The 57671-nt window shown below is 48.4% G+C and carries 39 protein-coding genes; 5 read left to right on the forward strand and 34 right to left on the reverse strand.

Annotated features, from left to right (window positions below; all coding sequences use genetic code 11):
* From NE619_RS14250 to nuoE, 4 genes are all read right to left on the reverse strand, one after another.
* Nucleotides 1-194: hypothetical protein (locus tag NE619_RS14250; protein WP_256133113.1), on the reverse strand; the 194-nt coding region annotated here is incomplete at its 3' end.
* Nucleotides 195-556: 362 nt separating this feature from the next.
* Nucleotides 557-4057 (reverse strand): molybdopterin-dependent oxidoreductase, encoded by a 3501-nt coding sequence (locus NE619_RS14255; RefSeq protein ID WP_256133114.1) that lies wholly within the window; start codon nucleotides 4055-4057, stop codon nucleotides 557-559.
* A gap of 18 nt (nucleotides 4058-4075) precedes the next feature.
* Nucleotides 4076-5824: an NADH-quinone oxidoreductase subunit NuoF gene (gene nuoF / locus NE619_RS14260; RefSeq protein WP_305146645.1), complete on the reverse strand. Its 1749-nt coding sequence runs from the start codon at nucleotides 5822-5824 to the stop codon at nucleotides 4076-4078.
* Nucleotides 5825-5839: 15 nt separating this feature from the next.
* Nucleotides 5840-6352 carry an NADH-quinone oxidoreductase subunit NuoE gene (nuoE, locus tag NE619_RS14265; protein WP_256133116.1) on the reverse strand — a complete coding sequence of 171 codons (513 nt, stop codon included), beginning with the start codon at nucleotides 6350-6352 and terminating at the stop codon, nucleotides 5840-5842.
* A 307-nt stretch (nucleotides 6353-6659) separates the two neighbouring features.
* Here nuoE and NE619_RS14270 point away from each other — a divergent pair, with 307 nt between their 5' ends.
* A complete protein-coding gene (locus NE619_RS14270; RefSeq protein ID WP_256133117.1) occupies nucleotides 6660-7553 on the forward strand; it encodes a LysR family transcriptional regulator in 894 nt (297 codons plus the stop codon).
* A gap of 82 nt (nucleotides 7554-7635) precedes the next feature.
* Nucleotides 7636-8511, forward strand: coding sequence for a DMT family transporter (locus tag NE619_RS14275; protein ID WP_256133118.1), 876 nt, complete (start codon nucleotides 7636-7638; stop codon nucleotides 8509-8511).
* A 204-nt stretch (nucleotides 8512-8715) separates the two neighbouring features.
* On the opposite strand, the gene NE619_RS14280 is transcribed toward NE619_RS14275, so the two are convergent.
* The 5 genes from NE619_RS14280 to NE619_RS14300 form a co-directional block, all read right to left on the reverse strand.
* Nucleotides 8716-9411, reverse strand: coding sequence for a hypothetical protein (locus NE619_RS14280; protein WP_256133119.1), 696 nt, complete (start codon nucleotides 9409-9411; stop codon nucleotides 8716-8718).
* Between the two features lie 57 nt (nucleotides 9412-9468).
* Nucleotides 9469-10347: a DMT family transporter gene (locus NE619_RS14285; protein WP_256133121.1), complete on the reverse strand. Its 879-nt coding sequence runs from the start codon at nucleotides 10345-10347 to the stop codon at nucleotides 9469-9471.
* A gap of 28 nt (nucleotides 10348-10375) precedes the next feature.
* Complete coding sequence (holA, locus tag NE619_RS14290) at nucleotides 10376-11446, reverse strand: DNA polymerase III subunit delta (RefSeq protein WP_256133122.1); 1071 nt, start codon at nucleotides 11444-11446, stop codon at nucleotides 10376-10378.
* An 8-nt stretch (nucleotides 11447-11454) separates the two neighbouring features.
* Entirely contained in the window at nucleotides 11455-13758 is a 2304-nt protein-coding gene (locus tag NE619_RS14295; protein ID WP_256133123.1) for a DNA internalization-related competence protein ComEC/Rec2, read from the reverse strand.
* Nucleotides 13759-13838: 80 nt separating this feature from the next.
* The gene (locus NE619_RS14300) at nucleotides 13839-14258 is read right to left on the reverse strand and encodes a hypothetical protein (RefSeq protein WP_256133125.1); all 420 of its coding nucleotides are present in this window, start codon (nucleotides 14256-14258) and stop codon (nucleotides 13839-13841) included.
* On the opposite strand from NE619_RS14300, the gene NE619_RS14305 reads away from it, so the two are divergent.
* Nucleotides 14227-16941 carry a transglycosylase domain-containing protein gene (locus tag NE619_RS14305; RefSeq protein ID WP_256133126.1) on the forward strand — a complete coding sequence of 905 codons (2715 nt, stop codon included), beginning with the start codon at nucleotides 14227-14229 and terminating at the stop codon, nucleotides 16939-16941. The two genes, NE619_RS14300 and NE619_RS14305, sit on opposite strands and share 32 nt — an antisense overlap.
* Before the next feature lie 399 nt (nucleotides 16942-17340).
* Here NE619_RS14305 and spoVAE read toward each other — a convergent pair whose 3' ends face one another.
* From spoVAE to spoVAC, 3 genes are read right to left on the reverse strand one after another with little or no spacing between them, the layout of a single operon-like run.
* Nucleotides 17341-17694, reverse strand: a complete 354-nt coding sequence (gene spoVAE, locus NE619_RS14310; RefSeq protein ID WP_256133127.1) for a stage V sporulation protein AE — start codon at nucleotides 17692-17694, stop codon at nucleotides 17341-17343.
* A 1-nt stretch (nucleotide 17695) separates the two neighbouring features.
* Nucleotides 17696-18778 (reverse strand): stage V sporulation protein AD, encoded by a 1083-nt coding sequence (gene spoVAD, locus NE619_RS14315; protein ID WP_256133128.1) that lies wholly within the window; start codon nucleotides 18776-18778, stop codon nucleotides 17696-17698.
* A 9-nt stretch (nucleotides 18779-18787) separates the two neighbouring features.
* Entirely contained in the window at nucleotides 18788-19264 is a 477-nt protein-coding gene (gene spoVAC, locus NE619_RS14320) for a stage V sporulation protein AC (RefSeq protein ID WP_256133130.1), read from the reverse strand.
* Nucleotides 19265-19360: 96 nt separating this feature from the next.
* Here spoVAC and NE619_RS14325 point away from each other — a divergent pair, with 96 nt between their 5' ends.
* Nucleotides 19361-19942 (forward strand): Maf family protein, encoded by a 582-nt coding sequence (locus NE619_RS14325; RefSeq protein ID WP_256133131.1) that lies wholly within the window; start codon nucleotides 19361-19363, stop codon nucleotides 19940-19942.
* Nucleotides 19943-19967: 25 nt separating this feature from the next.
* Here the strand turns inward: NE619_RS14325 and NE619_RS14330 are convergent, their stop codons facing one another.
* The 17 genes from NE619_RS14330 to NE619_RS14410 all read right to left on the reverse strand — a co-directional run bounded on the left by NE619_RS14330 (nucleotide 19968) and on the right by NE619_RS14410 (nucleotide 44556).
* A complete protein-coding gene (locus tag NE619_RS14330; protein ID WP_256133132.1) occupies nucleotides 19968-22088 on the reverse strand; it encodes a S8 family serine peptidase in 2121 nt (706 codons plus the stop codon).
* A 23-nt stretch (nucleotides 22089-22111) separates the two neighbouring features.
* On the reverse strand, nucleotides 22112-24211 hold the full coding sequence (locus NE619_RS14335; protein ID WP_256133133.1) for a S8 family serine peptidase: 2100 nt from the start codon (nucleotides 24209-24211) through the stop codon (nucleotides 22112-22114).
* A 10-nt stretch (nucleotides 24212-24221) separates the two neighbouring features.
* The gene (locus tag NE619_RS14340; protein WP_256133134.1) at nucleotides 24222-24683 is read right to left on the reverse strand and encodes a GNAT family N-acetyltransferase; all 462 of its coding nucleotides are present in this window, start codon (nucleotides 24681-24683) and stop codon (nucleotides 24222-24224) included.
* A 159-nt stretch (nucleotides 24684-24842) separates the two neighbouring features.
* Nucleotides 24843-26423: a Na+/H+ antiporter NhaC family protein gene (locus tag NE619_RS14345; protein WP_256133135.1), complete on the reverse strand. Its 1581-nt coding sequence runs from the start codon at nucleotides 26421-26423 to the stop codon at nucleotides 24843-24845.
* Between the two features lie 648 nt (nucleotides 26424-27071).
* Nucleotides 27072-28700: an amidohydrolase gene (locus NE619_RS14350; protein ID WP_256133136.1), complete on the reverse strand. Its 1629-nt coding sequence runs from the start codon at nucleotides 28698-28700 to the stop codon at nucleotides 27072-27074.
* A 42-nt stretch (nucleotides 28701-28742) separates the two neighbouring features.
* On the reverse strand, nucleotides 28743-30152 hold the full coding sequence (locus tag NE619_RS14355) for an MFS transporter (protein WP_256133137.1): 1410 nt from the start codon (nucleotides 30150-30152) through the stop codon (nucleotides 28743-28745).
* Nucleotides 30153-30432: 280 nt separating this feature from the next.
* On the reverse strand, nucleotides 30433-31458 hold the full coding sequence (locus tag NE619_RS14360) for a carbon-nitrogen hydrolase family protein (protein WP_256133138.1): 1026 nt from the start codon (nucleotides 31456-31458) through the stop codon (nucleotides 30433-30435).
* A gap of 204 nt (nucleotides 31459-31662) precedes the next feature.
* Complete coding sequence (locus NE619_RS14365) at nucleotides 31663-32118, reverse strand: hypothetical protein (protein ID WP_256133139.1); 456 nt, start codon at nucleotides 32116-32118, stop codon at nucleotides 31663-31665.
* A gap of 160 nt (nucleotides 32119-32278) precedes the next feature.
* A complete protein-coding gene (speB, locus tag NE619_RS14370; protein WP_256133140.1) occupies nucleotides 32279-33199 on the reverse strand; it encodes an agmatinase in 921 nt (306 codons plus the stop codon).
* 29 nt (nucleotides 33200-33228) lie between these two features.
* Nucleotides 33229-34749 (reverse strand): BCCT family transporter, encoded by a 1521-nt coding sequence (locus tag NE619_RS14375; protein WP_256133141.1) that lies wholly within the window; start codon nucleotides 34747-34749, stop codon nucleotides 33229-33231.
* Between the two features lie 259 nt (nucleotides 34750-35008).
* On the reverse strand, nucleotides 35009-36382 hold the full coding sequence (locus tag NE619_RS14380; protein WP_256133142.1) for a sigma-54 interaction domain-containing protein: 1374 nt from the start codon (nucleotides 36380-36382) through the stop codon (nucleotides 35009-35011).
* A gap of 82 nt (nucleotides 36383-36464) precedes the next feature.
* Nucleotides 36465-37385, reverse strand: a complete 921-nt coding sequence (speB, locus tag NE619_RS14385; protein WP_256133143.1) for an agmatinase — start codon at nucleotides 37383-37385, stop codon at nucleotides 36465-36467.
* A 373-nt stretch (nucleotides 37386-37758) separates the two neighbouring features.
* A complete protein-coding gene (locus NE619_RS14390; RefSeq protein ID WP_256133144.1) occupies nucleotides 37759-39216 on the reverse strand; it encodes a 4Fe-4S dicluster domain-containing protein in 1458 nt (485 codons plus the stop codon).
* Between the two features lie 18 nt (nucleotides 39217-39234).
* Nucleotides 39235-41157 carry a leucine-rich repeat protein gene (locus NE619_RS14395; protein ID WP_256133145.1) on the reverse strand — a complete coding sequence of 641 codons (1923 nt, stop codon included), beginning with the start codon at nucleotides 41155-41157 and terminating at the stop codon, nucleotides 39235-39237.
* A gap of 138 nt (nucleotides 41158-41295) precedes the next feature.
* Complete coding sequence (locus NE619_RS14400; RefSeq protein ID WP_256133146.1) at nucleotides 41296-42576, reverse strand: electron transfer flavoprotein subunit alpha; 1281 nt, start codon at nucleotides 42574-42576, stop codon at nucleotides 41296-41298.
* 19 nt (nucleotides 42577-42595) lie between these two features.
* A complete protein-coding gene (gene etfB / locus NE619_RS14405; protein WP_256133147.1) occupies nucleotides 42596-43393 on the reverse strand; it encodes an electron transfer flavoprotein subunit beta in 798 nt (265 codons plus the stop codon).
* Between the two features lie 20 nt (nucleotides 43394-43413).
* The gene (locus NE619_RS14410) at nucleotides 43414-44556 is read right to left on the reverse strand and encodes an acyl-CoA dehydrogenase (RefSeq protein WP_256133148.1); all 1143 of its coding nucleotides are present in this window, start codon (nucleotides 44554-44556) and stop codon (nucleotides 43414-43416) included.
* Nucleotides 44557-46632: 2076 nt separating this feature from the next.
* On the opposite strand from NE619_RS14410, the gene NE619_RS14415 reads away from it, so the two are divergent.
* Complete coding sequence (locus NE619_RS14415) at nucleotides 46633-47304, forward strand: Crp/Fnr family transcriptional regulator (RefSeq protein WP_256133149.1); 672 nt, start codon at nucleotides 46633-46635, stop codon at nucleotides 47302-47304.
* A 523-nt stretch (nucleotides 47305-47827) separates the two neighbouring features.
* On the opposite strand, the gene NE619_RS14420 is transcribed toward NE619_RS14415, so the two are convergent.
* The 5 genes from NE619_RS14420 to NE619_RS14440 form a co-directional block, all read right to left on the reverse strand.
* Nucleotides 47828-50299, reverse strand: coding sequence for a DsrE/DsrF/DrsH-like family protein (locus tag NE619_RS14420; RefSeq protein WP_256133150.1), 2472 nt, complete (start codon nucleotides 50297-50299; stop codon nucleotides 47828-47830).
* Between the two features lie 79 nt (nucleotides 50300-50378).
* Nucleotides 50379-52946, reverse strand: a complete 2568-nt coding sequence (locus NE619_RS14425) for an HD domain-containing phosphohydrolase (protein ID WP_256133152.1) — start codon at nucleotides 52944-52946, stop codon at nucleotides 50379-50381.
* A complete protein-coding gene (locus NE619_RS14430; protein WP_256133153.1) occupies nucleotides 52939-54579 on the reverse strand; it encodes a GH3 family domain-containing protein in 1641 nt (546 codons plus the stop codon). Before NE619_RS14430 ends, NE619_RS14425 begins: the two co-directional genes overlap by 8 nt.
* A complete protein-coding gene (locus tag NE619_RS14435; RefSeq protein ID WP_256133154.1) occupies nucleotides 54576-55163 on the reverse strand; it encodes a hypothetical protein in 588 nt (195 codons plus the stop codon). Before NE619_RS14435 ends, NE619_RS14430 begins: the two co-directional genes overlap by 4 nt.
* 13 nt (nucleotides 55164-55176) lie before the next feature.
* Nucleotides 55177-57126 (reverse strand): fructose-1,6-bisphosphatase, encoded by a 1950-nt coding sequence (locus NE619_RS14440; protein ID WP_256133155.1) that lies wholly within the window; start codon nucleotides 57124-57126, stop codon nucleotides 55177-55179.
* Between the last annotated feature and the right edge of the window lie 545 nt (nucleotides 57127-57671).

Consider the following 57671-nt stretch of genomic DNA (forward strand, 5'->3'; position numbering starts at 1 on the left):
GCGACCATGGACCCTGAATTCGCTCCTTGGTCGCAGATACCTCTCTGAACTGCGGCCATTTGCGACCAAATCGGCCGCTTGCTGCAGAATCCCGCGACCATGGACCCTGAATTCGCTCCTTGGTCGCAGATACCTCTCTGAACTGCGGTCATTTGCGACCAAGTCGGTCGCTTGCTGTAAAATCCTGCGACCATGGGCCCTGAATTTGCTCCTTGGTCGCAGATACCTCTCTGAACTGCGGGCATTTGCGACCAAATCGGTCGCTTGCTGTAAAACCCTGCGACCATGAAGCCTGAATTCGCACCTTGGTCGCAAATTTATTACTTTTTATTGAATTTATTACATTATATTCCACTCAAAGACGTTTGTCTACCACTTTTTCCACTTAAGTGGTGCCGGGAGCTCCGCTCCCGCCCAATCTTACACCCATTTTATGACCGCAAGGCGGTCATAAAATGAGGAAGGGGCCTGCCGCGAACCGGCAGGCCCCTTCCTCTCCTTTCAGAGCAAAAAGAAGCCGGGCTGCGAGCAGCCCGGCCATCCTTGTTAAACTATGTTATTCCGCCATTTTAGGAATTCTCTCTGCGATTACGTTCATCAGGCTGTCTGTGCAAGGCAGCGGATCAACGAATTTGGCGTCGCCGACTACGGCAAAGGCCGCGTCCTCTGTCGGAGCCAATGCCCCGCCCAGGATTTCGCCAACTTCCGCGTATTTGTACTTCGGCAGCATGTCGTCCATCTCATCGGAGATATCATACTCATCGTCCCAGTCAAAGTCTACTTCATAGACATGAGCGATTTCGGCAGCGATTTCCCAGTTGGAGAAATCCACTTCCTCAAAGATCGCCTGATCCACAGGCTGGAGTCTTCTCTCGGTGTTGGTATAAGTACCTTCCGTGCTGGCAAAGCCAGTGGCAGGAATGACTACATCCGCTTTAGAAGCTACTTCCGTCATATGGGTATCGGAAACCATCAGGAATTCCAGACCGGACAGATCCGCCTGCGGTTCTTCACCGAAGATCAGCAGGGCCTTTACGCCTTCCAGCGCTTCCGCTCCGTTGCGGATTCCCAGGTCAACAAGTCCCTGTGAATTGTTCTTGGATTTCACCTGAACGATACCGTCGCGAGGCGATCCGATATGGCCGGAAAGCATTGCGATATTGGCGATCATCGTCGCAGCCTCTGTTGTAACAAAGTTCTGTGTGAACACGATCATCGCTTTCTTGGCTTTGGCATACATTTCCGCAACACCGCCGCACTGTTCGCAGGTGGCCGCATCCTTCAAGCTGGCCGCAAACTCGTCGAAGCCGTCAGCATCGGAAGTCTTGCCCATATCCAGCAGGGATTTGGCAACGCCCTTTAAGAAGGTCAGCTCGTTATCCACATAGATCACTTTTTCAGCAAACTCGAAGTGCTGTTCATAACCTTCCGGGTTCACCAGAATCACTTTAGCGCCGTTTTCAGCTGCCTGTTTCAGTTTCAGCTGCATTACCGGGTTGGATACCGTATCAAAACCCGTTGCCAGAATCACATCTGTAGACAGCAGTTCGTCGATGGTATTTGGAGAAGCGTCAAAGCCCAGTACCGGCGCCAGACCGCTGGCTCTGTTGTTAAAGCAGAGGGTCTTGGCTCCCATAACCGCAGCCATCTTCTTCATGGCATAAGCCTCTTCATTGGTGTATCTGTCGGAAATAGCGACCGCAACCGCGTCTTTTCCGTATTTAGCAGCGATGGACTGGCATTTCTTAGCAATCAGTACCAATGCTTCGTGATAATCAGTCTCACGGAATCCCTTTTCATCTTTAACCAGCGGATCCGTCAGCTTATCTTCCAGCAGAGAGCAGTCAAAGCCCCATTTACCCTTTCCGCAGGCCAGACCGCGATTGACAGGGCCTTCCTTATCCGGATTGGATTTAATCAGCATATCGCCGTAGCTTTCCAAAAGCAGGCTACAGCCAACGGAGCAGTAGGAACAGGTGGTTTCCGTAACATCTGTATCCAGAGGAACCTCCTTGACCATTGTCGTTCTTTCCTGCAGCGCACCGGTCGGACAAACGCTGACGCACTGACCGCAGGATACGCAGCCCGATTCAACCAGTGGTTTTTCCAGAGTCGGTTTTACAACCGTGTCAAAGCCTCTATGTACCAGACCCAGAGCGCCGATGCCCATGACTTCGTCACAGACTCTTACGCACAGTCCGCAGAGGATGCACTTGTTCGGGTCGCGAACGATAAACGGATGATCGTCTTCAAAGTCGATCTTATTGATATCTCCCGCCAGACGGTCCGGCTTCACATCGTACTGGTTAGCCAGATCGATCAGCTTACATTCAAAGTAATCGTGGCAGCCGCATTCCAGACATCTGTGGGCTTCTTCTTCCGCCTGTTCTTCCGTGAATCCAACAGGAACCACTTCCGTAAAGTTATCTTTTCTCTCGTCAGCCGGCAGCACGTCATACTTCGGTCTGCACTGACGTTCTCTGTCTTCGAACGTTTTTTCCGTGATGTCGTCCCTTGTAACCACGTATGGCTTTTCATATTTTACTGATTCGCCATTGAGGTAAGCGTCGATGACAGCAGACGCTTTTCTGGCATCAGCAATGGCCTCCACTGCGATGGAGATCTTATCGTTACCGCAGTCGCCGCCTGCAAATACACCAGGCATGCTGGTCATGAAGGTTTCTTCATCATATGCGATGGCGTTCTTTCTCGTCTTGTCACATTCAAAGATGCTGGCATCTACCGCCTGACCGATGGCCAGGATCATGTTGTCGATGTCGATGGTTTCGGTCTTGCCTTCCACCGGAATCGGTCTTCTTCTTCCCGATTCATCCGGCTCGCCCAGCTCCATGATCTGCAGCACAACCTGCTTTACATGACCGTTTTCATCGGCTACGACTTCCAGCGGATTGGTCAGGTTCTTGAAGATAACGCCTTCTTCCTCCGCTTCTTCGATTTCCAGCATGTCGGCCGGCATCTCGTCTTTGGTACGTCTGTAGATATTGTAAACTTCCTTGGCTCCCAGTCTTACGGCTGTTCTGCAGGCGTCCATGGCAGTGTTTCCGCCGCCCACGATGGCAACCCGTTCGCCAAGTTCGATTTCTTCATTTCTTACGACTTTTCTCAGGAAGTCGATACCGCCGATTACGCCGTCAGCATCTTCGCCCTTGCAGCCTACGCCGGTGGAAACCCATGCGCCGATTCCCAAAAGAACCGCATCGTGATCCGCACGAATGGTATCAAACGGAATATCTACGCCGATTTTGGTATTGGTTATGATATTCACGCCCAGCTTTTCAATGATGGCGATTTCCATGTCCAGAACTTCTTTTGGAAGTCTGTATTCCGGAATACCGTAGCGCAGCATACCGCCGGCCTTTGGCATGGATTCGAAAATCGTCACATCGTGGCCCATCTGCTTTAAGAAATAAGCTGCGGAAAGTCCCATTGGACCGCCGCCGATTACAGCAACGCTCTTTCCGGTAGCCGGCTCGCATTCAGGCAGGAAGACTTCTTCATCCATCAGATCCTGATCCGCTGCGAAACGCTTGAGCATCTGAATGGAAATCGGCTCGTCGATCAGCCCTCTGCGGCACTCCTCTTCACAAGGATGGGGACAAACTCTTCCCAGTGACGCAGGAAGCGGAATCTTATCCTTTACCATCTCCAGAGCCGCGCCGTACTCGCCGTTGGCGATCAGGCCCACATAGCCCTGACAATCCGTCTGCGCCGGGCAAGCCAGCACGCAAGGCGGTCTGCAGTCGCCCACATGATTGGAGAGCAGCAGCTCCAGATTGGTCTTTCTCGATTCAATGACTCTCTCGGTGTTGGTACGAACCACCATATTCGGAGCGATCTCCGTGGCGCAGGCTTTGAGAAGCTTGGGGTTTCCTTCGGCCTCGCACATACAAAGACCACAGGAACCGTAGATCTTGGTCCGTTCGTCAAAGCAGAGAGTCGGTATAAAAATATCGTTTTCTCTGGCCACTTCCAGGATCGTCTGACCTGGAAGGCCCAGAACTTCTTTGCCGTCAATATTTAATCTGAATTTATTCATGGTCACATTCCTCCTCTCTTACTCTACCGTAATGGCGTCGAATTTGCAGCTTTCCAGACATCTGCCGCACTTCACGCACTTATCCTGATCAATAACGTGTTTTCCTTTAACTTCTCCGGAAATAGCGCCCACAGGACATTTCTTGGAGCAGAGAGTACATCCCTTGCAGGCATCGGTGATCTCATAAGTAATCAGTGCCTTACAGGATTTTGCCGTACATTTTTTCTTATAAATATGATCTTCATATTCGTTGCGGAAATAGCGGATGGTCGTCAGTACCGGGTTAGGCGCAGTCTGTCCCAGGCCGCACATGGATCCGTCCTTGATCTTGACCGCCAGCTCTTCCAAAAGCTCGATATCGCCGTCGCGTCCCTCGCCGTTGGTGATGCGTTCCAGGATTTCCAGCATTCTCTTAGTACCGATACGACAGTAGTTGCACTTACCGCAGGATTCTTTTCTGGTGAAATCCAGGAAATATCTTGCCATATCTACCATACAGGTAGTTTCATCCATTACGATCATACCGCCGGAACCTACGATAGCGCCGGTCTTGGTGATGTTTTCATAATCTACCGGAGTATCGATCAGGCTGGCAGGAATACAGCCGCCGGACGGTCCGCCCATCTGAACAGCCTTGAATTCCTTATCGTTTTTAATTCCCCCGCCGATTCCGTAAATGACTTCTCTCAGCGGCAGGCCCATCGGAACCTCCACAAGTCCGCCCTTCTTGATCTTTCCAGCCAGAGCGAACACCTTGGTTCCCTTGGATTTTTCCGTACCCATAGCGCCGAAAGCAGCACCGCCATTGAAGAGAATCCAGGGAACGTTGGCCAGGGTCTCTACATTATTGATATCGGTCGGCTTCTGCCAGTAACCCTTTGCGGCAGGGAAAGGAGGCTTTAATCTCGGCATACCTCTTTCGCCTTCCAGAGACGCGATCAGAGCTGTTTCTTCACCGCATACGAACGCACCGGCGCCAGCTTTGATACGGATGTCAAAATCAAATCCGCTTCCGAACAGATTCTTGCCCAGGAAACCTTTTTCCCTGGCCTGATCCATGGCGATTTCAAGTCTCTTGATGGCCAGCGGATATTCCGCACGGCAGTAGATAACGCCTTCACTTGCTCCCATGGCATATCCCGCAATGATCATGCCTTCCAGCAGGGAGTGAGGGTCGCCTTCGAGAACGGAACGGTCCATGAACGCGCCCGGGTCTCCTTCGTCCGCGTTGCAGACCAGATATTTTTCATTTCCAGGGCTCTGCTTGGCCGCGTTCCACTTGAACCAGGTCGGGAATCCCGCGCCGCCTCTTCCCCGCAGTCCTGAGACTTTGATTTCTTCGATAACATCCTCAGGAGTCATGGAAGTTACTACTTTTTCAATGGCCTTATAACCATCCACAGCTATGTATTCTTCAATGTTTTCCGGGTTAATCACGCCGCAGTTTCTCAGCACGACCCGCTGCTGTTTTTCTATGAATTTCTTATCTTCTTCGGAAATCGCCATGTCTTTCGCAGGCTCACCCTTCGCCAGGTGGCTGTCAACGATGTCCGCTACGTTTTCCGGCTGTACCTTGACATATCTGGTCAAGTCGCCGTTATCCTCATATACATCAACGATCGGTTCCAAATAGCATGTACCTACGCAACCCGTAATATCAACGTCTACGTTGAGGTTTTTGTCCGCGATCTGTTTTTCAAATTCCGCAGCTGTTTTTTTGGCACCTGTCGCAACGCCGCAGCTGCCCTGTCCGATTATAACCTTCATACCGCTCTTCACCTCCTACGCTCTTTCCCGGATCTCTGCCAGAACGTCCTTGACAGAATCTTTTGTCAGATTGCCGTAGGTCTCATCGCCGTCGGCACTTTTAACCATCATAACAGGAGCCAGGGAGCAGCAGCCCAGACAGGCCACGTTGTTCAGTGTGAACAAGCCGTCCTCCGTTGTCTCTCCGTCCTGGATATTTAAATATTCACAGATTGATTCTTCGATCGTGTCCGCCCCGTTTACGTGACAGGCTGTTCCCTTACAGAGCATAATCAGATACTTTCCGATCGGCTTTAGTCTGAACTGGGAATAGAAAGTGGCAACGCCGTAAATTTTGGCAGGTTTAATGCCTGTTGCCTCGGATATGTAATTGATAGCGTCAAAAGACAGATATCCATAAATATCCTGAGCTTTCTGAAGAATTGTGATCAAGCTGCCAGGGACTTTCGCGTATTTGTCCAGTACCGGTGCTAGTTCCGTAAACTGTTCTGGCTGATTCTGCCCACAGCAGCAACCTTTTTCACTCATGTTAGTAACCTCCTAATAAATTTCATCGTCATACCTTTACAACGTGCAATATAGTCATTGTATCAAAGAAAAGACATAAAAGCAATTGGTTGAAGCGGAATTAATGTCAGAAAAATATCAATTTTTTCTCTTTTTAGTAAGAAACCGGTTACACGGTTGAAAAACCCGGGGTTTTTGGCATATTAAAATTTACTGTTTCCAGGGGGTTCCACCCCCTTCTTACCTCTGAAGGTTTGTATCTTGGGCACGGCTCCGCTATAATATTAACGATGAAATTTATCATTTATCCTGAAAGGAAGATCAAGCAATGAATACGGAATACTATAAAGTTTTTTTGAAGGTTCTTGAGACAGGAAATATTTCAAAAGCTGCGCAGCAGCTGGGTTATACTCAATCCGGCGTCAGCCATATCATCAGCAAGCTGGAGACGCAGCTGGAGCTGACACTTCTATATCGGGAAAGAAGCGGAATTTCCATAACAGAGCAGGCAAAACCTCTGGTTCCGCTCATGAAGTCTGTCCTTGAATCTGAAAGACTCATTTTTAAGACTGCCGCAGAAGAGAGGGAAAGTTTCCTGATCCGGCTGGTGACGATCCATTCCATCGCCATATCCTGGCTGCCGCAGATGCTTTCGGATTTTCAGACCATGCTGCCTGCGGTCCGTTTTGAGATCATAGAGAAAAGCAAATACCCTGAGATTGAGGATCTCATAATTAATGGCGATGTGCATTGCGGCTTTTCGGTTGAAACAAATAATCCCCGTATCCGCTTTACGCCTGTCTTTCAGGACGATTACTGTGTCATTCTTCCTCAAAAGCATCCTTTAACAGCCTTGAAAAATATTTCACCCGATGAACTAAAAGGCTACCCGTTCCTCCTTCCTGAGGAGGGCGTTACCAATAAAAGTCTCGAGGATATCATTAAACAGCTTAATATCAAACAGGATCTGACGACGAACACGCTGGATGACCTGATGACACTTTCTCTGGTTGAACAGGGATGGGGTATCAGCATCGTTCCCCGGCTTGTTGCCGATGTATCCAAAAGCCATGTTGTCATACGCACGCTGGACGGTCCTTACTATCGTACGATTGCCTTTGCCCTTTCCGAGGGGAGTAAAGCAACTCCGGTGCTGAAATCATTTCTCGACTTCATTCCTCAATGGATCTCTCAGCATATTAATTCTGGTATGAAAAAATGAACTGCTTATATGAAAAAGACTTGTTTTACAGATGTCATTCAGAAACGTATGATTAAATCACCAACGAAACGAGGTGACTGGTATGAAAAAATCCTACCCTTACAGACTGACTGTTTTTATGGGCGTAGCGGGGCTATCCTTTTCTTCAATCCTGGCCAAGCTTTCCACCGCCCCATCAATGGTCGTTTCCCTTTATCGCACACTTCTTGCGGTGTTGTTTTTAGCTCCTTTTGCGATTCGGCACAGATGTGAAATCAAGTCTATGGACGGCAGGGACATATTGTTTTGCCTCCTGGGAGGCCTTTGTTTCGGCTGTCATTTTTCGCTGTATTGCGAGTCCGTAAAATATACGGCGATTACCTCTGCCACAATGCTCATTGACTGCGAGATTCTTTTTGTCGCTCCCGTTATGCGGGTATTTTTTGGGGAAAGGTTTTCCAGAGTGGGGATTTCGGGAATTTTTTTGACGTTGACCGGAAGTTTGATCATTACTGTCAGCGGTTTCCAACAGGGGGATGATGCCGTTTGGGGGAATTTGCTGGCCTGCGCCGGGGCTTTTTTCCTGGCCATGTTTACAATTTTGGGGAAAGTATGCCGTACTCGCATTTCCAACAGCAGTTATTCCTTTTTCGTCTATCTCGGAGCATCCGGAACGCTGCTTATCGCATTGTTCTTTTTACGTACACCGCTGATGGGATATGATCCCATCAATTATCTGATTGCTTTAGGATTCACCGTGCTGTGTACCTTCGGCGGCCATGCCATATTCAGCTGGGCACTGAAATATGTTCGGGCATCGTTCGTCTCCACGGCAAAACTTCTGGAACCGGCCTTTGCCTCTATCTTCGCATTTCTGATCTTTGATCAGGTTCCATCGTTTACTGTTATTGCCGGTGGTTTGACCGTTATAGCAGGAGTTGCTGTTTACGCCAGAGGAGGTGTTGAAAATGATAAATAAAAGAGAAGAAAAAAGATGCGAGCAAATTTCTGTGTCAAAGCAGAATCTTTGTATTGCTGTCTTCTGTCTGCATGGCGCTCTAACTGGTTCTGCATACTGCAGGAGGCCAAAGCCGATCAGAGAAGCGGCTTTGAAACCATGCTGCGGCAATTTTCTTATCTTGATGCAGGATTCCGCCGCTGCTGTGGAACATAAGCGGGACATCTAACGCCGATGGTTTTCCCACCTCAGCCGATTAAAACGCAGCGACGCTTTATAACCCACAGCAAAGGATATAACTGCCAGCGCAAAGGTTATGACAAGCACGATACTCCCGCCCTGCGTCAAAAGGCTTCCGCCTCTGACAGGAAAAAAGGCTTCACGTTTCATATTCTGCCACATGCAGATATGGAAAAGAACGAGTACCGCAGAGCTTCCCAGCCACCACGCCCACCAAAGACCGGCGGTACGGATAAAAATCAGAGGAAGTGACAAAAAGACAATAGAGCAAAAGAATATAAAGGCATATGCGTCAAAAAAAGCGCGCCAAAGCTGCCCGCATTCATCCGTCCGGCACAGACTTAGGGCCGTAATAATGACCGCGCACAGTAAAATCAATACCAGCCAGAGCACCTTAATACCGTAAACATAGTTTACCTGCTGCCGATAACCCTGACAAAAACGGGAAAAAGAACTGTGCCAGTCCCGGCAGAGAAAATACAAATCGAATACAACGCAAAGACTAATGATATAAAAAACTACGAAACTGCCGGGAATCGTAGCGTCCATCCCAATTAAAGCCGCAACCGTGACAATCAGCCACACGCCCCATCTTGCAGGAAACTCTTTTTTACCCCTGCGCCAGGGTTTCCACCCCATCTCTTTAAAATACAGCCCCAGGGCCGTTCCCAAATTTTTCATCCGCTTCTCTCCTCCCCGTATTCCATGCTCCCGCCCTACAGCTTTTGACCGGCAGAATTACCCCTTTTTTCCGCAAATTTTTTTGAAGTCAATCTCCATCACGAACAGCGAAGCGATCAATAGCACTGCCCCCGCATAAGCTCTGGGCAGCAGCACTTCTCCGGCCAGAAAGAAGGCCACCACGCCTGCGAATACCGGTTCCAGGGCGAAGATGACGCCCACGTGGGAAGCGCTGGTATACTGCTGAGCTATAGTCTGAACAATAAAGGCAACACCCGTGCAGAAAACCGCAAGAAACAGCACCGATCCCCAGACCGCGCCATTTCCCGGGAAATGAGGTTCTTCTGTGATAAAAGCCAGAATCAGATTAAACGCCCCTGTGAAACCCAGCTGAAATACGCCCAGCTGAAAAGCGTCCACCTCCTCCTTATTCACTGCTGTTTCCGTAAGCAGCAGATCGACCGCATAGGCCACTGCGCACATAATGCAGAGGATATCGCCCAGTGCCGGCTTCAACTGTTCATTGAGGGTCAGAAGACCGATGCCCACGAGGCACATAACCACCACCACAGCCAGCTTTTTATCCGGGATCTGTTTTTTAAAGAAAAAGGCCATGATTGGCGTGAATACCACCGTCAGCGCACATAGAAATCCCGAATTGGACAGACTGGTGTGCATGACCCCGAAGGTCACCCCTATGTATGCGGTAACCAGAACCAGTCCCACAAACAGGCTGTATTTCATAGTGGTCTTATTGACCGTTTTCAGTTTTGGAAAGGCAATGACGCCGGCAATCACAAACGCTCCCAGAAAACGAAAAGCGTTCAGGGTAAAGGGCCCCAGATCCGCAAGGCTCAAATCCATCAGATAATAGGAGACTCCCCAGCAAAGGGTCACCACCACCAGCATCAGGTCCGCTTTCACTTGTTTCGTCATATTCACGCCTCATCTCAATCTTATTTTATCATATCTCCGCCACAAACAGCTCCAGAGCCAGGGTCTGATCCAAAAGCCCCGTTTTAATGTTTCCATCGATCTCATAGGCTTTGGACAAAATCCGTTTCAGGCCGTCTGTCGAATATTTTTCCGTTACGCTCATGGCTTTTTTGATACGGAATTCATGGACGCCCAGCATCTTCTGCATTTGGGAAAGGTTCATGCCCTCCTCCCGCATTTCCTTTACCTCCAGAATCAGCTCCAGCTGAGAGGAAATAAGCGCCAGAAGGCGGTAGACACCTTCACCGCTGACCAGCAGATTGTGCAGCAGCCGGTACGCCTCGTCCTTGCGGTTACGGCTGATAGCGTCCAACATGGCAAACACATTGGTCTCCAGGTTGGTGGAAATCGTCAGAGCCACGTCCGCGGATACGATCTCATCGCCGCTGCTGTGGGCGATCACCTTCTTGATGTCATTCTCCAGATTATATAAATTATAGTCAATCTCTTTGTTGCCGTACCCGCTGTCCTGGATCAGCATGTCGATAACCGAATTGCGGCACAGCTTCCCCGACGCCTTAAATCTTTTCATAATGAAGGATTTGAGCTGGGCGCCGCTCAGCGGTCCGAAGTCGTATACCCTCCCCAATTTGCCGACAGCTGTCTGAAGCTTGCTCTTTTTCTTGTTTTTCGGATCAGGCATTCCCGCGGTTATAATCAAGAGACAGGTTTCGGGAATATCCTTAAAATATTCCAGCAGCTCTTTTTCATCGCTTTCGGAAAAACCTTTCAGCTTTTGCCCCAGCGCCGGCGGAAACTCCGGTATCAGTACCACCCTCCTGGGGGACATCATACTGAGAGTTTCGCAGCTTTCGCGAATGGAATCTATCGTCAGGCGTTCCGGGTCCAGTCGGGTAAAATCCAGGCTTTCACAGGCCTTGTTTATATATTTGTCCAGCAGAAGATCCGCCGCCCAGTGTACCAGATACTGTTCTTCCCCGCACAGCAGCACCAGATTGGGGATGTCTCCCGCTTTCACATCCTTTCCAATCGTCTGGAAAGCGTGTTCTTTTTTCTTAAAATTTTGATAAGATGCCATTTAAACCTCTATTCCATCATTTTTTGTACAGAAATACCTCTGCCGCCTTTTCCCATACATATGCCAATGGCGCCGGAGGTATCGTTCCTATATACCATTATATCCTTTTCCCTGCATTTTTCAATAACAGCCTGTGAGGGGTGGCCGAAATTATTTTTTCCCACCTGAATCACCGCCATTTTGGGAGACACGGCCTCCAGAAAATCCTCCGTGGAGCTGTATTTACTGCCATGATGGGCCACCTTCAAAATTTCAGACCTGAGCGTGTCCCGCCCGGCATAATCCTCCATGAGAGCCCGTTCACCCTGCTGGTCGATGTCTCCTGTTATCAGCAGGGAAACCGGACCGTACCTCAGTTTCATAATAAGGCTTGCCGCGTTTTCATCTTCCTCTTCCGCCGCTATTTTTTCATATTCCTCTTCCGAAGCCCTCTGCGGGGCCAGAATATCCAGAAACACCCCTTCTCCCAGCTTCACGCTCTGTCCGCCGTGCAAATAAAGAAATTCTGTGCCCGTCTCTTTCACCAGTTCCCCTTCCTTTATCCGATTTCCCTCGTAGACGCCGATTTTTTCGATCATTCCCTCTTTCGCCAGCGATCGGATTCCGCCGTAGTGGTCTTCGTGGAGATGGGTGGCAAAGGCCGCGTCCACTTTTCGGACTCCGTTTTTCAGAAGATACGGTTTCAAAATCTTTTTGCCCACATCGTAGCTGATGCTGCCGCCGCCGTCAAAAAGATAGTTGCGGCCCTCAGCCGTTCGGACATGAACGCAGTCGCCCTGCCCCACGTCTACAAACACCATCTCTGCCCCGGAAAAGCCATCGTCCGCTGCCGCCGCCATTATTCCCGACAGCAGTACCACGGTTAAAGCCCCTGCTGCCAGAGTTTTTGCCTTTTTCCTGATAAACAGAATGCGCCCTTTTTCGCAGACTCCCAAAAACAGCAGTCCATAATATAAGGAAAGCAAAAAAACCGGCGGGCTCGTCACATCGAAAGAAGTCTTTCCTCCCGCATAAAAAAGGCTGTTAATCCATATGAGCATCCGGCAGCCCTGTTCCAGAAAAACGGCGCCCATTCCGAAGATGGTATCCGATACACAGGAGACGATCAGCATGCCGATTCCCACAGGAAGTAATACTCCCGCCAGAAAAATAACCGGTACATTGACAAAAAAGGCGCCCAGAGACACGTAGTTGAACACATAGGCCGTATAGGGAAGCATGCCCGCCTGAATCGCCAGGGAAGAGAGAAAAATTCCCTGATACCATCTGCCGATGAAGGGCAGGATCACGCCCAGCGAAGCAATTGCCAAAAAGGACAGCTGAAATCCGATGTGAAAGAGCTGCAGGGGATTGGCGCAGAGCATCAGCAGAAAGGTGAACGCCGCCGCAGAGAGCAGATCGTAGCGTCGATGAAGAATCTTCGCGCCTAAATGAATGGTTATCATCAAACCGGCCCGCACTACGGAAGGCGAAAAATCCGCCAGCGCCGCATACGCCAGAAGAAAAAACAAGATCCCGAGATAAAAAAGCATTCCTTTTTTTCCCCGCCATAAAAAAGCCAGAAACCCATAGACAATGCCTATGTGCAGACCGCTGACAGCCAGAATATGCGCAGTTCCGTTCTTCTGAAAATCTTCATACATGTCCTCCGGCAGAGCTGACCGGTCCCCGAAGATCATAGCCATTGCCATGGCTTTTATCTCCGGCTTTACGCAAGCCTCCAGCTTCCGCTCAAAGCGCCCCTTTATCCGGGCTGTAAATTTGATATACGCGGCCTGTTTTCCTCCCGCGGGTTCCAGAAAAGACGCAGTCATGACCGTGCGGATTCCGCAGGTTTGAAGATACAGGCGATAGTCGAAACACCCGGGATTGCGCCGGGCCTGCGGCAGCTCGGGAATACCGCCGAACATGACCCGGCAGCCGGCCAGCTGCCTGTAATCCTCAAGCTTTCCGTAATAGCGAACAAGCACCCTGCTCCCTCTCGTTTTCACCGTCATTGCATAGCCACGGTCTTTCTGCGCGATATCTGTAACCACACCCTCTATTTGGATCTGTTTTCCCACCTGCTGCTCAATCGGGTCCGGGCGGTCCAGCCAATACTGGGTCCACCAGCCTGCCACTGAAAAAACGCACAGAAAAACGCAGGCCTTCACCAAAACGTTCCGATCTTTTACTGCTTTCCTTCCCAGTATTAACAGCATCGCGGCCTCTGTCAGAATCCCCAGCCACAGGATCTTTTCCCCGTGAGAAAAAAATGCCGCCGTTATTCCTCCGCCAAAAGCTGTGGCAATCAATATCATCGGTCTTCTCAAATGTCTTACCTCAAAGACATCCGCGCTTCTCCTGCGGGCTGCTTACAACAGAATTATAATATACCATTTTATGGAAATTTTCAACCCGATAACCTTAATTTTCTCTTACGGAAATCGAAAGAATCCGATAAAACATTTAACTTTTCCCTTCTTCTATGGTATAATTCAGACTGAATATATTGGTTACAGGAGGATAAGATTTTGGCAGATAAATTCAACAAAAATTCAAGTTCTGATGATATAAACGAGTTTTTCGCCGAGTTTGAGAAGGTAGACGGACCCGCTGATTCCCAACCGGACAAGAAAACGGAACCAAAGGGATCGGAAAACAGCGAACCGGCTTCGACTCCCTCTCGCGCAGCGCGTTCCGCGGAAAGCTCCCGGGCGGCAAGAAGCAAAGAAAAGCCCGCTTCCGACACATCATCAAAAAAAGGCAAGAAAAGCAAAAAAAAGAAAGAGAAAAAGCCGATGAGTAAAAAGAAAAAAGTCTTTACCATCATCGGACTGGCAATTCTTGCTTTGATTCTGATCGGAGTAATCTATGTCGGTGTACTGATCCTGACAGCGGGAACCCACAGCATTGATGCCGACAATATCTACGAACGTCTGTATCAGCGCTCTACCATCTACGATGATGAGGGCAAGGAAATTGAGAGCGTGTTCTCCGAAGAGGGTAACCGTGCCAACGTGGCTTATGATGAAATGCCGGAAAATCTGGTCAATGCCATCGTCGCCATTGAGGATAAGACCTTCTGGAAACATCATGGTTTTAACTTTGTCCGTATTATGGGGGCAATTAAAGACAGTGTTTTCGGAGGGGGACAGATCAGCGGCACCAGTACACTGAGCCAGCAGCTGGCCCGTAACGTATACCTCAGTGAAACCAAGAGCCAGCGATCTCTGAATCGAAAGGTTCTGGAAGCATATTATACGGTCCTCATTGAAAAAAGCATGTCCAAGGAGCAGATCGTAGAAGCTTATCTCAACACCATTTATCTGGGATTCAACAGTTACGGTGTGGAATCGGCTTCCCAGGCTTATTTCGGCAAGAGCGTGAAAAAGCTGGATCTTCTGGAATGCGTGGCACTGGCATCCCTGCCGCAGTCACCGGACGCTTTTGCTCTGGTAAAATCCTATCCTGTGGGAACCGTTGAAGTGGCAAAGAAGGATATTCTGGCCGAATCAGACAGCATCGTGTACGCATATAACGGCGATCTGTCCAACGACAGACGGCAGCTGACCCTGAAAAACATGGCGGAGCAAGGCTACATAAGCCAGGAAGAGGCAGACAAGGCCTCAAAAGAAAACCTTAAGAAGAGCATGAAAGTTACTGCTGACAAAGGCAGCGGATTCTCCTCTTACTTTACGGATTTCGCCATCGACCAGATCACGGCCGATGTTATGGAAGAATACGGATGGCCTAAGTCCGAAGCCAGAGAGTTCATCTACCGTAAAGGCCTGAAGATCTATACCACCATGAACAAGAGCGCCCAGAGGATTGCTGAAAAGGAATTTGAAAAGGGTTACAATTTCCCAAGGGTTACCAATGTAAGAAAGGACAGCGACGGAAACATCCTCAACAGCAAGACCGGCAAGATCATCCTCTATGATTATGATGATTATTTCAACAGCAAGGATCAGTTCGTCCTCAAAAAGAACGAATACAAGAAGAACAGCGATGGCAGCATAACCGTTTACAAGGATAAGCGCCTCAAGTTCTACGATATAACAACCGGCGGCAAGAAGGATGTCAGCATGACCTTCAAATCTATGTACCAGCAGAAAGACGGCAAATACTATACCATTGAAGAGGGTGGTGCAGTCTCTGTTCCTCAGGGATATAAGAGCAAGGATGCCAGCGGCAACTGCGTCATCTCCGCCAAATTCTTCAAGGATTATCCGGAATTCTTCAAGGAGAAGGACGGAAAGCTGATTGTCAGCTCCAAGAATTACACCTTAAAGCAAAAGGTCGTACAGCCGCAGTCAGCGGTGGTTATCATGGACTATAAGTCCGGCGGAGTAAAAGCAATGGTCGGCGGCCGCGGCACCGACGGCAAGATGCTCTTTAACAGAGCTCTGAAGCCTCGTCAGCCGGGCTCCTCCATCAAACCGCTTGCTGTTTATTCCTCCGGTCTGCAGAGCTCCTACAACGCTGCCGAAAAGGGCGAGACCATGAGTCTGTCCAATTCCGACGGCAGCAATTGGGGCAAGTATATTACCGCCGGCAGCGTCATCAACGATGCTCCGATGGTAGTCAACGGCAGAACCTGGCCGAAGAACTGGTACAGCGGTTACCGCGGGCGCATGACGCTGCGGACCGCCGTGGAGCAGTCGGTAAACGTCTGCGCGGTTAAGACTTATCAGCAGATGGGACCGGAATTCCCGATTTCCCAGCTGAAAAAGATGGGCGTTTCCACGCTGGTGGAAGACGGAGCTACCAATGACATGAACCCGGCCGCACTGGCGTTGGGAGGTATGACCAAGGGTATCAAGCCCATTGAAATGGCCGCTGCCTATGGCATCTTCCCCAATGCGGGAACCTATACGGAACCGGTTGCTTATACGAAGATCACCAACAGCAACGACGAAGTTCTCTTTGATAAAACTCCGAAAACGGAGCAGGTTCTGGATAAAGGCGTTGCCTATATCATGACTGACATCCTGCGAAGCGTTGTTACCAACGGACTCGGTAAAACAGCTTCCTTTGGAGGTCAGCCGGTAGCCGGTAAGACCGGTACGACATCCGATAACTTCGACGCGTGGTTCGTAGGCTTTACGCCGCAATATACTGCCGCCGTATGGATCGGAAACGACGTCAACATTGAGCTGGCGGAAGGTTCCGCAGCTGCGGCCCGTCTGTGGAGGACCATCATGAGCCAGGTATGCGCAGGTGAGCCTTACGGTAAATATCCGGAAAGGCCGGATAATGTAAGCCGGGTAAACGGAGAGTATTACACCGACGGAACCTATTCCCGCGTTTCAAAACCAAGCTCTTCCTCCTCTGAGGAAAAAGAGTCTTCCTCCTCTGAGAAGAAAAAAGGCACAACGAAACGGGTGGTAAGGCCGACGACTCAGGCTCCGACTCAGGCCCCAACTCAGGCTCCAACGAAGGCCCCAACTCAAGCTCCAACGAAGGCACCAACCCAGCCTCCAACTACCAACCAGGAAAACAACGGAAATTAATAAAGTTAAAAAAGACTTCGCAGAACAATGCGAGGTCTTTTTCTTATTATTTATGTTCTGTCGGCAAGAGGCCATGGTAACTTTCCGCTAAAATTGAAGCCTTTTTTAGCAATATACATATTTGTTCAACAACGGGTTCATTTCGGCCTTGTTGTTGAGGTATTTCCAAGGCTTTCAGCCTCTGCTCCTATCCAAAACTGCCTATTGATCCAATTTCTATACCCGCATGGTTCCAAATCCTTGAAAAAAGGTCAACAAGAATCTGTTTTTTCTCTGCGTGTTGATAAAAATAGCAATTTGCCTTTTGAGAAGGTTTTCATATGCTCCGTTTCCTTCATCAAAACCGATAAATTAAAAAATACCTGCGCTTTAAACGCGCAGGCAGTTGTTCCCTTTATCCTATCGGATCGACTTGGGATTAAAAATCAGAGCGATCAGGTAGCCCCAGGCAATTGCGACTGTGATACCTCCCGATGCGGCTTTCACCCCTCCGGTAATAGCTCCCAGCAGACTTTCTTTGGCACCTTCCATAGCGCCTTTAGCCAGTGCGTAGCCGAACCCGGGCAGCGGAACTCTCGCTCCGGTCTGAGCCAGCTGAACCAGCGGTTCGTACAGATGCAATCCCTGCAGGATCGCGCCGGACACCACCAACAGAACTAAAACCCGCGGCGCTGTCAGCTTGGTCACATCCATCAGAATCTGGCCGATGACGCAGATAGCGCCGCCTATTAAAAATGTATATACATACTCCATATTAATGTCCCTCCTGTCCAGTCTCAAGCGCGATGGCATGCGCGATTCCCGGGATGGATTCTCCCTGGAACGGACTGATTGTGGAAAGCAGCGCGCCCGTGGAGATGATCAGGACTTTTCGCAGCTCTTCCTTTTGCATCCGTTTGTACACATAGCTGGAAAACACACTGGCCGAACAGCCGCAGCCGCTTCCGCCTCCGTGCACATCCTGTTCCTTAATAAAGATCATGGCTCCGCAGTCATCGTATCTGCTGTCTACGGATTTCTGCGAAAGCCCGGCGTCAACCAGAAGGTCCTTGGCAATATCTTTACCGATATACCCCAGATCTCCGGTCAGAATCAAGTCGTAGTAATCAATGTCCCTTCCGGTATCTGAGAAATGATTGAGCAAAGTGTCCACAGCTGCAGGAGCCATTGCCGCCCCCATCTGGTTGGCGTCCTTGATTCCCGCGTCGATCACTTTACCGATGGTACCGCAGTCCACGCATACTGGCGACGGCGTTTTTGTATTGCCTTCTTCATCCGTAATCATCTTTGCGTCTTTGTCTTTGCTTGAAGATAAAACCATGGCTCCGGCTGCCGTCGCTGTCCATTGAGCGCATGGAGGTCTTTGATTTCCATGCTCCAGCGGCATGCGGAATTGCCGCTCTGCCGTGCAATAGTGACTGGAAGCGCCTATGATAACATTATCGCTGTACTGTCCGTCGGTGAGAACGGCCCCCAGCATGAGCGACTCGGTCATCGTTGAACAGGCACCGTACATACCCAGAAACGGAATATGCATGTCTCTGGCCATAAAGGAAGAAGACATCAGCTGATTGAGCAGATCTCCGCTGAGCATCGCTCCGATATCTTCTTTTGACCTGCCCGATTTTCGGAGGGCCTCCGTCATTGCTGTTTTCAGCATTTTGCTTTCGGACTTTTCCCAGGTCTTTTCACCGAACGTATCATCCTCCAGTGTCGTGTCGAACCACTGAGAAAGGGGACCTTCCCCCTCTTTTTTGCCTACGACCGAGGCTGCGCTGAGGATGACCGGTTTTCTGGAAAAAGTCAAAGTCTGATTTCCCATTTTATTTTTTATCATGTCCTTCTCCTAAAACTGCCCTACGATCCAGTAAATGACGCCGATGACGGTAGCGACGGAGATCCCGCATACCAGTACCGGTCCGGCCAGACTGAACAGCTTGGCTCCCACACCGAGGACAATTCCTTCCTGTTTATATTCAATGGCAGGCGCCACCATAGAGTTGGCAAACCCTGTAATAGGAACGATCACACCTGCCCCGGCGAATTTTCCGATCGTATCGAAAAGTCCCAGACCGGTCAGCAATTGTGCGATCATGACTAAAATAATAGTCACATAAATTCCGGCGTTTTTTTGATCCAGTCCATAACCCACCAGGGCCTTTTCCAGCAAAAGCGCGCATACGCAGATGAGCCCTCCCACAATAAAGGCCTTCAGGCAATTGAGGAAATAGTTGGGCTTAGGTGTAAACTGACTGGCATACTGTTCGTATGCTTTTGCCACCTGCTTTTTCTGCTTTTTTTCTTGTTTCTCTTTGTCCGCCATAAAGTCCTCCTTTCAGATTTCGTTTTTATTATTCCCAAATCCAAAAAAATATGTCATATTATATTTAGCGAATAAAAACGCAGAAAGGATTTTCTTATGAAACTGAACAATTTAATTTTGGCATCCGGCTCCCCCAGACGAATTGAAATGATGAAACAGAAAGGCTATGATCCCCTTGTTTTCCCGGCTCAGGTGGATGAAACCCTGCCCTTTCCCATGGGCATGGAGGCCGCTGTCATGTATCTGGCCTGCAAAAAAGCATTGTGGGTGGAAGCACACCTCAGTCAGGAAAACAAAAGCAATTCACCCATCCTGATCGCCGCGGATACTGTTGTGTATACGGATCACATGATCGGCAAACCTTCTGATCCCCGGCAGGCCGCGGAGATACTCTCTTCCCTGCGGAAAAGTTCTCATTATGTGGCAACAGGCGTTTGCCTTCTGAGGCCTGATCTGCCGGTAAGGCGCCTCTTCTGCGAAGTGACAAAAGTTTTCTTTAAAGATTTTTCCCGGGAAGCGTTGGAAGCATACGTAAATACAGACGAGCCCTACGATAAAGCCGGCGGCTACGCCATCCAGGGCACTTTCGGCAAGTATGTAGATCATATCGAAGGGGACTATGAAAATGTAATCGGGTTTCCGTGGAGCCGCATAGAAAAAGAGCTGGCATCTTTATAATGCCGGCTCTTTGCTCGAATTCGATTTACTTTTTCAGCTTGATCTTCTTTACTTTGCTGTATTTTCCATAGACCTTAGCACCTGTGGAATCCTTTTTATAGGCCCTGACTTTCACATAATAGGTCTTGCCTTTTTTCAGCTTTTTCAAAGTCTTTTTCGTCGAAGACGTGGTTACGGATTTTGTCTTTTTCTTACTGAACTTTTTGCTGGTGGAATAGGTAATCTGGTACCCCTTTGCCCCGCTGATCTTTTTGTACGTGACTTTCAGCTTTGTCTTTGACACCCGTTTCAGGCTCTTTATAGAAGCCTTTTTTACGCTTACCTTGTTCCACTTGGCGTAGAGCGTATAGTTCCCAGAGGATATGGACGTAACCTTTGTTCTGTAGCTGCTGCTGGTATACCAGCCGGCAAAGGTGTAGCCCTTTCGTGTGGGATTTTTCAGGTTCACGGTGCTGCCGTAATAGGTGGATGGGTTGGCTGCGCTGTTTTTTCCTCCGTTGAGGTTGTAGCTGATGGTGTAGGGGACTGTTACCTGGCAGGTGGCGGAAACGCCCAAACTATCATTTGCAGTAACAGTGATCATTGTTCTTCCTGCTTTATAAGCAGTTACCATCCCTGTCGAAGAGACACCAGCCACTGAAGGGTTGGAAGAACTCCAGGAAAGGGCCTTTGTCTTATTTCCCAGCAAAACCGAGGCGGTTAGCTGTAAATGTGCTCCCTGTTTAACGCTTGCATTATTCATATTTAGAGAAAGCTTTAAAATGTTCTCATTTTTTAATAGCGCTTGTACTGCATTTTCTGCATTTACAATTCCATAACCTGAATAGATATCATAACCTGTTGAATAGATATCGTTTGCTGTAGTGTAAAGAATCTTTTTTACCTGCTCAGCCCCCAACTGGGGTTCGGCGTAGTAAAGTAAAGCCGTCACTCCTGCTACTACAGGTGATGCCATCGATGTGCCTGGCAACTCCTCATAGCTATTATTGGGATATGTACTGTAAATTCCTTCTTTAAGATAGGTTTTCCCACCTCTCTCTACTGTCTCTCCTCCGGGCGCAGATATATCTTTTTTAGAACCATAATTGGAAAAATTCGATTTTAAATTGGATTTATTAGTCGAAATTACGCTGATACAGGATTCAAAGTCAGCCGGGTAATTGGGAACCTGATTGTTGTCATTTCCGGCTGCGCAGACTACAGTAGTTCCCTGAGAGACTACATGATCCACAGCATCTTCCAGCAATTTGTCTTCCCAGTTCAGCGCACCTCCATTAGCATATCCTAAACTCATATTGACCACTTTTGCCTGGTTCCTTGATGCGTATTGGAGCCCTGCGATGATTCCGCTGCTGTAAGCATCTTCTCCCTGAAACACATCGACAACAAACAAATCTACACAGTTATCATTTTTACCACTGGCTACACCTGCTGTTCCTACTTCGTTACTTGCTGTCGCCGCAATAATTCCCGCCACATGGGTCCCATGGCCATCGTCATCACCGTTCAACGCCCTCTCATATCCATAGGAAGTATCCTTGCACAAAGACTTATTCAGATTCATTTGCAGATCAGGGTGATTGGTATCCACACCCGTATCCAACACCGCTACCCTAGTCTTCTGATGGTTGACCCCATCAAGCAGATTCCAAGCTTCCTCGACGCCGATCTTATCCAAATGCCACAACTTGGAGGCTCCTGGATCATTCAAATCAGCAGTCGCCGCCTTTGTCCGGGCGGCAGACCCGCTTTTAGTCGCAGGCTCTTCTTCATCAATCAAACTGTACCGGTAATTGGGCTGGGCATAGGCCACATTGGAATCCTTCTCGTATGCGGTTACCGCTTCCTCCACGGACTGCGCTTTGGGCAGCTCTACGACAGCAGTGACCTCATCCTGCGGTGTCTCCAGCACGGTCAGATCTTCGCCGTCCTTCTTATCGACGATCTTGGCCGCTTCTTTTTTGCTGACATCATCCTCAAAGACGACAATGAGCTGATCTTCCGCATAGTCGCCGCTGATGGCCTCGCTCTGTTTTTCCGCCCCATAGACTGCGGTACCCTCAAGGCCGGCAAAGCTGACGGAAACCAGCAAGCACAGGATTACCAATATGCTCAATGTCCGATTGTGTAGTTTTTTCATTTTCATTATAAATGCGTTCCTCCGATCTGTTATCTTTTCATCCTGATCTTTTTCACCTTGCTGTATTTGCCATAAACCTTGGCACCCACGGAGTCTGTTTTATAGGCCCGTGCTTTTACATAATAAGTTTTTCCTTTTTTCAGCTTACTGAGCGTCTTGGACGTTCCTTTTACTGTTACGGATTTTGTCTTTTTCTTGCTGAACTTTTTACTGGTGGAATAGGTGATCTGGTATCCTTTCGCACCGCTAATTTTTTTGTAAGTAACCTTCAATTTTGTTTTTGATTTCTGTTTTAACTTCTTTATGGAAGTGCGCCCGGTCTTAACTTTTGTCCATTTGGCGTAAAGCGTCTGGTCCCCGCCGGAAAAAGATGTGACTTTTGTCCTATAGCTGCTGCTGTTATACCAGCCGGCAAAAACATATCCCTTTCGAGTGGGATTTCTTGGAGTAACGGATCCATAATATCCGGATGGATTCGCAGCGTTATTTATGCCCCCATTTAAGTAATACGTAATAATATAGGGTATCGTTACCTGACAGGATGCGGATATTCCAAGATTATCGTTCGCTTTTGCCGTAACCGTGACTCTGCCGCCTCTTCGGGCAGTTACTTTGCCTGACGCATCTACGTGCGCTATGGAAGGATCCTCTGAATTCCAAAGGATTCCTACGTTTTTTGTACCCAGTATCACCGTGGCTGACAGCGTTTCACTGCGGCCCCGATTCAAAGTTATCCTGCTTTTATTCAATTTCACTTCCACCGCATAGCTGTCACTCAGCAGTTTTGCTATGGCCCGATACGCATTTACAATCCCATATCCGGAATCATTATCCCGTCCTTTTGCGTATATATCGGTGGCTGTCGTGTATAAGAGTTCTTTTACCCTGTCCGGAGACAGATTCGGTCTTACCGAATACAATAAAGCTGCTGCCCCTGACACCATCGGCGCTGCCATGGAAGTCCCTGAGAAAGCGATATACCCCGTGGAATTAAGCGCTGTCGGACAGGTACTGACAATGCCTTGTCCCGGGGCCGAAAGATCCTTTTTAGGGCCGTAGTTGGAAAAATTCGTTCTTTTGTTATTGCGGTCCGTAGCAATCACACTGATACATTGCTCATAATCGGATGGATATTGCTCCTCATCAGAGCTGGTGTTTCCCGCCGAACAAACAATGGTAATATTTTGGTTTGCCGCATTTTTAATATGCTGATGAACAGCAGCATCATTCTGGTTCAGTGCCATGCTCATATTAATAACATCCGCTTTGAGCCCAACTGCGTAATCAATGCCTGCAAGAATCCCATCCGAAAAGGCATAATTACCTGCTTTTTCAACCTTGCCTTCGGGACAATCGTAGCGGTATATGTCCACAGCGATCAGCTCTACATTCTGGTTATCCGTCCCGCTGGCTACACCTGCTACCCCAAGACCGTTATTGGCAGTAGCGGCTATGATTCCCGCAACATGCGTTCCATGTCCGTCATCATCTCCGATCAAGTCCCTTTGGTTTCCATAGGAAGTATCTTTGCACAGGGATGCACGCAAATTCTGCTGCAAATCCGGATGGCTTAGATCGACTCCCGTATCCAGCACTGCGACTCTTGCCGCATTATGTGGGGCCTTTCCTGCCAGATTCCAGGCATCTTGCGCCTGAATCGTATCCAGATGCCAAAGGCTGGACCTTAATGCGTCGTTGATAGCTGTAGCCTTTCCATAGGACTGCTCCGCTCCGGCAGCAGCGCCGCTATTCATCAGCTCATACCGATAATTGGGCTGCGCATAGGCAACGCCCGGATCCCGTTCATAAATCTCTATTGCGTCCTTTACCGCCTGCTTTTCAGGCAGCTCTACGACAGCAGTAACCTCATCCTGCGTAGTATTCAGCACGGTCAGTTCTTCGCCGTCCTTCTTATCGACGATCTTGGCCGCCTCCTTTTTGCTGACATCCTCTTCAAAGACGACAATGACTTGATCTTCCGCATAGTCGCCGCTGATGGCTTCGCTCTGTTTTTCCGCCGCGTACGCCGCGGTACCCTCAAGGCCGGCAAAACTCACAGAAACCAGCAGGCAGATAGCCGTTATCAATGATAACGCTCTGCGCTTCATGTTCTTTTGCATCTCTTTCATTCGGATACCTTTAAACTTTCGTACCACCCTCGTTCAATGGTTTTTCCATAACCGCCGGAAAACAGCTGGTCTCAAACTGGTCGCAGGTAAAACACTTGGAGATTTCCGGTGAATCCTCTCTTGCGATACGGCGGAAACCGGATTTTTCAAAGAACTCCGGAACTTTTGCCACCAGCATCGCCCTTTGGCCGCCCATTTCTTTCACCCTGTCCGTTACCGTGCGCAGCATAATTTCTCCGATTCCCGACTTGCGATACGGCTCCAGCACCGTAATGCCTCCGACCACATATTCACCGGCACGGGTTTCCAGTTCAATGCCCGCGATACGTTCTCCACGGCTGTCGAGGACTTCCCAACAGGCAATCAGACCTTCCGGCTGTGGCCCGTCCGGCTTTACTTCCAGCCCGTTTTCGTAAAACATGCGGGCAAGTCCTCGGTAATCGTCTGTTTCCATCGGTTTATAGGTGCTCATTTTCGTCCACCTTTCTTTGATTCGGTTATACTCTTGTCTCTGTTTTTCTATTTTACCATATCTTATTCCATTATTCTCACAATATTTTCTATATTAGAAAAAAAGCGCTTTACCCGGAAGCTCCGAATAAAACGCTCTTTGTTTTCTTTCTTAAATAAGTTAATTGGCTTCGTTCACCTGATATCTGTTCTTTCCGAAAATTTTCGGCAGGATATTAAGAACTACCAACAGCAGTACGATGGATACGCCCAGTGTGATGACCGTGCTGATTCCAAATCCCAGACCTCCGGTGAGTCCTGCGACAATGTAACCGATCAAACAGCATCCGGCTACGGTCACCGCGTAAGGTACCTGTGTGCCGACGTGCTTCAAGTGATTGCACTGAGCACCGGTTGAGGCCAGAATCGTAGTGTCGGAAATCGGTGAAGTATGATCTCCGAATACGGAACCTGCCAGTGTGGCGGACAGAGTTGTAATCAAAAGCTCAGGCGCTGCGGCTTCGCAGATCGCGATAATGATCGGGATCAGAATACCGAAGGTTCCCCATGCGGTTCCTGTTGAGAATGCCAGCAGGCAAGCTACGACAAAGATCAGGGCCGGCAAAATCTGAACCGGTACTCCGGAAATTTCTACGAGATGTGCCACATATGGTCCTGTTCCCAGCAGGTCACGGCATACACCGCTGATGGCCCACGCCAGAGTCAGGATGATGCAGGCCGGTACCATGGATTTCACTCCAGGTCCGATGCATTCGAAGAAGTCTCTGAAAGAAAGCACTCTTCTGCACATAAAATAGATAAAGCTAAAGATCAGAGCGCCAAAGGCTCCCAGGGACAGAGCCGGTCCCGCATCCGTATTACCAAAAGCATCGAACAGAGTTGACCCTTCTTCAGTCCAATATCCACCTACGTGGAGCATAGACAGGATACAAAGAACGATCAGCACACAGATGGGAATGACCAGATCATATATTCTTCCTTTGTTGTTGGTCTTCTGCCTTACGAGCTCTTCTTCTAGATCTTCGATTTCTTCTTTTCCGGCCTGAATGCCTTGTTCCGCAAGAAGTTCCGCTTTCAGCATTGGACCATAATCCGCGTTCTTCTTTATCGCTATGTAGAAAACCATGATAATCGTTAAGATCGCGTACAGATTCATCGGAATTGAACGGATAAAGGCAGTCATGCCGCTCATATCGGCTGATTCCGGATAATAGGACATAACCGATGCCGCCCAGGACGAGATCGGCGCAATGATACAGATCGGCGCTGCCGTAGCATCGATCAGGTATGCCAGCTTTTCTCTGGAAATATTGAATCTGTCTGTAACCGGGCGCATTACTGTACCTACGGTGAGGCAATTGAAGTAGTCGTCAATAAAAATCAGGATACCCAGACCGCCTGTTGCCACCGATGCGCTGCGTCTGCTTTTCAGCCTTTCAACGGCCCAATCGCCGTAAGCCTTGGAGCCTCCCGCTTTGTTAATAATCGCAACTAAGATTCCCAGGAAACATAAAAACAAAATCATACTGGTGTTTCCGGCCAGCTTGTCCGCCATCAAGGTAGACGTGGTATCAAAGATGCCAACCACTCCATCTCCGTGGGCAAACGAATAGATCACAGTTCCGGAGAGAATTCCCAGTACCAGTGAGAATACTACTTCCTTTGTGATCAGGGCAAGTACGATTGCCACTACCGGGGGCAGTATAGAAAGAATTCCTACACTTACTGCTTCCCATTCCATAAGTAAAACCTCCTCTAAAAATAAATTAATTTACGCACAACTAATATTGTATCAATATTCATGGGCAGTTGTAAAGAGGTTTCTGCTATCATATGTCGGATTTCCGTTATTTTTTGCGGTTTCTCCCGAAAATTTGTCTCCCGGGCAAATACTCCCGTAGGTACTTCCAGTTAGAATATTCATAATTCTAATTTTTTATACCCGTTTTTTTGCCAGGCTGGCCGGATTACCATATGAGTGGGTGCGAATCAAAGGTATATTTTGGGAGTAGTCCGGGCCGGACAGCTACCTCGGCTGTCCGGCCCGATTTCAAATAAATATCAAACACTCCCTGAAAAAGTTTAAAAAATGATAGTTCCGCCGGGATCACCATTGGAAAATGAGGGAGAATATCAAAATATACGATTGTTTAAAGGTTAAACGATAGTTTCAGCAAGGAACGGGGCGAAATTTTCGTAAAACTATCAAAATAGCGCAGTGCAGCACGCCTCATTGATATTCAGCCCTTTTCATTTCCCCAAATCACTGTGAAAGTATCAAAACCTCGCAACTTTCTTGTATCTATTGATATTCGAGTGTTGGGCCCCGATGCGGACGCGGCCGTGGTCACAGTCCTCCGATCAACACCGTAAAACATCTTTTATGCCACTACGCTCCGGTTTTCTCGAACACGATCTGTCCGTCAAATACGGTAAGCTCCACCTCTGCCTCAATGATCTCCTGCGGATCCGCCGTAAACAGATCCCGGTCCAGCACGATCAGATCGGCCAGCTTTCCTTCCTCCAGCGTTCCATAGTCGTCCTCGCAGCCTTCCACGTAGGCGGAGCCCCAGGTATAGGCTTTCAGCGCCTCGGCCATGGTGATTCTCTGTTCAGGGAACCATCCGCCCTCCGGCTTTCCGGAAAAGGTCTGACGGGTCACAGCTCCGTAAACCTCATGGAGCGGCTCAATTTCCACCACCGGGAAATCGGAGCTCAGGCCGACAACCGTGCCGGCGTCCAGCAGCTCACGCAGCGGCCAGGCATGTTTGCACCGCTCATGTCCAATGGCTCTTTCCTTGTCATCCCCTTCCAGGTCAAAGAGCATGTGCAGCGGCTGCATAGCGCAGGCCACTCCCAGCTCCCCAAAACGTTTGATGTCGTCCGGATGGAGGCTCTCAATATGCTCCTGCACATGGCGCAGCCCCTGGTCTCCATACTTTTCTTTCGCCTCTTCAAAGTAGTCCAGGACAACCCGCGCCGCTTTATCTCCGATGGTGTGGATGCGGACCGCTCTGCCATCCGCGATGGCTTTCATCATTTGTTTATGGAAAACATCAAGGTCAATGGATGTCGTTCCGCAGGTATCGGGGTTATTGGAGTACGGCTCCAGTAAGTATGCCGTATATACGGAAGTAACGCCGTCGATCAGCTGTTTCAGGCCTCTGAGCCGGATCTTTCCGTCGTGGTGCTTTTCATAGAGAGCATCGTAGCTTTCCTTTTCATACTCCGCAAGATTGGGATACAGACATACGCGGGCGGTGAGCGATCCCTCTTCTTCCATCTTCTCATAAAACTTTACGGGATCTTTGGGCACTCCAAAGGGAGACAGCAGACTCGCTGCCGTAATGCCCAGCCTGCTCAGTTTCTGAAAGAATTTACGATAAGCGTTCATATAGATCTCATCGTCGGCATTGTAGAAGGCTTCTGTAAAAACAAAGCTGCCTCCGTCGAAAAACCTGCCGTTTAAAACGCCGTTTTCGTCCTTTTCCAAAATTCCGTCATCCGGGTCCGGCGTATCATCGGTATAGCCGATTTTTTCAATGGCGCAGGTGTTGGCAATGATCGTATGCATATCCGCCAGCTGCAGCGCCACCGGCCGGTCGGAAATCACCGCGTCGATGTCGTAGCGGGTCGGCAGGGTTTGATCCTCCCAGGCCAGATTGTTCATCATATAGCCCACTACCCACTCATTATCCGGGTGGGCATCGGCAAACGCTTTTGTCATCTCCATGGCTTCTTCCTTGCTTTTGGCCGCGAGAACGTTAAAGCAAAAGTCCTCATCTTCCAGAAAGGCTCCTGACGACATGTGGGTGTGACAATCGTTAAAGCCCGGCATGATCAGTTTATCGTTATATTCCAAAATTTTTGTATCAGGGCCTGCGTAAGCTTCAATATCCCCTCCTTCTACAATGGATTTGATTTTATTGCCTTCGATGATAACGGCGCCGGGAAATGGTTCCCGGCCCGTACCGTCAAAAATGGCATTGCCCTTTATTATCATTGACGGATAAGTCATATCGTACCTCCTTTTATTTTAAGCAAATTGTTCTTTGATTCCTTATTTCAGCAATTCTTCAAAGCCTTCCTCGGAGTATTCTTTTCCTCCGTTTCTGGCGTCAATGGCGCTTCTGAGAGCGTTAAAGTTCTTTGAGTTCACCGGGTATTTCACCATTACCAGGGCGCCGATAATCATCAGAATTCCCGGCAGCAGCAATGCTCCCGAGGCGATTCCCGACAGCGTCTGAGGCGTCTGTTCCAGGCTGGCGGCGTCATATTTGCTGAACTCGAGAATCCAGCCTACCGCTGCCATGGCAATGCCGCCGATGAATTTTCCGATGAAGTAGAACAGGGAAACGATGACGCCGTCCCTTCCGCCGCCGGATTTGAATTCGTCGATATCGCACACATCGTATACCATGGAATACACCTGTACAAAATATGCCGAAATTGCCAGGGCGAACAGGAAGAACATCACATACGCGCCGACTGTGCCCACCGGAAGGAATTTAAATACGCACAATGCGATGCCGCATATCATGGTTCCTCCGATTACCACATTCTTCTTTTCCATTTTGATTTTGCCGTATACCGCCGAAACCGCTATAACCATAAAGCAGTAAACAAACATGACGGTAGCCGACTGCGCTTCTGTCATTCCCACATTGTAGGACAGATAATAAATATACATGCTGGTGAAGAGCAGAACCCCGCCATAGGCGCAGATCGTATAGATCAGTATGTGTCTGTAGGGTTTAATTTTAATGACTTCCAGACAGGTTTTAAAATATCCCGGCTGCTTTACGTCCGCTTCCTGCTCCGGCCGTTGGTACGGCTTTTCTCTGCCTTTGGAAGTTCCTACAACGATCCAGTAGGACGCCAGCGTAAGGATGGCAAAAATGAGACCTAATTTGGACCATGCCGCGGTATCGCCCACGCCTCCGTCCTTTGAAAGCATTGCCACAATAGTCAGCGTTCCCGAGCTTGCTAAAATCATTCCCGCGTAATTGATAATGTTGGAAATGCCCCGGATGGATGTTCTTTCTTCATAATCGTCTGTAATTTCAGATCCAAATGAAATATAAGGAATATCGGTAAAGGATAATGCCAGCCAGAAAATCATCGCTGCAATGGTGAAATAAACCGGTTTCGCGCCGTCAGGAATAACCGACCAATCCGTGTACATCAGAAAGGTTACGATTCCCAGGGGGATTGCCGCTTTAAAAATAAATGGTCTTCTTCTCCCCTTTGGATTGGTGCTGTTGTCCGTTTTGCTCCCTGCGATTAAATCTGTGAACGCTCCCCAAAAGGTTGCGATCATAGCTACTGTTCCGGCAATGCCGGCGTTGATGCCTACTGCGTTTGTGAGGAAGAAAAGAAAATAGATATAAAACGTATTCATGGCGAGACATTCGCCGATCATGCCCATTCCATATCCGGTCTTAGCTCCCAAAGATAGCTTGTTGTTCACGATTACGTCCTCCTTTCCGCAAACTATAAAAAATAAGTTCTGTACTCTAAGAAATACGCAAGGATTGTACCAATTGAAAACCGCTGTTTTTCAACATCCATGGACGCAAAAGGGGCCGGACCTATTCATTGGAGAATAGGTCCGGCCCTTTAAATTTTTTTAAATCCTTTTGTTTAAAGGATTTGCGGGTATTTTCAAAATATTCTTACACAAATAGGGTATTTGTACAGGAATACTATTTGTTAATCATTCCGTTAAATGTAAATTTAAGGATGCATTTTTATTCGCTCATTTTCACCAAATACGCATCTTCTGTATCCTTATACACCAGCCTTACCAGATCCGGCCGCGAATAATGGCCCAGTACATCGAAGGAATGTTTGGCAAGGCGGATCAGATCGGAATCCAGTTCCGCTGCGATCAGCTCCTCCCGATCATATACCGGTTCTACGATATAGCAGCCGAAAGGATCCACAATGGAACTGCCTCCGTATGCCCAGTCCCAATTGGTACGGCCCTTATAGGGGAAATCGTCGGGGACCTCGCTTTCCGGCATATAGGCACAGGCGCTGAGGACGAATCCCTGGCTCTCAAAGGCATGACAGCGGATTGCCGGTTCAATATCGCTGGTATTGTAGCTCTTAGGATTTTTTCGTTCCGAATCCACTACCGTCATCGTTTCATCCGGCATACCGGAAAAGGTTCCCGGCCAGCAGGCCACATGGATCTCTTCTCCCTGGCAGGCCAGCAGCGCTCTCATCATAATCATGTGGTTTTCCCAGCAGACCAGGCCCCCTACTCTGCCTATGTCCATGGCCTTAACCTTTAAATTCTCTCCGCCCTGCCCCATTCCGTGGAAACACCGTTCCGTATTGGTGGGTACCACTTTTCTGTGCTTTCCGATCAGTTCCCCGGTTCTGCTGAAATAGAGCATCGAATTGTACAGTGTCCTCGATCCCGGCCGCTCATCCATCTCCGTACAACCCATGACGATATTGACGTCCGCCTTCCGGGCCGCCTCTTCCAGCCGGCTCGTGTCATCCGACCCTGCCAGTACCGCATTGTTCTGGAAAGCCAGATTCACCTCCGCAAAGTCCTCCATGCGGTCGTTGGGGCCTTCCTGCCAATAGGGGAACGCAGGAATAAAGGACTCCGGAAATACAATGATATCCGCCTTTTGCCCCCCTGCCATTCCAATATATTCGATCGCCTTTTCAATGGTTTTGTCTTTGTCCATAAAGACAGGCGATATCTGGGCGATAGCCGCCTTTACACTCTTTCTGCCGTTAAAAATCTTTCCGCTCATGTTCTCCTCCTGTTTCCGATATGGGGCTGTCCAAAACCCCGGCGCTGACCTGCAAGCAGCTTGCGGATCTTCTACCTGTTGATACGCACATAATTAAATGCAAATTGCATGCCAACCGGAAATACAGATGCGGAAAATTTATGCAAATTTAAAAGCGGCAGGCGTTTATTTTCGCCTGCCGCAAGCAGAAGAGGCCAATAGACCTCACCATGTTTCCAATTGGTCAAAAAAGTCTTTTCCATCCCCGGATACCGGCATATCCAGCAGCTTTCCGTGGGGAATGTCGTTTGCCTTCATTTCTTCCAGCAGAACCTTCATCATAATCGCACTGCTGTCCATGACGCTGCACGAGGGGCTGGTGCCAATTCCGATAATTCCCGCCACTTCAATATCATGCGCCTTGTACTCTTTCAGGTTCTTCAATACAGGCTCAAGGAGCTTGCGGCAGTATTCTTCGTATTCCCGGGACTTGGAATCCCCCGCCACAATGGATTCCCTCTCCAGAGACTGAAAACACAGCTCCGGGCACGGAAGCTGGACCATACTGATCTTTTTATCTGTCAGCAGATTGAGAATTTGTTTTCGGAACGCGTCGGACGCCTCCGGCATCTCACAAAGGCTGTTGAGCACACAATGGGAAATAAGCGCAAGTTTCTTCATATCACTACCTCCTTGGGGCCGGCCTTCGCAGCAGGCCAAACAATTGCGAAAACATTATACGGTATTATACCATAAATAAAGAGAGGAAAAGCCTCAGAGGGCATAAGTCTCCAAGGCTTTTTTATGTCATCTATAAAACATCCGTTTAAATTCAGACGGTCTATTTCTTGCTTTCATACATCAGGTACATGATATCCTGGGTGATAGCCGCGCCTGCGATGGAGGTAATGTTACTCGGATCTTTGTCCGGAAGCACTTCTACCATATCCGCCGCTACGATGTTGATTCCTTTCAGGCCCTGCAGCACTTTTCTCACCTGATCCGATGTCGGTCCGCCGATAACAGGCGTTCCTGTTCCCGGAGCCGCTGCCGGATCCAGCGCGTCGATGTCGAAGGTCAGATATACCGGCATATCTCCTACGATCTCTTTGAGTTTTTCTGCCAGAGCTTTCGGTCCCATGTCGATAGCATCCATGGAGTGGATTACGTTGTAGCCGCATTCTGTCATTTCCGTACGGATATAAACCTGAGCGGAGTGAGCCGGATCAATGCATCCTTCTTCCTGTAAGTCATAAGCAAAGTTAGCGTGGGACAGATTTCTCGTTCCGTTTTCATTTTCTTCGCTTCTGGTGCTGTCCTGGTGGGAGTCGAAATGGATCAGAGCCAGTTTTCCGTATTTCTCGCTGGCAGCCCGTACCGGTCCGTAAGGAATGGTGTGGTCGCCGCCGATGGTCATCAGTCTGCATCCCGCGTCCAGAATCTTCTTTGCGTGCTTGTAGGTATCCGCTACCATAAACTCCGTTGCCTTGGCTCCTACCCAGTAGCCTACATCACCGTAGTCCACAACCTTTGCCACTTCGGACAGTTTGTAATCCCACGGGTATTTAAAGCAGCAAGCGATCAGGCTCTGCTCTCTTACAGTTCTCGGTGCGAAACGGGCGCCCGGTCTGAAGGTAACGCCGCTGTCAAAAGGCACGCCCATAACAACGATATCCGCTCCTTCAACGTCCTGTGAAATTGGGGCATGATTCCAGCTGGGGATTCCTGCATAATGTAAATGTTCCTGTACTTCGTATTTCATTTTAAAATCTCCTCTCTTAAACTATGAATTTAATTATTATCCTCTTTAAACCATCTGAACAGTCCGATCAGCATTCCGATAATGATGAACAGGAACGGTACAGACAGCACAATACAAATGGTCTTAATGGCATTGAACGGTGCTCCGGCAAACATGATGGAAAGCGGAACCAGCGCCAGAACAACGCACCATACCAGTCTGAACTTGGAATTGGGGTTTCCCTTGGCGTCCAGCTTTTTGGTGGCGGAAGCGGCCAGAGTAAAGGAAGCCGAGTCCATGGACGTGGCCAGGAATCCCAGGGTTACCAGCGTAAAGATGATTGGAATAATCATGCTTCCTCCCGGCAGAGTCCCCAGCAGATCGAACAATCCTGCCTGAACGTCCTCAGCCTTTGACAGCGCGAACTGTCCGGTAAGCTCGGCGTTCATGCCGAAGCTTCCATTGATGCCGAACATAACCCAGGTACCTACACTGATACCTCCCAGGCAGGTGAGAATCATTTCTCTGATGGTTCTGCCTTTGGAGATCTTGGTAATGAAAATTCCCATCAAGGCCGCATAGTTGAGCGCCAGCGTGAACAGGAATATGGTGTTCAGTTCCGGGAATCCGGAATTTCCGATCGGATCGGTAAAGAGGCTCATGTTCACGTAATTGCTGAACATCTTGCCTACGCTGTAGGTAAAGTTCTTGTAAATAAACTGGGTCGGTCCTGCGATGAAGATAAAGGCAATCAGGAAAATCGCAGCGTACATTGTCCAGTCACTGAGCTTTTTCATGCCCTTTTCAATTCCCACAACAGACGTAATCGAGAACACTACCGCAACTAAAATCAGTACGATTACATTGGTAGTGAAGGTAACTTCAACGCCGAAGATCTTCCCGATTCCCGCGCTGATCAGCGGTACTCCAACACCCAAAGACACACCCATGCCCCCTACGATGCTGAGGATCGTCAATGCGTCGATCAGTTTTCCGATCGGCTTCTTATATTTGAAATCTCCCATCATTCTTTCACATACTGCGCTGATTCTCAATACCGGCACTTTTTTAACGTGGTATCCGTAGGCCAGAGAAACAGCGGTGAGAACGAAGATTACCTGAACGCTGAAACCCCAGTGGAAGAACGCGTAAGGCAGTGAAAGCTCCGCGGCCTGCTGGGAATATGGCTCAATGCTGAAAGCCGGGTCCGCATAGTAAAAGGACCATTCAACGAAGGAATAATATACGGCCGTAGCAGCCAGGGCCGCGCACATCATCATTGCGATATAGCTGAACATGGAGAACTCCGGCTCTCCTTCCCCCAGCTTTACATTGCCGTGCTTGCTCAGCGCAAGATACAGGCAGAGAAATAATCCGATAAATACAAACCATAAAATCGGAACGCCCATCACCGCGGTCACGGCGCTGAATACTGTGTCTACCGCATTCATGGTGGCATCCGGTTTCAGACACATGAAGAATACAAAAATAGCAACTAGTATAATGCAAACAATGGAAATGGGCTTGTCTATTACAGCTTTTTGCTTAATTGCGTTATTTGGCTTTTCCATAGAAACATCCTCCTAAGAAATAAGTGGTAACTTGTACTGCATGCATGCCATTCACTTATGTATAACGCAAGAGCCGTGCCAACCAGGAACCCACGGATTTCAACGTTCTTTTGCAAAAATCAGAAAACCGGCTATTCAAATGTGAATAACCGGTCCTTTCCATCTGGTTTCAGCCTTTCCAGTGTTTTAATTTTCACACTTTATTCACTTTTGAATAAAGTATTCATATTCGAATAATCGTATTCAAATCTGGATAAATTTACTTTTTTATTTTCACATATTTCTCTATTTTTCGGTATGCGGTGGACTGGCTTATATTAAGCGCGCTGCCCACGCCTACGGTGGTTCTGTATTTATCGTAAGCTTCGCGGATAATTTCTCCTTCGAATTCCTCTACCGCTTTGTCTAAATCCTGAACAGGCGCAGTGGCCTTTTTCTTTTCCCTGATGACCTCGTCCGGCAGGGCCTTCTTTTCGATCACGTCTTTTTCACTGGTCATGGACACCCGCTCCACCACATTGGCCAGTTCCCGCACATTGCCGGGCCAGCTGTAGTTCATCATCGCTTCCATGGCCTGGGGATGAAAGGATTTGCGGAGACCGTAATGGGCGTTGCTCTTTGCAAGAAAATGCTCTGCCAGCGGAATGATATCTTCCCGCCTTTGCGCGAGAGGCGGAATGTCGATATTGATAACGTTGAGGCGGTAATAGAGGTCCTTGCGGAACAATCCCTGCTCCGCAAATTCTTCCAAATTGCGGTTGGAGGCCGTAATCAGGCGAAAGTCCACCTTGATGGCTTTGGTTCCTCCCACTCTGGTTATGATCTTATCCTGTATGGTTTTTAAAAGCTTGGCCTGCAGGCTCAAAGGCATTTCGGAGATTTCATCCAAAAGCAGAGTCCCGCCGTTGGCCAGCTCGATCAGGCCTACCTTGCCGCCGGCATTGGCTCCTGTAAAGGACCCTCTCTCATATCCGAACAGCTCGGATTCCAAAAGGTTTTCAGGAATAGCGGCGCAATTGATCTCAATGAACGGCCCTTCCCTCCGATTGCTGTTTTTATGTACGATTTTGGCCAGCATGGTCTTTCCTACCCCCGAGGGGCCTAAAAAAAGAATGTTGGCATCAAAATCCGCCACCCGCTTAATCGTCTCCAGGATCTTAACCATCTGCGGCGACTGTCCCACGACGCCCTCGGCAATCGCCACGTCCTTCCGCAAATGATTGATTTCCGCCGTATATTTTTCGATCTCATTTTCCAGTTTCGAATATTGCTTCTGCAGCTGCAAAAGCTCCGTAATGTCTCTGGAAAAGCTGACAATAAACTCTGTGCTCCCATCCTCCGCAAAAACCGGAGTCGCGGTTACCACCAGGTTCCGTTTGGTTTTGGTGGTTTGTTTCATCGTCACTTTTTCTCCCGACTGAATGACCCGCGCCACAATGGAGGGTTTGAAGTAACCTTCTTTTTCAAGCTGGTATACCGTCTTTCCAATGGCGTAATCCGCCGAGATCTTGTACATCTTCTGAAAAGTAGGACTGACCTTCAATACGACCCCCTCGCCGTCCGTAATCATCAGGTCTTCATGGATAGCATCCAATATCTCATTAAAATGATTTGCCAGATCCGTTTCTTTCATAGCCGTAAACTCCGTTTCAGGTTTCTTGATCCAATATATATATGTATAGTCTACCATGCCCGAAGCTTTTTAGAAAGAGATTCTATCTCATGCTCTCATACATCAGGTACATGATATCCTGGGTGATAGCCGCCCCCGCGATGGCGGTGATATTGCTCGGGTCCTTATCCGGCAGCACCTCCACCATATCGGCCGCTACGACATTGATTCCTTTCAGGCCCTGCAAAACTTTTCGCACCTGGTCCGATGACGGGCCGCCTATTACCGGCGTACCGGTTCCCGGGGCCGCGGAAGGGTCCAGCGCGTCAATGTCGAAGGTCAGATAAACAGGCATATCCCCTACGATATCTTTCAGCTTGGCCGCCAATTCCGCCGGCTTCATGTCAAGGGCGTCCATGGAATGGATCACATTGTAGCCGCATTCTGTCATTTCCGTGCGGATGTATACCTGCGCGGAGTGAACCGGGTCGATGCAGCCTTCTTCCTGCAGATCATATGCGAAATTGGCATGGGAGAGGTTTCTCGTTCCGTCTGCTTTTTCTTCACTCCTGGTGCTGTCCTGATGGGAGTCAAAGTGAATCAGCGCCAGCTTGCCGTATTTTTCGCTGGCAGCCCGTACCGGTCCGTAAGGAATCGTATGATCGCCGCCAATGGTCATCAGCCTGCACCCTGCGTCCAGGATCTTCTTAGCGTGCTTATAGGTATCTTCCACCATGAATTCTGTCGCCTTCGCGCCTACCCAGTAGCCAACATCGCCGTAATCCACAACCTTCGCCACATCGCACAGCTTGTAGTCCCACGGATATTTAAAGCAGCATGCGATCAGGCTCTGCTCCCTTATTGCCCTCGGCGCGAAACGCGCTCCCGGTCTGAAGGTCACGCCGCTGTCAAACGGCACTCCCATGACAACAATGTCCGCGTCCTGCACATCCTGTGTTACCGGACAATGGTTCCATGTCGCGATGCCTGCATAATGTAAATGTTCCTGTACTTCGTATTTCATCTTGAAAATCCCTCTCTTTCACAAATTTACGGATTCCTGCTATAGCGATGATTGCAAGTTTCTCATCCTAAAAAGGCTGGTTTGTCGCAGTATATTATTGCAAGTCCCATGCCAATGGGAAGCCTGTCAATTTCAATCCCTTCCAAAACAAAAACGGGGCAATTATTCATTTGTAAATAACTACCCCGTTTGATTCAACGCAATGAGGGAAAAAACGTAGCTTTATCATTATTCAGTAATAACCGTCTATTTGTCTATGAATAGGCAGTAAATGGCACTGCGCTGCCTTCCTCACTTATAGGAAGGAGGTACGAGGCCGAGCAGAGTCGAAACAGTTGGTGAAAGCCGCATTTCCAATCCTCATCTATATTTGTCAGTCCAAATTATTCAGCTTTACAAATTCTTCGCTGTAATCGTCGATCGCGGTTTTGATCTCATCCCGTGAGGCGCTTCTTCCGTACTCGTCCACTTCTTTTTTATGGGCTTCTCCATGGGTCAGGCATCCTGCCCCGCCGATGCATCCTCCGTTGCAGATCATGCCCTCAATAAAGTTGTTGGGCAGTACGCCTCTCTTTGCCCTCATCAGGGCCGGCTTGCACTTATCAATGCCTTCGCAGACAATCGGGTCGAACTTGAAGTCTTCCCTTCCCAGCTCTTTGACCGCTTCGGCCACCGCATCGGTGACACCTCCGCTTCTGGCAAAGATCCTGCCGTAATAGGAAGCTTCGTCCAATGTGGTTTCCGGAAGTTCTTCCACGATGATGTCTTTGCTGTCAATGACAGCCTGCAGTTCTTCGAAGGTCATGGCGTAGTCGATATATTCCTTCACATGTTCCTGCTTGATCTCAGCCTTTTTGGCCGTGCATGGACCTATAAATACGATCTTAGCGTTTTTATCGTGTTCCTTGATGAATTTCCCCAGCTGCGCCATTGGCGACAGGTTATGGGAAATATGGTCTTTCAGTTCCGGGAATCTAGTCTTTATGTATTTGACAAAGGCCGGGCAGCAGGAGCTGGTCAAAAATCCTCGTTCGATCAATTCCTGCGCCTCATTGTAGGCTACCATATCGGCACCCATGGCTGCTTCCTCGACGCTGTAGAAACCCAGTTCCTTAATTGCTGTTACCACCTGCTCCAGCTTGGCATAGGAAAACTGGCTGGCGATAGCGGGCGCTACCATGGCGTATACCTTGTACTTGGTGTTGTTTTCACTCTGAATGATCGTATTGATAACATCCACAATGCTGGAAACGTCTACCGTGGCGCCGAAAGGACATTGATAGACGCAGGCTCCGCAGGCAACGCACTTTTCCGGGTCGATCTGGGCTTCGCCGCCTTCCGCCATGCTGATGGCATCCAGCTTGCAGGCCCGTTCACAGGGTCTTTTAAAATTGGCGATTGCCCCGTATGGGCAAACTTTCGCGCACTTGCCGCACTCCACGCACTTGCTCTTATCAATATGCGCCATCTGCTCCTCGTCAAACGTGATCGCTCCCAGTTTGCAGGAATCGGCACATCTATGGGCAATACAGCCCCTGCAGAGATCCGTTACCGTATGCCCGGCTTCCGGACACTCATCACAGGCGATATCAATAACCTGTATCACATTCTCATCGTCCTTGTTGCCTCCCAGAGCCAGGCGGATTCGTTCCGCCACTACGGCCCGGTCCTTGTAAATGCAGCAGCGCATCGGCGGCTGGTCCTTTTTCACGATTTCATTCGCGATTTCATTGAATACGGCGAAGGAATCGTTCCCCAGCCAGGTCTGATAGGCAACTTCCATCAATACTTTATATTTCAGTTCCTGTACGTTTGTGTCAAAAATTCTCATGCTTGTTCACCCTTTTATCTATTCTGCTGTTTTGTAATATCCTTTTGATGCCCGTTTTACATGGCCAATGTTACTGTATGATGACGTATAATTCTTCTTGGCAATTTTATCATATGCCTTTACTTTATAATAGTAGTGCTTCTTCTTCAATTTTTTGTCTGTAAAAGAGGTCTTGTTTGCTTTGACCGTCTTGATCTTTTTGTATTTGCCGTTCTTTTTTTCTGCCCGATAAACATAGTAACCGTCCGCACCGCTTACTTTCTTCCAGGTAAGTTTCGCTTTCTTCCCACGAAGTCCTTTTATCTTCAGCTTCGGCTGGCCGGGCACTACTTTTGCTTTAACCGGTTTGCTCCATTTTGATTCAACCGCGGGCTTAATCCTATAATAATATGTTTTGCCTGCCTTAACCTTCTTATCGGTCAGCTGGGCTTTTTTGTAGCCGTTGAGATATTGCCCCACATACGTGTATTTTCCATTGGGGCTGCCGGAGCGATATACATAAAAATGGTTTTGCGCCACATCCGATGTCCACGTCAGCTTAACTTCCCGGGCGCCTCGGGTCCTGATTTGAATCTGTTTCGGCGCATAGTCGCTGCTTTCGGTCTCTGTCGACGTATATTCCCATTGGGGAATTTGATTGCCGGTAAAGTCTTTAACCACGACTGTTACCGTTTTGCTGTCATCTCCTTCAATATATCGCTTTTCCTTTTCCCGGTAGGGCCTGATTTTGTAGTCGTAGACCGTACCCAACGAAATCCCCAGGTCATTGTAGCTCGCCTGGACTGTTTCGCCGATCTTCTCATAGGCTCCGCTTCTTTCTTTCCGATAGATGACATACCCTTTGGCATCTGACCGTTTATCCCATTTCAGGACAACCGTCCCATTCCGGTCCTGATACCCGGTCGGACGATTGACCGTCCAGGCAGGCCCCAGATTTACAAACTTCCATGTAATCATTTCCGCAGGAGTTTCCCTATAGCCAAAGACGGTAAACTTGCGATAATCCATACCTCCGAAAGCATCTTGGTCAATAGTTTTGACAGACTGAGGAAGGGTTATCTTTTGCAGCTTATAACAAAACATAAAGGCATTATAGTCAATGGACTTGACGCCTTCCGGTACCGTTACTTCAGTAAGGTTCCTGCACTCATAAAAGGCATTTTTACCAATCGCTTCAATTCCCTTTGGTATATCCATTCCGGTTAACGTTTCGCATCCCTGAAAGACCATTTCACCCCATCGTTCCATTCGCTCCGGCAGCACAACTTTTTCCAGGCCACTGCATCCGGAAAAAGCCTTATCGCTGAGTGTTTTCACTGAATCGGGCAAAACAATCGTTTTTAATGATTTGCAATGCTGGAATGCCGTTTCGCCGACAGTTTGAAGTTCTTCGCCAATCATGACTTCTGTCAGCAGATCGCAGCCAGAGAAACACATTCCGGGAATATTTTTTAAGCCGCTGGGCAGGACTGCTTTTTTCAATCTTCTACATTCATAAAAGGCCGCCCACCCGATATCGTCAACGCTTTCCGGCAGACTTATCTCCTCCATCGCACAGCCCCAGAAAGCGTTATCTCCTATTGTATTAAGTGTCCTCGGCCAATTAATCTCGCTTAAACTGGCACATCCGGCAAAAGCGTGAGATTTTATTGATGTTATGTCGCCCTGGAATACGACTTTTTCCAACCCGCTGCATTTATTGAATGCCCTGTCTCCAATGGAGGTTACAGAAACTCCCTCAACAGTTGATGGGACTACTGCTTTCGTCACCCCTTCATCGCAATCGACAATCGCGCCGCTGCCCTTATCGAAATAGAGATTGCCTCCTTCAACCGGCACCGGTGTTCTGTCGGCGGCGCTAGAGGGGATGGCTCCCAAGGCAAAGAACATGAAAATCGAAAAAACAAAAATTCCCACAAAACTCACATTTAATCGTTTCATTTTGTCACCTCAATACACATCAATACATACCTTATCCTTGTATCTATTATTGTATCATGGCTGCGGCCTGAAAGACAACAAAAAGAGATGTGATCTCTCACATCTCTTTTTTATATGCTTAATAAAATTTATGTAAGCTTATTTTGTGGAAGCGTCATACAGTTCTTCAGCGTTATCCCACTCTTCGATGATCTGCGGGATTACCTTGTACAGGTCGCCTACGATACCGAAGTCAGCAACTTCGAAGATCGGAGCATCCGGATCCTTGTTGATAGCAACAATGATGTCGGAAGTCTGCATACCTGCCAGATGCTGGATAGCACCGGAGATACCGCATGCGAAGTAGATTTTCGGTTTTACTGTAGTACCGGTCTGACCAACCTGGTGAGAGTGATCGATCCAGCCAGCGTCAACTGCTGCTCTGGAAGAACCAACAACTCCGCCAACCTTATCAGCGAACTTCTTGATCAGTTCGAATCCGGAAGGATCGCCCAGTCCTCTTCCGCCGGAGCAGATGATTTCAGCGTCTGTCAGGGAAACCAGTTCCTTAGCGGACTTAACGATATCAACAATCTTAACGTGAATGTCGCTTTCAGCAATCTGAGGTTTGTAAACAGTCAGTTCGCCTTTTGCGCCTTCAACCTTGTCTCTCTTCTGCATTACGCCAGGTCTTACTGTAGACATCTGCGGTCTTGTCTTCGGGCAGATGATGGTAGCCATCAGGTTACCGCCGAATGCCGGACGAGTCTGCTTGATTCCAGTGCTTGGGTCCTTAGGATCCAGAGTGGAAGTGTCTAATGTAGTGTTCTTGTCAGCGTATTCGATGTAGCTGGAAACTTTGATGTCCAGTCTGGTACAGTCAGCTGTCAGACCAGTGTTCATTCTTGCAGCTACTCTTGGAGCCAGGTCTCTTCCGATGTGAGTAGCACCGTAGATAACCAGTTCCGGTTTGTATTCGTGGCAAGCGTCAACCAGTACCTTTGTGTAAGCGTCTGTCGTGTAGTTCTTCAGAAGCGGATCCTCGATCAGGATAACTTCCTCTGCGCCGTAAGCGTAGCATTCGTCAGCCAGGTGTCCGATGTTGTCTCCGATGAGAACTGCGCAGATCTTAGTATCAGCGCTGATTTCCTTCGCCAGTCTGTAGCCTTCGCCGATCAGTTCCAGAGCAACGTTCATCAGTTTGCCGTTTCTCTGTTCTGCGAATACCCAAACGTTCTTGTATGCGGAAAGGTCTACAGCCTCGTCATCGCCAGTCTTTTCGATAGCCTTGAACGGGCAGGCATCGATACACTGGTTACAAGCTGTACATTTTTCGTTGATTACAGCCAGTTTGCCGTCCATTTCGATCGCATCGAACGGGCAAGCTTTCAGACATAATTTACAGCCTTTACATTTATCTTTTATAACTTGAATAGCCATTATTATTTCCTCCTCCTTTTTAGATTACATGTTTGCCTTTGAGACCGATCAGCAGGTTCTTGGCAATATCTTTTTCAGTATCTCCTTCAACGACTACACCTTTTCCCTTTGGTTTCGGTGTGAAGGAACGGAATACGTTCGTCGGGGAAGCGTCCAGACCTACTGTGTTCAGGTCAACTTCGATGTCCTTAGCGTTCCAAACCTTGATATCCTTTTCCTTATCGAAGATACCCTTCATGTACATGTATCTAGGAGTGTTCAGTTCTTTGATAGCTGTCAGCATGCAAGGTGTCTGGATGTCGATTACTTCGTATCCGTCTTCCAGAGCTCTTTCAACTCTGATGTCCTTCATGTTGTCAGCGATTTCGAATTTCTGTACATAAGTAACCTGCGGCAGACCCAGTTTTTCAGCCAGCTGCGGACCAACCTGAGCGGTGTCTCCGTCGATAGCCTGACGTCCTGCGAAGATCAGGTCGTAGTCGCCCAGCTTTCTTACTGCTGCTGCGATAGCGTTGGAAGTAGCCCATGTGTCGGAACCGCCTACGGCTCTGTCACTTACCAGGATACCTTCGTCAGCTCCCATAGCCAGACATTCGATCAGAAGATCCTGTGCCTGCGGAGGTCCCATTGTTACTACTGTGATATGTACGTCATCAAACTTATCTTTTATCTTTAATGCTTCTTCTAAAGCGTTTGCGTCGTCGTGGTTTAAGATACTTGGAACACCGTCTCTCATCAGAGTACCCGTTTCAGGGTTGATTCTGATTTCGTTTGTATCAGGAACCTGTTTTGCGCATACGATTATTTTAAATGCCATTTTCAAATCCTCCCTCTTTCTTATTTACCTAAAATATTTGAAGAGATTACGATCTTCTGAACTTCTGAAGTACCTTCATAGATCTCTGTGATCTTAGCGTCTCTCATCATTCTTTCAACCGGATAATCCTTCGTGTAACCGTAACCGCCGTGCAGCTGTACGCACTTAGTTGTTACGTGCATTGCAGTCTCTGCGGCAAACAGTTTCGCCATTGCGGATTTAGGTCCATAAGCAAGATGCTTATCCTTCATGTCAGCAGCTTGATAGATCAGAAGTCTAGCAGCTTCGATTCTTGTTGCCATGTCAGCAATCTCGAACTGCAGTGCCTGCATCTGTGAAAGTTTCTTTCCGAACTGTTTTCTGGCCTTCATATATTCAACAGTAACGTCAAATGCGCCCTGTGCGATACCCAGTGCCTGTGAAGCGATACCGATACGTCCGCCGTCCAGAGTTGACATAGCTACTTTGAAGCCCTGTCCGATTTCTCCCAGAAGTCTGTCCTTTGGAATTACGCAGTTCTGGAAAATCAGCTCTGTTGTGGAGGATGCGCAGATACCCATCTTGTCTTCTGTCTTACCGATGGAGAATCCTTCGTCTCCCTTTTCTACGATAAACGCGGAAATTCCTCTTGTGCCCTTTGACTTATCAGTCATAGCCATTACTACAAATGTGTCAGCGTATCCGCCGTTTGTAATAAATACTTTAGATCCGTTCAGAACCCAGTTGTCACCTTCCAGGACCGCTCTTGTCTGCTGTCCCGCAGCGTCTGTACCAGCACCTGGCTCAGTCAGACCGAAAGCTCCTAATTTTCTGCCGGAAAGTAAGTCAGGAAGATATTTTTTCTTCTGTTCTTCATTTCCCCAGTTGAAGATCGGCCAGCAGCACAGGGATGTGTGCGCGGAGCAGATAACGCCAGTTGACGCGCAAACTCTTGATAATTCTTCTACTGTGATCGCATAAGAGATGTGGTCTCCACCAGCTCCTTCGTACTCTGTAGGAAACGGTACGCCCAACAGGCCGTATTTTGCCATTTTCTCTACAGTTTCAACTGGAAATCTGTGTTCCTGGTCGATGTCCGCTGCCAAAGGTTCAACTTCAGCCTCAGCAAACTCTCTTACCATTTTTCTTACGAATTCTTGTTCCTTCGTGAGTTGAAAGTTCATGTAAATGCCTCCTTAAGTTATTAATAACGGTACGTATTTTGTCTATTAAAATTGTCCGCGTTTTAATAGTCAACTTCGTTACAAAAGTAACGACCATACATCCCTATTAGACCATATCGGAGGCATTATTGCAAGTGGTTTTTTCGCTTTCCTAAAAATATTTCTCGATTTCGAAATATTCGGATTCTTCGTGAGAATTATTGGTTTTTTCTTGCGTTTTCTGAGGTTGCGGGATATCAAAATTGAGAAACCAGTTTATTCCACGCCGTGTATGCAGAATACAAATTAGTTTGTTGCATTTTTAACACAACTTTGGTGTAAACTCCTCTCATTTTTTATTAACCCCGCCCATTCTTTTACTTATACGATATTCACCAGTTGAGCCGGCTTCTCCGCAAGGTGCAGAATCGTATAACTTCCGAACCATCTGGTAAGAAGATGGCCTGTCTGGCGCTTTTTGCTTTGAAATTGAACTGAAGCGGACAAAACCTGTGGGTTTGCGGGTGTTACGGATTTGTTTTTGTGAAATTTTCACTTAAGATTGATCAGTAAGGGCAGGAAACGTTGAAAAAAGATCCGCTTTTACGCATTTTTTGGATAAAAGATCCGGAAACACTTTAGTACATTATAATACGAAATCGGACAGACCTTTCTTTTTAGCCGAACGCAGTCCGGATGCAACAGAGAGCAGAGAATGGTTTTGGGTTTGCGACCAAATCCCAATTTTACCAGCAAATCCCGCAACCATTGTCCCCAAAGAAATGCCTTAGTCGCAGAACAAATTTGAAAAAAGCCGATTCGCCAGCAAGATCATAACTTACAAGCCAGGTCGAGCAGCTTTCACGATTCTGTACCTTATGGCAATGCCGTACAACTTGGGCAGAATCGTATTCTTTTAGACCCGCTTGCATAGTACTGTGATATAATAGAAATGATATGAATATACGCCGGAGCTGAGCTTACTGACAAGCGGGCCATGCCGGGTTGGTTTTACCTATAGCCAACCTTGCCGCAACGCTGGTACCACTCACCCAGAGCGGGGCAAATTCCGGTCAGATATAATATGGTTTTCCGATCAGCCGTTTAATGGATTCTGGAAAAATTGAAAATTATACTGCTTTCATGTCCCCATTGATATTGGGGTGGCAAATCACGCTCAACATTTTCTGCCTTATGGTAAATACGGCGAGCTATGCTGCCAGCACCGACTCATACGAAATACTGTCCAAAAGGCAAATTGCTATTTTTATCAACACGTGGCGAAAAACCAAGTTTGCGTTGATCTTTTTTCAAGGACACAGAGCATCTGGGCACAAAAATTTGACCCATAGTGCTGCTTTGAACAGGAGCAGAGGCCGCAAACCTTGAAAATACATCAACAACCAAATCGAAATGAATCTGTTGTTGAACAAATATGTGCATTGCTTAAAACTGGCTGCGATGTGGCTTGCAGGTTGAATATGCGGGAAACTTACTCGACGCGGCTCGTAAGTTATAAGATGTGAGCCAAGTCGAGCAGCTTTCACGATTCTGCACCTTATGGCAAGGCCGTACAAATTGGGCAGTATCGTATAATTTGCGGGCTGCCTGGCAAGAAGATGGCTTGGCGCTTTTTGCTTTGAAATTGGACCAGAGCGGACAAAATCTGTGGGTTTACGGGTGTTGCGGATTTATTCTTGTGAAATTTCAACTTAAAATTGACCCGCAAGGGCAGGAAAGGTTGAAAAAAGATCCGCTTTTACTTATTTTTTTGGATGAAAGATCCTGAAATAATTTAGTACGTTACAATGCGAAATCGGATAGACGTTTCCACTTAGCCGGACACAGCCCGGATACAACAGAGATCAGAGAATGGTTTTGGGTTTGCGACCAAATCCCAATTTTACCAGCAAATCCCGCAACCATTCTCCCCAAAGAAACACCTTGGTCGCAGAGAAAATTCGAAAAGGCCGATTCGTCGGCAAGATCATAACCCGCTGCGACGTGGCTCATAAGTTATACGATTCTTCTGCCCAATTTGTGCGGCGTTGCCGCAAGATGTAAATTGGCGGATAAGACTATATGGGAGGATTTGTTATGGAAGGGTCAAATATCACAATATTGGCAGAACGCCTGCCCTTTTGGGAGCATCTGTCTTCAGCGGAAAAGGATCTGCTGGTACAAAGCGCAGTATCCGTTCATTATGACAAAAACACAGCGGTTCATACCGCCGATTTCGAGTGCATTGGAATCCTGCTGGTGAAAAGCGGCACCCTTCGAGTCTACATGCTTTCAGAAGATGGAAAAGAAGTGACACTTTACCGTATTTCTTCTGGAGATGTCTGTGTCCTTTCAGCTGCCTGCGTGCTGCAGGCTATCACCTTTGACGTATGTATCGACGCATTGACCGACTGCGACATGATTCAGATCAGCTCTGCTGCTTTTTCTCAGGTAATGAAAGAAAATATCCATGCGGAGGCTTTCACCTACAAGCTTGCTACAGAGCGCTTTTCCGATGTGATGTGGGCCATGCAGCAGATTCTGTTTATGAGCTTCGACCGGCGGCTGGCGACTTTTCTGCTGGACGAAACTGCTGCGCGCGGCTCCGATACGCTGAAAATGACCCACGAAGAGATCGCCCGTATGATGGGCAGTGCCCGTGAGGTGGTTACACGAATGCTGAAATACTTTTCTCAGGAGGGCTGGGTGGAGCTGTCCCGTGGCACGGTAAAGCTGCTGGATCGTAAGAAGCTGATGGCACTATTGTAAAAGAACTTCCATCTTTGAACATCCGAAAGCGGGCCGATTGAATGGCTGGTTCCTGAAAGGATCCCCAAAAAGATGAAAAACGGGCTATCGAGCAGGCGACCAAATTTTGGTTTTCCCGAAAAACGCCGCAACCATTGGCCCCCAAAAGACAAATTACTATTTTTATCAACACGCAGCGAAAAACCAGGTTTTTGTTGACCTTTTTTCAATGATGCAAGAGCCTGAGAGCACAAAATCCCGATCAAAATACGACTTTCAATCGGAGCAGAGGCCGCAAGCCTTGGAAAGACCTCAACAACCAGGGCGAAATTAATTCGTTGTTGAACAAATAGGGGCATTGTTAAAAAATGGCTTCACTTTTCACGATTTCAAACGCCCGCAAACCCACAACTTTGCGGTAACTTTCTATGATTTTTTCGAAAAGTTACCGCAAGATGCAAAGGCAGCTGCGCCCCAATCAAGTCATTATTTTCCAAAGAAGAAAAGGTTTTGCTGCGGCAAACTCCGCAGCAAAACCTTTTCTTTATATAAAGAGATTCACATTGGAATTCTCCGCATCGCCCAGGTAGCTGGCTACCCCTGCCAGTTCCACGCCGTCGATCAGTTCTTCTTCCTTGATCCCCATCACATCCATGGACATGGTGCAGGCCACCAGCTTCACCCCGTTGTCCAGCGCCTGTTTCATCAGCGTTTCCAGAGAGTCCACATTTTTATCCCTCATGACGCTTTTCATCATCTTGGTGCCCATGCCGCCCATATTCATTTTGGACAGCTTTAACTTTCCCGTACCCCGCGGCATCATGGCTCCGAACATCTTTTCTATAAACGACTTTTTCACTGGCTGCTTCTCACGCCTTCTCAGTATGTTGAGTCCCCAGAAGGTAAAGAACATGGTTACCGGGCGTCCCATAGCCGCGGCGCCATTGGCAATGATGAAGGAAGCCAGCGCTTTATCCAGGTCCCCGCTGAACACGACCATGGTCTTTCCCTGGGGAAGTTCACCGCCCGATGATTGAGCGCAGCATTGCCCGGTTCCCTCACCGGCGCCCTTTCTGATATACACCAGATTCTCTTTTCCCTGTTTTTCCGTTTTCACCAGCGTATTGCCGGTCCTGCCGCACCAGGCGTCGATATCTCTGGCAAATCCCAGATCTGTAGCCGATACCCGCAGAGTCTGGCCTTCCTCCATGCTGCGAATAGCTTCATTGACTTTCATGATCGGTCCCGGACACTGGAGTCCGCAGCAGTCGATAATTTTCAGTTCCTGTTCCTTCGGTTCTTCCTGATGGCTCATCTCTTCCTGCTCCTTTCTCTCCCCCTGATCGTAATGCATGGATTTATAAAACGCTGTCCCGCCTTCCAGTACCTGTACGTCTGAAAATCCGTTTCCCATCAATATCCTCGCTGCGTTGTAGGAACGGACGCCTACGGCGCAGTAAACGATAATCCGTTTTGTCTTATCCAGTTCGTCCAGACGGTCCCGCAGCTGCCCCAGCGGAATATGGTACGAACCCGGGATTTGGAAAACCAGTCGTTCCATGTCTTCCGTCACATCCAGCACGATAAAATCATCCTGCTGCGGCTTTTCCAAAAGCGCATCCAGTTCTGCCGGCCCAATGAAGGAAACCAGTCCGTCCAGCACGTTCTGCGCTACAAAGCCCAGCATATTTACCGGATCCTTTGCCGAAGAGTACGGCGGCGCATACGCCAGCTCCAGTTTTTCCAGATCAGAGACGGAAGCGCCGAGACGCATTGCGGCGGCAAGTACGTCGATCCTCTTATCGGCTCCATCCTGCCCCACTGCCTGAGCGCCGAAAAGCTCTCCCTGATTACCGAATATCAGCTTCAAAATCAGCGGCGTGGCTCCCGGGTAGTAGCCTGCGTGGGATTTCTGGTTGATGATAACGGAATGGTAATCCTGGCCCTTTTCCTTTCCCATTGCACGCAGCGTCTTTTCATTGACTCCTGTGCAGGCTGCCGTCAGATCGAAGACCTGAGCGGCGGAAGTTCCCTGTGTTCCATCGTAAGCTTTATGATCGCCTGCAATATTATCGGCGCAGATCCGCGCCTGCTTGTTAGCCGGACCGGCCAGTGGAATCATGGTCTTCGTTTTCAGGGTAAAGTTCTCAACCTCAATCACATCACCTACAGCATAGATATCCGGATCAGAAGTGCGCAGCTCGCTGTTCACCTGTATTCCGCCTTTTTCATTGAGCCGAAGGCCCGCTTCCTTTGCCAGCCCGCTGTTGGGTTTCACACCTATGGAAAGGATGATCAGATCTGCTGTGACGCTTCGCCCGCTGGACAAATGTATGATCGTACCGTTTTGGGTTTCTTCGAAAGAACGGACCCCGTCGCCCAGAATCAAGTCCACCTGGTTCATAACCATATTCTCATGAAGCAGCTGTGCCATTTCCGGGTCCAGCGGCGCCATAACCTGATCCTGCATTTCAATCAGACTCACCTGGATGTTCTGCGCCCTGAGATTTTCCGCCATTTCCAGGCCAATGAAGCCGCCGCCGATAACTGCTGCCCGTTTTGGGTTTCCTTCATGGATCAGGCTTTTAATCGCATCCGTATCGGGAACGGTCCAAAGGGTATGAATACCCGCTCCGTCTATTCCCGGAATCGGAGGCTTGATCGGCGATGATCCTGTCGCAAGGACAAGGGTGTCATAGGCTTCTTCATAGATCCGCCCGCTTGTCAGCTCCCTGACCTTCACGGTCTTCTTCTCCGGCATGATCCTGACCGCCTCGTTGAGCACCCTGACATCCACATTGAATTTATCCTTCATTGCCTGCGGCGTCTGCAGCAGCAAGGCATCTCTTTCCTTGATAGCATCCCCAATATAATATGGAAGGCCGCAATTGGCATAGGAAATATATTCTCCCCGTTCAAGGATAAGGATTTCCATGTCCTCGTCCCGTCTTCTCAGTCTGGCCGCCGCAGTGGCCCCTCCGGCGACTCCCCCTATAATAACTGTCTTATTGCCCATAATAAAAACCTCACAATCTTTCTTTGTGAGGTCATTATATCGTGTTTCGTATCTGCCTTCTGTGACTGAGTCACACAAATCAGTCCTTTTTCTTTTTATGCTTTCGCTTTTCTTCCGCCAAATCCCGGTCCAGGCGCGGAACGATGTCTCCAGCCTTCACCATACGGATAAACAGATCTGTCAGCTTGGGATCGAATTGTTTGCCTCTCTGCCGCTGCAGCTCCTCCAGTGCGTATTCAACCGTATAGGGTTCTTTGTAGGAGCGCATGGAAACCATTGCGTCGAAGGCATCGGCAATGCAGAGAATTCTGGCGGAAAGCGGTATGTCTTCCCCTGAAATTTTGCGCGGATAGCCCTGCCCGTCATAGCGTTCGTGATGGCCGATAACGGCCGGAATCACATAGTCCAGAGACGGCAGATGGCGAATGATGCCCACCGAACTTTCCACATGGCCTTTTATGATTTCGTATTCTTCATCCGTCAGCTTGCCGGGCTTGTTGAGAATATCCTCCCGAATGCCGATCTTTCCAATGTCATGGAGCAGACCTGCTTCCCGGATCAATTCAACGAAATCATCCCCCATATCGTAGGCCTCCGCCAGACAGGACGCATAGTAGGCCACGTTCTTTGAATGGCTGAAGGTATAATGGTCCTTGGTATCAATGGCGGCAGTAAGGGCATAGATCGTGGGAGCGTATTCGGAGTAAATATCCTGCTTGTATTCGCTGCTGTCCACATTGTTTTCTGATTTGGCGTTTATGTTGCTTTCATGGGAAAGCATGATTGCGTTCTTTCCTCTGCGTTTAACCTGATAAACCGCCATATCGGCGCCTTCAACCAATTCCTTTACACTGCCGGCGGCATATGGATAAGAGCTGATTCCGCCGCTCACCGTAAGAACTTTCAGCGCATAATCCGCCGCGGTTTTATTCATATCCATGATCTGCCTGCGGATATTTTCCGCCAGATTGCTGGCGGACAGCATGTCATACCCCGGCAGGATGATCGCGAACTCTTTCCCGCTGTATCGGGCGGTATAGCCGTTATTGCCCACGCTGGCCGTAATGGTCCTTGCCACGCGCTGCAGGGCCAGATCGCCTTCCCTGTCTCCGTACAGCTGATTGTACAGCTTGAAGTCGTCCAGATTCAGTATGATAAGAGCCAATGACCGATCTTTATTTTTTTCAAATTCATCTTCCAAAACCTCATAAAAATATTTGCGGTTTAAAAGACCTGTGAGGTCGTCAGTTCTGGCCTCCTGATACGCTTTTTCATAAAGTCTGGCATTCTTTACGGCAATGGCTCCAATAGAGCTGACCGATGTGAGAAAACTGATATCGTCATATGTAAATCTGCCGTACGTGTCCCTTTTGGATACTCCGATCAGGCCGATCAGTGTATCTCCGTCCTTCAGCGGGGCAAAAATTTTGATATCCAGATTGCGGATCTGTTTTTTCTCTTCTTCCCACATCGCCTTATAGGCGGTCAGACATTGAAACTCCTCCATAAGCAGACATTCATTATGCTGGTTCAGATAGCCGATGACCGGATTGCTCTTGTCCAGCGACATGGTCTTATTGTCCAGGGGGCTGGCGCTGTGAGCGATATCATAAGTGTTTTCCCTGCTGTTTTCTATAAATATGTAAACCTTATCCGCATCCAGCATCTGCTCGACCGTGCGGGTCACTTTTTCCAAAACCTGATGGACTTCCAGACTGCAGGATATCTCCCGGCTGAACTCCTTTAAGGTCTCTGACCTGGCGATTTCCTCTTTTATAAAAACCGTATCCACAAATCGCTTCATGGCGTAATACAAAAGGAAGGTGACAAGGGTAAAGAGGATTGCCGTAGCGAGCACATACCGGTCTTCATATTGACCCAGAGCTGTCCGTATAAAGCGCTCCAGCGGTGCAATCACATTGGAAAACAGCAAAATTACGATCACCGCCACAACCACATAGCAGCTTCCCTTTGAAACCAGCAGCGTCAGCTTAAACAGCCGCCTCCTGTACATGGCATAAAACATGCAGAAGATCATCAAAAGCGCTGACAGTATGTCAATGGGAAATCCTTCGAACACAGGAAAGCACAGACATACCTGCCCGAAAAAAACGCTGATAATTCCAAGCAGGATCGGAGTAAGCTGCCTTTTACGGATTTCATCGGTCTTGTAGCCCCGCAGCATAATGATGAACATATGAATCAGTACCGCGCCGCAGACCAGGAACAGAACCGCAACGCTCCATGTGATATGATAAACGAAGCCCACGCCTCCATTGGGCTGCGCCACCGGTTCCGGAGCCTTCAGAAAGAACCCGGTCAAAATATTAATGATATTGATTGCCAGCGAAAGCACCAGCCAAAGGAGCCGGAGTCTCGACTTTTTCGCTCCGACGAATTCCTCCATAAAGCAGAAGAACGCGAAGGGCATCATCAAAAGGCCGAAAATAGAAATATCGTACCACAGCTTCTCACTGGGCCAAAACTCCATACGCATGCAGAACGAACCGCCTACCCACAGCACCCCCAAAAACAGCACCATGATAAAAGCATCATTCAGCTTTGTGCGTTTGGCTGCGATAAAAGCGAAGAGCAGGAGCAGATAGCAGCAGAGAGCGATGATCGGAATGAACACAAAATTATTCAATTCGCGTCCCCTCCTTTCGCACGGCATATATGGACTTCTGAAGTTCTAAAAGGTCTTTTATCTCGTACACGGAGGGGTTGACCTTTCTCAGTTTCTTTTGATGCCTTCTCTCGTATTCGGCAAAAGTCCCGCATTTCAGTATGGTGATCTGCAGCGGGTCCATTCCCAGAATCATTTTCAGATCTTTATAATCGTGATCCACATATTTGAAATACACGGTCAGATGCTCTTTCAGAATCTCTTTGCCCACCGCCTGACTGGCCAGTGAATCCGGCGCCAGTTCCACATAGACGTGCATGAAAGGCTTCTTATTTTCGTTGTATTCTTTGGCTGCGAACCAGTCCTCAATATCCAGGCCCGACAGATCGACCACGGTCTGTACAGCGCTTTCCGTAATTCTTGTGAATCCTGCGATATCAATGACATTGGACACCCGGTCAATGTACTTGAACCTGGGGATCTTTGTCTGATCTTCGCTGTTTTCCAGTCCCATACAGCGGTACACGTCCCCAACCCGGTAGCGCATAAAAGCTCCGCCTTTGAGGACGGAAATCACAATCTCATATTTTTCACCCGGCTGCACCTCGTCCATAAGATAAGTTTTGGGCTGATAGGTTTTATCCTCCAGATTTTTATTCATCTCCGCCTCGGGAATGAATTCATAAAAACAGGTGTCCGGGAAAAAGTACATACCTTCCCTTGTCCAGGTTTCCGTACCAATACAGGACGGCTCCGTTCCTGCGAAGAGTTCCATCGGCCTCACACCCCACAGTTCCTCCAGCTCATCTTTATAGCAGTGGTTGTCCGTGCCGGCCACCATAAAACCTTTCAGGTCGAACAGGTCCCTGGGTATCAGGTCTCTGCCTTCTTTTTTGCAGGTACGCTTTGCTTTCAAATACCGGAGAAGGAACTTGGGAGACAGCGTAACAATCGAAGAGCCCTTTTTTCCGGAACCGCCTCCGCCCATCTTGGAAAGTGTCTGGCTTACAAAATAAGCGACGCTGCCCAGTCCGAAAAAATAGTCGATGCCCTTTGACATCGCCAGCTTAAAACCCCTTTTATTCCTTTCGGAAAAGGACATGCCTTCCGCCTCTTCAACCGGCGGCAGGAATTCGATGCTGATCTCGTCGTGGAGCGCCCTGGGGAAAAGTCCCGTGGCATAGGGAAGCGGCGCCAGCCCATAGAGAAACGTATCTGTCGCTTTTACATCAAATTTTTTCTTTTCCGTACTTGTGGATAAAATCATACATGCCAACACATTGTTCTTATAGGTATTGAGCATGCTCTGGGTATAGGGCGCCACCTTAATAGGATGTTTTCCTCCCTCCCAGGTGGTCTGTATCCATATAATCGGATCGTCGGGCAGCATCCCGCCCTTTTTCTGCAGAAGTACATCGGCATAATCTTCATAGGTTGTCAGCGGAAACTTTTCCCGCAGTTCATCAATAGAGTGAATACGCCTTCCCTGCAAAAGCTTTTTCCCCAGCTCTGATTTTTCCCAGAGAAAAAGCTGTTCTTCCATGAGGCGCTTTTGTATCCTCATGTATTCACTGATGTTCAGATCCAGGAATCCGCAATATTCATTCCAGATATCCTCTGAACGTTTCTTCTTAAGTTTTTCCTCAAATTTCATACATGCTTCTTTCCCGCTGCGATTGTCCTGATACAGCGCTTCCCGCTTTTAACTGTAGGGATCAGAAACGGGACTTCTTGTTTATATCTGTTATAATCACGAAAGTAGTTCGGAAACGTCCACATGTCCTGCATAATTACATACAGTACATTACATACACCAAAAATAGTTCCGCCCCAGACCATTGGAGCTGTCGGCATGGCCAGCGCAAAGCAGGCGTACATACCGATAAACCAAAGTACACCGGGATGCCTGCACAGTGCGTACATCCCTTCTGAATAGACCCTGGGCCGGCCTTCCTCCCGAATATAGGTGTCTTCAAAGGGAAGGGCGAAGAAAAGCGTATAAATCAGCAATGCCAAAAATACGCCCGACAGAGCCAGAAGCACCACCTGCCTGACTCTGCCGCTTTCCTCTCCATTCCAGCCTACTGCGAACATCATCACCGTGGCGATAACCAGCAGGAAAAATCCCAGGAAAAAGGCCGGCTTTAACAGTCTTAATCTTAACCTTACAGAATTTACATCATAAATCACAAACAATACGAAAGCACAGAGCCCCGTTATTATACATGCACCTCTCATAGCCTCTCACATCTTAAAAGCTTTCTTTCAGCTGGCCGGTCCGATAGGCGTTCACCAATGCCTGCAATTCCCTGACTTCCTGTTCCAGCTCCTTACCCTGGTCAGTGTCGCGGACCGTCATTCTCTTTGGAAGCGTCTCTACCGTAGTAATCTGCGGCGTATGGAACACCTGCGTCCCATCCTCCTTCAGCGGTTCATACGGCTTGTGCTCCGACAGAGCCATATACCTGGAATTGAAAATGAAGGTGTATCCTGCGATTCCCGTCTGCTTCTGATAAGCCTTGGAAATTCCGCCGTCGATAATAATCAGCTTGCCGCCTCCCTTAACCGGGCTTTCACCGTCTTTAATCTTCACCGGTACATGTCCGTTGAGAATATGGGAAGTTTTCGGATCCAGGCCGAATTCTTCCAGTATCTTTTCGCAGACAGCTTTGTCGTTGATCAGCTTATAGTACTCTGTCGTATGCTCTTTGTGTGATTTTTTGTCAGCAATGAAGCAGCGCTCGAAGGTCGTCATTTGATCCTTGCCGAACAGCGGCGAATTGTTGCTGAGCCACAGATACCACATGATATCTCCCGATCTTCCGATTTCTTCCGATTCGTCGGGCACAAAATAAGCTTTTCGCACCTGCTCGTCCAGATAGTCCATGTAGGCCTTGCCCTTTTTGGTAACGCCGTTGACCGTACATTCTTTGAACTCTCCGTCCGCTGTCATTGGAATACATCCGTGGTACAGCAGGTTTCCGTTGATGCTCTTGTAAAGACTGCCGTGGCTGTACATGAAGCGGATATGCTTCTGCAGCTTTTCACTCTGCAGGAACGCTGCCTCCAGGGACTGGAGAGTCTCCTTTTCTTCCTTTGTCAGCTCATACGGGTTTTCCGGATCAATGGTTGGAAAGTTCTTGTCCCGCAGTTCGTAAGTAACGCCCTTGATCTCAATGGTGCCATTTTCATAATCCACTTTGTCCAACAGCATTCTGTGTTCCAGCTTGTACTCAGGATGCGCCATGATCCGCTGGCCCTCCACCTTGAACTGGCAGATGGCAATTGCCTTGTTCATTTTGGCCGCCAGATCTTCATCTACCGGATCGTATTCATTTTCATCGAGGATTTTAGGCTTGAAATATTCACACGGGTCGTCGCCATAGATGGTTGAAGCCAGGATCGCCAGCGGCCGCAGATTGATCCCGTACCCGATTTCCAGCATGTCGAAGTTGTTATAACTGATGTTCATTCTCAGAACATTGGTAATGCAGGCCCAGTTTCCTGTGGCAGCTCCCATCCACACAATATCGTGATTTCCCCATTGAAAATCCACGTCATGATAATCCATCAGAAAATCCATGATCGTATCCGGGTGCGCGCCCCGGTCCCAGATATCGCCGATAATGTGAAGCCTGTCTACGGCCAGATTGCTGATCAGGTTGGCCAGCTTGATAATAAACTCTTCGGCTACCCGGCATTCAATGATGGAGTCAATGATTTCACTGTAATAGTGTGCTTTGTTGGCCTCATCGTCGGCGTGAAGCAGTTCATCCATGCTGTAAGCCAGGTATTTGGGAAGTCTCTTACGTACTTTTGAACGAGTGTACTTTGTAGATACGGACTTACAGATCTCCACCAGCTGGTAGATAGCCGATCTGCACCATTTGTCAAAGTCAGCTTCGGAAGCCTTTCTTCTTTTCAGCTCAGCCTCCGCGTTGTAGACCAGCGCAGCCAGTCCCGCTCTTTCCTCTCTGGAAAGGTCAGGCCCGAAGATCTCATCTACTTTTGAACGAATGACGCCGGAAGCGCTTTTCAGCATGTGGATAAAAGCTTCGTGCTCTCCATGGAGGTCACTCAGAAAATATTCGGTCCCTTTGGGCAATGCCAGAATCGCGCTCAGGTTGATTATCTCAGCGGAAGCCGCCTTTATGTTCGGATAATCTTTTGACAAATGCCTTAAGAATTGTTCATCAATCATATCTGTTCCCTTCTCCTCAGATCATAAAATTATACGATATTCACCAGTTGAGCCGGCAATGCCGCTTCCAATTGGAGAAAATAGTATGGAAAGTAAGTAAATTGTATAGACTATTTTATTTTATCATAAGTCAATTACCACCGCAATGAGGATATTTAGCTCCGGCGGATAATCTTGCGGCCGGCTTCTTTTCTTTTAAAGCTTTGAAATCCGTTTTGTCCGCGGTAATGCAAAAGCTCTCTTACCTCAGCGGCAGAGAGCTTTCGTGCGTTCATTTAAAGGAGTGTAAAATGTCAAAGATACAAACATTTACTCTATAGTATGATTACCATACGGTTTGTGTGCTTGATTTCTGCGAAAATATTGTATACTATGCGAGTCAGGTCGCAGCAGGTTATGATCCTGCCTCCGGACTGTGTTCGGCTAAGAAGAAACGTCTATCTGGGGTTTCGCATTGTAACGCGCTAAATTATTTCCGGATCTTTTGTCCAGAAAAATAGGCAGGAGCGGATCTTTTTTCAACGTTCCTTACCCTTGCCGGTCAA

The organism is Anaerovorax odorimutans (assembly GCF_024459955.1).
GTDB classification, from domain to species: domain Bacteria; phylum Bacillota; class Clostridia; order Peptostreptococcales; family Anaerovoracaceae; genus Hominibacterium; species Hominibacterium odorimutans_A.

Excerpts from the sequence above, each read along its gene's own strand:
- NE619_RS14345 (WP_256133135.1), bottom strand. The coding sequence starts at position 26,423 with ATGGAATGGGAAGCAGTAAGTGTAGGAATTCTTTCTATACTGCCCCCG.
- holA (WP_256133122.1), bottom strand. The coding sequence starts at position 11,446 with ATGGCATCTTATCAAAATTTTAAGAAAAAAGAACACGCTTTCCAGACG.
- NE619_RS14365 (WP_256133139.1), bottom strand. The coding sequence starts at position 32,118 with ATGAAGAAACTTGCGCTTATTTCCCATTGTGTGCTCAACAGCCTTTGT.
- NE619_RS14400 (WP_256133146.1), bottom strand. The coding sequence starts at position 42,576 with ATGGCTATTCAAGTTATAAAAGATAAATGTAAAGGCTGTAAATTATGT.
- NE619_RS14325 (WP_256133131.1), top strand. The coding sequence starts at position 19,361 with ATGAAACTGAACAATTTAATTTTGGCATCCGGCTCCCCCAGACGAATT.
- NE619_RS14305 (WP_256133126.1), top strand. The coding sequence starts at position 14,227 with ATGAGTAAAAAGAAAAAAGTCTTTACCATCATCGGACTGGCAATTCTT.
- NE619_RS14390 (WP_256133144.1), bottom strand. The coding sequence starts at position 39,216 with ATGAGAATTTTTGACACAAACGTACAGGAACTGAAATATAAAGTATTG.
- NE619_RS14335 (WP_256133133.1), bottom strand. The coding sequence starts at position 24,211 with ATGAAAGAGATGCAAAAGAACATGAAGCGCAGAGCGTTATCATTGATA.
- NE619_RS14395 (WP_256133145.1), bottom strand. The coding sequence starts at position 41,157 with ATGAAACGATTAAATGTGAGTTTTGTGGGAATTTTTGTTTTTTCGATT.
- NE619_RS14270 (WP_256133117.1), top strand. The coding sequence starts at position 6,660 with ATGAATACGGAATACTATAAAGTTTTTTTGAAGGTTCTTGAGACAGGA.
- NE619_RS14440 (WP_256133155.1), bottom strand. The coding sequence starts at position 57,126 with ATGATTGATGAACAATTCTTAAGGCATTTGTCAAAAGATTATCCGAAC.
- spoVAE (WP_256133127.1), bottom strand. The coding sequence starts at position 17,694 with ATGGAGTATGTATATACATTTTTAATAGGCGGCGCTATCTGCGTCATC.
- NE619_RS14280 (WP_256133119.1), bottom strand. The coding sequence starts at position 9,411 with ATGAAAAATTTGGGAACGGCCCTGGGGCTGTATTTTAAAGAGATGGGG.
- NE619_RS14410 (WP_256133148.1), bottom strand. The coding sequence starts at position 44,556 with ATGAACTTTCAACTCACGAAGGAACAAGAATTCGTAAGAAAAATGGTA.
- NE619_RS14255 (WP_256133114.1), bottom strand. The coding sequence starts at position 4,057 with ATGAATAAATTCAGATTAAATATTGACGGCAAAGAAGTTCTGGGCCTT.
- etfB (WP_256133147.1), bottom strand. The coding sequence starts at position 43,393 with ATGGCATTTAAAATAATCGTATGCGCAAAACAGGTTCCTGATACAAAC.
- NE619_RS14420 (WP_256133150.1), bottom strand. The coding sequence starts at position 50,299 with ATGGGCAATAAGACAGTTATTATAGGGGGAGTCGCCGGAGGGGCCACT.
- NE619_RS14415 (WP_256133149.1), top strand. The coding sequence starts at position 46,633 with ATGGAAGGGTCAAATATCACAATATTGGCAGAACGCCTGCCCTTTTGG.
- NE619_RS14435 (WP_256133154.1), bottom strand. The coding sequence starts at position 55,163 with ATGAGAGGTGCATGTATAATAACGGGGCTCTGTGCTTTCGTATTGTTT.
- NE619_RS14380 (WP_256133142.1), bottom strand. The coding sequence starts at position 36,382 with ATGAAAGAAACGGATCTGGCAAATCATTTTAATGAGATATTGGATGCT.
- NE619_RS14285 (WP_256133121.1), bottom strand. The coding sequence starts at position 10,347 with ATGACGAAACAAGTGAAAGCGGACCTGATGCTGGTGGTGGTGACCCTT.
- speB (WP_256133140.1), bottom strand. The coding sequence starts at position 33,199 with ATGAAATACGAAGTACAGGAACATTTACATTATGCAGGAATCCCCAGC.
- spoVAC (WP_256133130.1), bottom strand. The coding sequence starts at position 19,264 with ATGGCGGACAAAGAGAAACAAGAAAAAAAGCAGAAAAAGCAGGTGGCA.
- NE619_RS14340 (WP_256133134.1), bottom strand. The coding sequence starts at position 24,683 with ATGAGCACCTATAAACCGATGGAAACAGACGATTACCGAGGACTTGCC.
- spoVAD (WP_256133128.1), bottom strand. The coding sequence starts at position 18,778 with ATGATAAAAAATAAAATGGGAAATCAGACTTTGACTTTTTCCAGAAAA.
- NE619_RS14350 (WP_256133136.1), bottom strand. The coding sequence starts at position 28,700 with ATGACTTATCCGTCAATGATAATAAAGGGCAATGCCATTTTTGACGGT.
- NE619_RS14275 (WP_256133118.1), top strand. The coding sequence starts at position 7,636 with ATGAAAAAATCCTACCCTTACAGACTGACTGTTTTTATGGGCGTAGCG.
- NE619_RS14375 (WP_256133141.1), bottom strand. The coding sequence starts at position 34,749 with ATGGAAAAGCCAAATAACGCAATTAAGCAAAAAGCTGTAATAGACAAG.
- NE619_RS14300 (WP_256133125.1), bottom strand. The coding sequence starts at position 14,258 with ATGATGGTAAAGACTTTTTTCTTTTTACTCATCGGCTTTTTCTCTTTC.
- nuoF (WP_305146645.1), bottom strand. The coding sequence starts at position 5,824 with ATGAAGGTTATAATCGGACAGGGCAGCTGCGGCGTTGCGACAGGTGCC.
- NE619_RS14430 (WP_256133153.1), bottom strand. The coding sequence starts at position 54,579 with ATGAAATTTGAGGAAAAACTTAAGAAGAAACGTTCAGAGGATATCTGG.
- nuoE (WP_256133116.1), bottom strand. The coding sequence starts at position 6,352 with ATGAGTGAAAAAGGTTGCTGCTGTGGGCAGAATCAGCCAGAACAGTTT.
- speB (WP_256133143.1), bottom strand. The coding sequence starts at position 37,385 with ATGAAATACGAAGTACAGGAACATTTACATTATGCAGGCATCGCGACA.
- NE619_RS14330 (WP_256133132.1), bottom strand. The coding sequence starts at position 22,088 with ATGAAAATGAAAAAACTACACAATCGGACATTGAGCATATTGGTAATC.
- NE619_RS14360 (WP_256133138.1), bottom strand. The coding sequence starts at position 31,458 with ATGAGCGGAAAGATTTTTAACGGCAGAAAGAGTGTAAAGGCGGCTATC.